This window comes from uncultured Sphingomonas sp., assembly GCF_913777625.1.
Classification (GTDB): domain Bacteria; phylum Pseudomonadota; class Alphaproteobacteria; order Sphingomonadales; family Sphingomonadaceae; genus Sphingomonas.
This window is the reverse complement of record NZ_CAJYTI010000036.1, coordinates 1-49,984: the sequence shown is the minus strand read 5'-3', so window position 1 is coordinate 49,984 and position 49,984 is coordinate 1. Positions and strand designations below refer to the sequence as shown.

Annotated in this window: 47 protein-coding genes, 1 tRNA gene, 2 pseudogenes and 1 riboswitch; of the genes and pseudogenes, 21 read left to right on the top strand and 29 right to left on the bottom strand. The window is 68.3% G+C overall.

The window, feature by feature from the left end; genetic code table 11:
* Positions 1–8 precede the first annotated feature (8 nt).
* A complete protein-coding gene (locus QZ814_RS16955) occupies positions 9–644 on the bottom strand; it encodes a DedA family protein (protein ID WP_058715203.1) in 636 nt (211 codons plus the stop codon).
* A 123-nt stretch (positions 645–767) separates the two neighbouring features.
* Here QZ814_RS16955 and QZ814_RS16950 point away from each other — a divergent pair, with 123 nt between their 5' ends.
* The 4 genes from QZ814_RS16950 (at position 768) to QZ814_RS16935 (ending at position 2,781) form a co-directional block, all read left to right on the top strand.
* A complete protein-coding gene (locus QZ814_RS16950) occupies positions 768–1,334 on the top strand; it encodes a hypothetical protein (RefSeq protein ID WP_294334476.1) in 567 nt (188 codons plus the stop codon).
* A 61-nt stretch (positions 1,335–1,395) separates the two neighbouring features.
* Positions 1,396–2,193: an aldo/keto reductase gene (locus QZ814_RS16945; RefSeq protein WP_294334473.1), complete on the top strand. Its 798-nt coding sequence runs from the start codon at positions 1,396–1,398 to the stop codon at positions 2,191–2,193.
* Between the two features lie 109 nt (positions 2,194–2,302).
* Positions 2,303–2,605 (top strand): metalloregulator ArsR/SmtB family transcription factor, encoded by a 303-nt coding sequence (locus QZ814_RS16940; protein WP_058733147.1) that lies wholly within the window; start codon positions 2,303–2,305, stop codon positions 2,603–2,605.
* A gap of 5 nt (positions 2,606–2,610) precedes the next feature.
* Positions 2,611–2,781 carry a metallothionein gene (locus QZ814_RS16935; RefSeq protein WP_294334471.1) on the top strand — a complete coding sequence of 57 codons (171 nt, stop codon included), beginning with the start codon at positions 2,611–2,613 and terminating at the stop codon, positions 2,779–2,781.
* 116 nt (positions 2,782–2,897) lie between these two features.
* Here QZ814_RS16935 and QZ814_RS16930 read toward each other — a convergent pair.
* The 7 genes and pseudogenes from QZ814_RS16930 to QZ814_RS16900 all read right to left on the bottom strand — a co-directional run.
* A pseudogene (locus QZ814_RS16930) lies at positions 2,898–3,800 on the bottom strand (UdgX family uracil-DNA binding protein); the annotation flags it as partial.
* Positions 3,793–4,692, bottom strand: a pseudogene (locus tag QZ814_RS16925) (ATP-dependent metallopeptidase FtsH/Yme1/Tma family protein); the annotation flags it as partial. The pseudogenes QZ814_RS16930 and QZ814_RS16925, both read right to left, overlap by 8 nt.
* 68 nt (positions 4,693–4,760) lie before the next feature.
* Positions 4,761–5,777 carry a tRNA lysidine(34) synthetase TilS gene (gene tilS / locus QZ814_RS16920; protein WP_294334468.1) on the bottom strand — a complete coding sequence of 339 codons (1,017 nt, stop codon included), beginning with the start codon at positions 5,775–5,777 and terminating at the stop codon, positions 4,761–4,763.
* Complete coding sequence (locus QZ814_RS16915) at positions 5,755–6,669, bottom strand: YbgF trimerization domain-containing protein (RefSeq protein ID WP_294334467.1); 915 nt, start codon at positions 6,667–6,669, stop codon at positions 5,755–5,757. The genes tilS and QZ814_RS16915 overlap by 23 nt, the downstream gene beginning before the upstream one ends.
* Before the next feature lie 83 nt (positions 6,670–6,752).
* Positions 6,753–7,691: a helix-turn-helix domain-containing protein gene (locus QZ814_RS16910; RefSeq protein WP_294334465.1), complete on the bottom strand. Its 939-nt coding sequence runs from the start codon at positions 7,689–7,691 to the stop codon at positions 6,753–6,755.
* A gap of 112 nt (positions 7,692–7,803) precedes the next feature.
* On the bottom strand, positions 7,804–10,080 hold the full coding sequence (gene ptsP / locus QZ814_RS16905; RefSeq protein ID WP_294334464.1) for a phosphoenolpyruvate--protein phosphotransferase: 2,277 nt from the start codon (positions 10,078–10,080) through the stop codon (positions 7,804–7,806).
* Positions 10,081–10,315: 235 nt separating this feature from the next.
* Positions 10,316–11,347: a nitronate monooxygenase gene (locus tag QZ814_RS16900; protein WP_294334462.1), complete on the bottom strand. Its 1,032-nt coding sequence runs from the start codon at positions 11,345–11,347 to the stop codon at positions 10,316–10,318.
* Positions 11,348–11,641: 294 nt separating this feature from the next.
* Here QZ814_RS16900 and QZ814_RS16895 point away from each other — a divergent pair, with 294 nt between their 5' ends.
* On the top strand, positions 11,642–12,706 hold the full coding sequence (locus QZ814_RS16895; protein ID WP_294334460.1) for a hypothetical protein: 1,065 nt from the start codon (positions 11,642–11,644) through the stop codon (positions 12,704–12,706).
* Positions 12,707–12,847: 141 nt separating this feature from the next.
* Positions 12,848–13,399: a hypothetical protein gene (locus QZ814_RS16890; protein ID WP_294334459.1), complete on the top strand. Its 552-nt coding sequence runs from the start codon at positions 12,848–12,850 to the stop codon at positions 13,397–13,399.
* 33 nt (positions 13,400–13,432) lie between these two features.
* Here QZ814_RS16890 and QZ814_RS16885 read toward each other — a convergent pair whose 3' ends face one another.
* On the bottom strand, positions 13,433–14,704 hold the full coding sequence (locus tag QZ814_RS16885; RefSeq protein WP_294334458.1) for an aspartate kinase: 1,272 nt from the start codon (positions 14,702–14,704) through the stop codon (positions 13,433–13,435).
* Positions 14,705–14,762: 58 nt separating this feature from the next.
* Between QZ814_RS16885 and ubiG the strand changes: the two genes are divergently transcribed.
* Both ubiG and QZ814_RS16875 read left to right on the top strand, forming a co-directional pair.
* On the top strand, positions 14,763–15,494 hold the full coding sequence (ubiG, locus tag QZ814_RS16880; protein ID WP_294334456.1) for a bifunctional 2-polyprenyl-6-hydroxyphenol methylase/3-demethylubiquinol 3-O-methyltransferase UbiG: 732 nt from the start codon (positions 14,763–14,765) through the stop codon (positions 15,492–15,494).
* A 12-nt stretch (positions 15,495–15,506) separates the two neighbouring features.
* On the top strand, positions 15,507–15,929 hold the full coding sequence (locus tag QZ814_RS16875) for a DUF1810 domain-containing protein (RefSeq protein WP_294334454.1): 423 nt from the start codon (positions 15,507–15,509) through the stop codon (positions 15,927–15,929).
* Here QZ814_RS16875 and QZ814_RS16870 read toward each other — a convergent pair.
* A complete protein-coding gene (locus QZ814_RS16870) occupies positions 15,919–16,476 on the bottom strand; it encodes a hypothetical protein (protein ID WP_294334452.1) in 558 nt (185 codons plus the stop codon). The genes QZ814_RS16875 and QZ814_RS16870 overlap by 11 nt on opposite strands.
* A 104-nt stretch (positions 16,477–16,580) precedes the next feature.
* On the opposite strand from QZ814_RS16870, the gene ung reads away from it, so the two are divergent.
* Positions 16,581–17,279 (top strand): uracil-DNA glycosylase, encoded by a 699-nt coding sequence (gene ung / locus QZ814_RS16865; RefSeq protein WP_294334450.1) that lies wholly within the window; start codon positions 16,581–16,583, stop codon positions 17,277–17,279.
* 24 nt (positions 17,280–17,303) lie between these two features.
* On the opposite strand, the gene QZ814_RS16860 is transcribed toward ung, so the two are convergent.
* From QZ814_RS16860 to QZ814_RS16840, 5 genes are all read right to left on the bottom strand, one after another.
* Positions 17,304–17,960, bottom strand: a complete 657-nt coding sequence (locus QZ814_RS16860) for a PEPxxWA-CTERM sorting domain-containing protein (protein ID WP_294334449.1) — start codon at positions 17,958–17,960, stop codon at positions 17,304–17,306.
* A gap of 180 nt (positions 17,961–18,140) precedes the next feature.
* Complete coding sequence (thiC, locus tag QZ814_RS16855) at positions 18,141–20,018, bottom strand: phosphomethylpyrimidine synthase ThiC (protein WP_294334446.1); 1,878 nt, start codon at positions 20,016–20,018, stop codon at positions 18,141–18,143.
* 45 nt (positions 20,019–20,063) lie between these two features.
* Positions 20,064–20,174, bottom strand: a riboswitch (TPP riboswitch).
* A gap of 40 nt (positions 20,175–20,214) precedes the next feature.
* Entirely contained in the window at positions 20,215–21,072 is an 858-nt protein-coding gene (locus QZ814_RS16850) for a MipA/OmpV family protein (protein WP_294334444.1), read from the bottom strand.
* Between the two features lie 66 nt (positions 21,073–21,138).
* Positions 21,139–21,564, bottom strand: a complete 426-nt coding sequence (locus QZ814_RS16845) for a DUF2141 domain-containing protein (RefSeq protein WP_294334443.1) — start codon at positions 21,562–21,564, stop codon at positions 21,139–21,141.
* Positions 21,488–22,285, bottom strand: coding sequence for a sterol desaturase family protein (locus QZ814_RS16840; protein ID WP_294334441.1), 798 nt, complete (start codon positions 22,283–22,285; stop codon positions 21,488–21,490). The genes QZ814_RS16845 and QZ814_RS16840 overlap by 77 nt, the downstream gene beginning before the upstream one ends.
* A gap of 81 nt (positions 22,286–22,366) precedes the next feature.
* Here QZ814_RS16840 and QZ814_RS16835 point away from each other — a divergent pair, with 81 nt between their 5' ends.
* Positions 22,367–22,795, top strand: coding sequence for a hypothetical protein (locus tag QZ814_RS16835; protein ID WP_294334439.1), 429 nt, complete (start codon positions 22,367–22,369; stop codon positions 22,793–22,795).
* A gap of 182 nt (positions 22,796–22,977) precedes the next feature.
* Positions 22,978–25,443: a TonB-dependent receptor gene (locus tag QZ814_RS16830; RefSeq protein WP_294334438.1), complete on the top strand. Its 2,466-nt coding sequence runs from the start codon at positions 22,978–22,980 to the stop codon at positions 25,441–25,443.
* Positions 25,444–25,487: 44 nt separating this feature from the next.
* On the opposite strand, the gene QZ814_RS16825 is transcribed toward QZ814_RS16830, so the two are convergent.
* Complete coding sequence (locus QZ814_RS16825; protein ID WP_294334437.1) at positions 25,488–26,291, bottom strand: PEPxxWA-CTERM sorting domain-containing protein; 804 nt, start codon at positions 26,289–26,291, stop codon at positions 25,488–25,490.
* A 199-nt stretch (positions 26,292–26,490) separates the two neighbouring features.
* On the opposite strand from QZ814_RS16825, the gene crtY reads away from it, so the two are divergent.
* The 4 genes from crtY (at position 26,491) to QZ814_RS16805 (ending at position 30,820) form a co-directional block, all read left to right on the top strand.
* Positions 26,491–27,648, top strand: coding sequence for a lycopene beta-cyclase CrtY (gene crtY, locus QZ814_RS16820; RefSeq protein WP_294334436.1), 1,158 nt, complete (start codon positions 26,491–26,493; stop codon positions 27,646–27,648).
* A complete protein-coding gene (locus tag QZ814_RS16815) occupies positions 27,648–29,126 on the top strand; it encodes a phytoene desaturase (RefSeq protein ID WP_294334434.1) in 1,479 nt (492 codons plus the stop codon). Before crtY ends, QZ814_RS16815 begins: the two co-directional genes overlap by 1 nt.
* Positions 29,127–29,315: 189 nt before the next feature.
* Positions 29,316–29,897 (top strand): TIGR00730 family Rossman fold protein, encoded by a 582-nt coding sequence (locus QZ814_RS16810; protein WP_294334433.1) that lies wholly within the window; start codon positions 29,316–29,318, stop codon positions 29,895–29,897.
* Positions 29,897–30,820, top strand: coding sequence for a phytoene/squalene synthase family protein (locus QZ814_RS16805; RefSeq protein ID WP_294334432.1), 924 nt, complete (start codon positions 29,897–29,899; stop codon positions 30,818–30,820). Before QZ814_RS16810 ends, QZ814_RS16805 begins: the two co-directional genes overlap by 1 nt.
* A gap of 3 nt (positions 30,821–30,823) precedes the next feature.
* Here QZ814_RS16805 and QZ814_RS16800 read toward each other — a convergent pair whose 3' ends face one another.
* The 4 genes from QZ814_RS16800 to ftsE are packed head-to-tail and all read right to left on the bottom strand — an operon-like array spanning position 30,824 to position 33,625.
* Positions 30,824–31,507, bottom strand: a complete 684-nt coding sequence (locus QZ814_RS16800; protein ID WP_294334430.1) for a lysophospholipid acyltransferase family protein — start codon at positions 31,505–31,507, stop codon at positions 30,824–30,826.
* A complete protein-coding gene (locus tag QZ814_RS16795; RefSeq protein ID WP_294334428.1) occupies positions 31,507–32,046 on the bottom strand; it encodes a YdcF family protein in 540 nt (179 codons plus the stop codon). The genes QZ814_RS16800 and QZ814_RS16795 overlap by 1 nt, the downstream gene beginning before the upstream one ends.
* A complete protein-coding gene (locus QZ814_RS16790; RefSeq protein ID WP_294334426.1) occupies positions 32,043–32,927 on the bottom strand; it encodes a permease in 885 nt (294 codons plus the stop codon). Before QZ814_RS16790 ends, QZ814_RS16795 begins: the two co-directional genes overlap by 4 nt.
* Positions 32,924–33,625 carry a cell division ATP-binding protein FtsE gene (gene ftsE / locus QZ814_RS16785; RefSeq protein ID WP_294334424.1) on the bottom strand — a complete coding sequence of 234 codons (702 nt, stop codon included), beginning with the start codon at positions 33,623–33,625 and terminating at the stop codon, positions 32,924–32,926. The genes QZ814_RS16790 and ftsE overlap by 4 nt, the downstream gene beginning before the upstream one ends.
* Before the next feature lie 156 nt (positions 33,626–33,781).
* Here ftsE and QZ814_RS16780 point away from each other — a divergent pair, with 156 nt between their 5' ends.
* Entirely contained in the window at positions 33,782–34,480 is a 699-nt protein-coding gene (locus QZ814_RS16780; RefSeq protein ID WP_294334423.1) for a zinc-ribbon domain-containing protein, read from the top strand.
* On the opposite strand, the gene QZ814_RS16775 is transcribed toward QZ814_RS16780, so the two are convergent.
* Entirely contained in the window at positions 34,452–35,810 is a 1,359-nt protein-coding gene (locus QZ814_RS16775; RefSeq protein ID WP_294334421.1) for an MATE family efflux transporter, read from the bottom strand. The genes QZ814_RS16780 and QZ814_RS16775 overlap by 29 nt on opposite strands.
* Positions 35,811–35,939: 129 nt before the next feature.
* On the opposite strand from QZ814_RS16775, the gene QZ814_RS16770 reads away from it, so the two are divergent.
* The 4 genes from QZ814_RS16770 (at position 35,940) to QZ814_RS16755 (ending at position 40,853) form a co-directional block, all read left to right on the top strand.
* Positions 35,940–36,026: transfer RNA gene (locus QZ814_RS16770), tRNA-Leu, on the top strand.
* A 167-nt stretch (positions 36,027–36,193) separates the two neighbouring features.
* Positions 36,194–38,878, top strand: a complete 2,685-nt coding sequence (locus QZ814_RS16765) for a TonB-dependent receptor (protein WP_294334419.1) — start codon at positions 36,194–36,196, stop codon at positions 38,876–38,878.
* Positions 38,879–38,958: 80 nt separating this feature from the next.
* A complete protein-coding gene (locus tag QZ814_RS16760; protein WP_294334416.1) occupies positions 38,959–40,302 on the top strand; it encodes a M20/M25/M40 family metallo-hydrolase in 1,344 nt (447 codons plus the stop codon).
* Between the two features lie 14 nt (positions 40,303–40,316).
* Entirely contained in the window at positions 40,317–40,853 is a 537-nt protein-coding gene (locus tag QZ814_RS16755; protein WP_294334415.1) for an NAD(P)H-dependent oxidoreductase, read from the top strand.
* Between the two features lie 129 nt (positions 40,854–40,982).
* Here QZ814_RS16755 and QZ814_RS16750 read toward each other — a convergent pair whose 3' ends face one another.
* The 5 genes from QZ814_RS16750 to argH are packed head-to-tail and all read right to left on the bottom strand — an operon-like array spanning position 40,983 to position 45,594.
* Positions 40,983–41,933: a zinc transporter ZntB gene (locus tag QZ814_RS16750; RefSeq protein WP_294334414.1), complete on the bottom strand. Its 951-nt coding sequence runs from the start codon at positions 41,931–41,933 to the stop codon at positions 40,983–40,985.
* Positions 41,930–42,685 carry an NAD(P)-dependent oxidoreductase gene (locus QZ814_RS16745; protein ID WP_294334413.1) on the bottom strand — a complete coding sequence of 252 codons (756 nt, stop codon included), beginning with the start codon at positions 42,683–42,685 and terminating at the stop codon, positions 41,930–41,932. Before QZ814_RS16745 ends, QZ814_RS16750 begins: the two co-directional genes overlap by 4 nt.
* Entirely contained in the window at positions 42,682–43,941 is a 1,260-nt protein-coding gene (gene lysA / locus QZ814_RS16740; protein WP_294334411.1) for a diaminopimelate decarboxylase, read from the bottom strand. The genes QZ814_RS16745 and lysA overlap by 4 nt, the downstream gene beginning before the upstream one ends.
* Positions 43,942–43,975: 34 nt before the next feature.
* Positions 43,976–44,221, bottom strand: a complete 246-nt coding sequence (locus QZ814_RS16735; protein ID WP_294334409.1) for a hypothetical protein — start codon at positions 44,219–44,221, stop codon at positions 43,976–43,978.
* Positions 44,218–45,594, bottom strand: a complete 1,377-nt coding sequence (argH, locus tag QZ814_RS16730; protein ID WP_294334407.1) for an argininosuccinate lyase — start codon at positions 45,592–45,594, stop codon at positions 44,218–44,220. The genes QZ814_RS16735 and argH overlap by 4 nt, the downstream gene beginning before the upstream one ends.
* Between argH and QZ814_RS16725 the strand changes: the two genes are divergently transcribed.
* Complete coding sequence (locus tag QZ814_RS16725) at positions 45,593–46,177, top strand: TlpA disulfide reductase family protein (protein WP_294334405.1); 585 nt, start codon at positions 45,593–45,595, stop codon at positions 46,175–46,177. The genes argH and QZ814_RS16725 overlap by 2 nt on opposite strands.
* A gap of 31 nt (positions 46,178–46,208) precedes the next feature.
* On the opposite strand, the gene QZ814_RS16720 is transcribed toward QZ814_RS16725, so the two are convergent.
* From QZ814_RS16720 to QZ814_RS16710, 3 genes are all read right to left on the bottom strand, one after another.
* Positions 46,209–47,144 carry an alpha/beta hydrolase gene (locus QZ814_RS16720; RefSeq protein ID WP_294334403.1) on the bottom strand — a complete coding sequence of 312 codons (936 nt, stop codon included), beginning with the start codon at positions 47,142–47,144 and terminating at the stop codon, positions 46,209–46,211.
* A gap of 18 nt (positions 47,145–47,162) precedes the next feature.
* Positions 47,163–48,089: a hypothetical protein gene (locus QZ814_RS16715; RefSeq protein WP_294334401.1), complete on the bottom strand. Its 927-nt coding sequence runs from the start codon at positions 48,087–48,089 to the stop codon at positions 47,163–47,165.
* Positions 48,090–48,185: 96 nt separating this feature from the next.
* Entirely contained in the window at positions 48,186–49,967 is a 1,782-nt protein-coding gene (locus QZ814_RS16710; protein ID WP_294334478.1) for an ABC transporter ATP-binding protein/permease, read from the bottom strand.
* Between the last annotated feature and the right edge of the window lie 17 nt (positions 49,968–49,984).

Below are 49,984 nucleotides of genomic sequence, written 5' to 3'. Positions count from 1 at the left end.
TGGCTGGTTCAGTCCTGCGCGCGCTTCAGCCCGCGCACCCGGTGCCAGACGTAAAGGCCGATCAGCACGACCAGCACGATGCCGATCGCCAGGTCGGCGCGGTGGAAGAACGCCTTCACGCGGGGGTCGGAATCCCATTTTTCGCCCAGCTCGCGCCCGACGATGGCCAGCACCAGGCAGAAGGGCCAGCTGCCGATAAAGGTATAGAGGTGGAAGGGGACGAGCTTCATCCGCGCCACCCCGGCCGGAAAGGCGATGAAGGTGCGGATGACCGGCAGCAGCCGCCCGATCAGCACCGCGATCGAACCATAACGCGCGAAGAAGCGGTCGGCGGCGTCGAGCTCGCCCGGCCCGATCAGCAGATACTTGCCCCAGCGCTCGGCGACCGGCCGCCCGCCGCGCTTGCCGATCTCATAGGCGACGACCGAACCCAGATTGCAGCCCAGTGCCCCCGCCGTCGCGGCGAGGTACAGGTTGAACTGCCCCGTCGACACCAGATAGCCCGCGAACGGCATGATGATCTCGGAGGGCAGCGGGATGCACGCGCTCTCGATCGCCATCAACAGGGTGATGCCCAGATAGCCGCCCGTCGAGATGACCCAGATGGCAAAGCTCGCCAGTGCGGAAAGAATATGTTCGACCATGGGGCCAGCGACTTGCGCGATCGGGGGGCGGGGGTCAATCGGAACCGGACGGCCGCCGCTGTCTGCTTCGGGACAGCGGGCGGGGACTTGCCGGGGCATTTTCTCCTGCGATAGATGGGGCGCATGATGGTTCAGGCCCTTTTCGCGCTGTGGCTGGCGGCCGCACCGCTTCCCGCCGCCTCGGATGCCGAGGTCGATCCCGCGACGATCAATGTCGTCGATGCGATCGACTGTCGGCTGAATACCGACAGCTATGGGGCGCTGACCATGGCGCTGGACGAAGAGGCGAAGCGGCGCGGCTGGCGGCCGGTCGAGGGCAAGAATCCCTTCCTGCAGGAATATGAACTGCCGCAACCGATCCGCGTCGGCGAGGGCTGGACCACGCGCCGCATCGCCTTCAGCGCCAATGCGCTGCTCGCGATCCTGGACATTGCCGATCCGAAGACGGTGGCCGATCGCGTCGGCGTCACCAACACCCTGCCCGACCTGTCGGGACAGGGTGTCGCGGCCAAGTTCCTGGGCCAGCACGTCGTCAGCGACGAGACCGTCCTGGCCAAGGGCGAGGAAAAATTCGGCACACACAGCGTTATCGCGCGCTCCGTGTCGACCGTCACCAGCCATCCGGGCAAGACGCTCTATGGCTGTTCCTATGCCACCGACGTGATCGGCCGGGACGGCAAGCCGATCTGATCGCGGGACGGGGGCAGAGGGCACCGGGAACCGGGCGGTGGGCCTGCCGGTTGGATGGCCCATGACGATGCTGACCCTGAATGACGGCCGCAGCCTGCCCCAGCTGGGGCTGGGCACCTATCAAATCCCGGATTCGCAGGTGGCCGCCGTGGTCCGGCGCGGGCTCGACACCGGATACCGGCTGGTCGACACCGCCGCCATCTATGGCAATGAGCGCGGCGTGGGCGAGGGATTTCAGGGGGCGGATGCCTTTCTGACCACCAAGCTGTGGAACGACCGCCACCGCGATGCCGAGGCGGCGCTGGACGAGAGCCTGGCGCTGCTGGGTGTCGAGGCAGTTGACCTGTATCTCATCCACTGGCCGGTCCCGGCCGAGGATGCCTATGTCGAGGCATGGCAGAGCCTGATCGCGTTGCGGGACGCGGGCAAGGCGAAGTCGATCGGCGTGTCCAACTTCCTGCCCGAGCATCTCGACCGGATCATCGAGGCCACCGGCGTAGTGCCTGCGGTCAACCAGATCGAACTCCATCCCCGTTTCCAGCAGCGTGAGGCGCGGGCGTATCATGAGGCCAAGGGCATCGTGACCCAGAGCTGGAGCCCGCTGGGGCAGGGTGGCGAATTGCTGAAGACACCCGAGATCGTAGCGATCGCCGAGAAGCACGGTCGTTCGGCAGCGCAGGTGGTGCTGGCCTGGCATCTGGCGCATGGCCTGTCGGTTATCCCCAAGGCGGCGGACGCGGACCATATGGCGGACAATTTCGCTGCGGCGGAACTGACGCTGGATGACGAGGATATGTCGGCGATCGACGCCTTGGACGATGCGAATGGGCGGATCGGGCCCGACCCGCGCGAGATGTAAAGTTCCCACGCGATGCCTAGGCCTTTCCTTGCGGCGCTAGCGTCGGAATCTCGGTTGACAGCAAGCGACATATGAACATATTAGGATGTGTTCATATGTTGATATTTGCATGACTCCGGATGAGGGCGCGTTGTTGGCCGATGTGTTTCGTCTTTTGGGCGAACCCAATCGGCTGAGATTGGTGGTCGCGTGTCTGGACGGACCGCGTACCGTAGGCGAACTGACGCAGAAAGTTGGCGTGAGCCAGAGCCTGGTTTCGCAGCATCTTCGTCTGCTGCGCGCGGGGCGTCTGCTCAAACAGAGTCGGCAAGGGCGAAACGTCCTTTACGAACTGCCCGACTGCCACATCCGCACCATGCTTACCAACATGATGGACCATGTGCTCGAACCCGATTCCGTAGATGAGGAGTAAGTCAAATGGCCGTTACCGTTGATCAAGTGAAGTGCGCCTGCGCCGATTGTGTCTGCATCGTCAGCGTCAGCAACGCGATCGAAGCCGAAGGCCGCAGCTTCTGCAGCGACGCCTGCGCCCAGCATCATGAAGGTGGCAATGGTTGCGATCATGCCGGTTGCACCTGCCACGGCTGATGGTGCCGGGAGGCCGGGCACCGAGTGTCCGGCCTTTTTGCCGCCCATGCTCAGCAGGGGGCTGAAGCCCAGAAGACGTGGGTGCCGTGATCGTAACAGCCGAGAGGCGACAACGGTCAGCCCAACAGGGCTTGCGCCGCGAGTTTCAGGTCCTCGACGAACCGCGCATATTCCACCTCCTTCGCCGCCGGGTCGGGTAGGCGGAGCAAATAGCTCGGATGGACGGTGATGAAGGCGGTGCCACCATCGGGTAGGGTGAGGGGCTTGCCCCGTTCGCGGCCGATGGTCATGACCTTGCCGAACAGCGAACGCGCCGCCGTAGCGCCCAGCGCGACCGTCACCTGCGGCTGGATCAGCAGGCGTTCCTGCTCGACCCACCAGCGGCACGCCTGGATTTCCCCGGCATTGGGTGAGCTGTGGATACGGCGCTTGCCGCGCGGCTCGAATTTGAAATGCTTGACCGCGTTGGTGACGTAAGCGGTCGCGCGGTCGATCCCCGCTTCGGCTACCGCCCGGTCGAACACTTGTCCGGCCGGACCGACAAAGGGGTGGCCCGCCAGATCCTCCTGGTCGCCGGGCTGTTCGCCGACGAACATCAAGGCGGCATCGACCGGACCCTCGCCGAATACCGTCTGGGTCGCGGGCGCATGGAGCGGGCAGCGGGTACAGGTCATCGCCTCGTCGCGAAGCGCCGCCCAGGCTGTTTGCGCATTGCCGCCGCGCCCGGTTCGCACATCCGTCTTGGCCGCCGCGATCATACCCGTCTCCCGCGCCTGCGCGCCTGCGATCAATTCCGAGACCAACGCGGTTTCCGGCATGTTTTTCCAGTATTTGCGCGGCATCTCCTTCAGCATCGCGCCGATCTTCACGCGGGCGGGGTTGAAGATGCTGGCATAATAGGTCTTCCACACCGCCTCGGTCGGATCGCCCTCCGGCGCATCCGCCTTGGTCGCACCCGGGCCCTCGGTGAGTGTCTTGCCGTCCCAGTGGAGCGAGACCTCCGGCGTCAGGATCGACCAGCAGCTGGTTCAGCGTCTGCTCGCGCTCGTCATTCTGGTTGCCCAGACCCGCGCCGCGCGACCGGCCGACCGCGTCGATTTCGTCGATGAAGACGATGCACGGCGCCGACTTCTTGGCCTGCTCGAACATGTCGCGGACGCGGCTGGCGCCGACGCCGACGAACATCTCGACGAAGTCCGAACCCGAAATGGTGAAGAAGGGCACGCCCGCCTCACCCGCGATCGCGCGGGCGAGCAGCGTCTTGCCGGTACCCGGCGAGCCGACCAGCAGCGCGCCCTTGGGGATCTTGCCGCCGAGGCGCGCGAACTTCGACGGGTCCTTGAGGAACTCGACGATCTCCTGCAGCTCCTCGCGCGCCTCGTCGATACCCGCGACGTCGTCGAAGGTGACCTTGCCTTCCTTCTGCGTCAGCAGGCGGGCGCGGCTCTTGCCGAAGCCCATCGCGCCGGAGCCCGAATTCTTCTGCATCTGGCGCAGCACGAAGAAGGCAATGCCGAGGAACAGCAGGAACGGCAGCGACTGGACGAGGATATACTGCCAGATCGAGGGCGTATCCTCCGGTCGGGCATTGATTACCACGCCCTTCGCTCGCAGCGTCTCGACCAGTTTCGGGTCGCCCGGGTTGTTGGTGCGGAACTTGCCCTCGCTCGTGGTGAAGCCGATTGCGCCGGTTCCCGGCGTGATATTGGCTTCCTTCACGTCGCCGGTCTGCACCTTGTCGAGGAAGGTCGAATAGGGCACCGCATTGCCCGTAGGCTGCGCGGTCCGTGTGTCGAACAAGGTGACGAACAGCGCCAGCGCTGCAAGAATACCCACCCAGATGAGCAGGCTCTTCATCCAGGGGTTGTTCCCCCCGTTTTCCGGACCCTGCTGCTTGCCGTTTTCGCTCATCGTGTACCCGGTACCTTTCCAGCCCTAAAATAGGCATGGCGGCGTTAATGACAATGGAACAACGTCGATCAGCGTGATCGATGCGGAGGTGCCGGCGCAAAGTGCCAGCGGGTCCCCGGCCGCACCACGACTCCGGCCAATGTCGCTACCCGCCCGGCATCGACTGCGGCGATCAACCGGTCAAGCCCGGAACCGCGCGGGGCCGCGGCGTCCGCCACCATCGCGAGCGCGCGCGCGACGAGCCGGCGGCGTAGTTCGCGCGGCAGATCGGCGGGATCCAGCATCACCTCGCCGCCAGCGATTCGGGCGCGCGCCGCCCATTCGCGCTCGGCCACCCAGACGAGCGCCGCCTCCGCGTCGCGAAGATTGGCGGCGGCGAGCGCCAGCCGTGCGCGCGGTAGTTCCGGCGTTTCCGTGAGCAATGCGCGCATCCGGCTGCGATCGAAGCGCGGGTGGCGATTCGAAGGATCCTCTACCGGTTCGATTCCGGCACCCGCGACTCGCCCGGCAAGCTCGGCACGCGACCAGGCGAGCAACGGGCGGACCAGGAGCGGCGCAGGCTCGCCCTTTCGCAGCGGGCGACACGGCAGCATTGCCGCGAGCCCGCCCAGCCCTGCCCCGCGTCGGGCGCGCAGCAGGAAGGTTTCGGCAAGATCGTCCTGCTGGTGCGCCACGGCCACCCAGGGGGCACCTGCCGCCTCGGCCCAGTCGGCCAGGCTGCGATAGCGCATCGCCCGCGCACGATCCTGCAGGTTGCCGGCGGCGAGCATCTCCGGGCGAGGCGGCAAAATCGCGTGCGGAACAGCGATCCGCGCGCAGATCGTTCCGACGAACGCCGCCTCCTCGGCCGACTCCGCCCGCAGCCCGTGATCGACGGTCGCGGCGATCACTGCGCCTGGGAACGCAGCGCGGGCGAGGAGCAGCAGCGCCAGGCTGTCGGCGCCGCCGGAAACGGCGATGCCCAACGGTTCGGCGGCGGTCGGCGCCCGGCCTGCGAGCGCGAGCCAATCGGCGGTGAAGCGGGCGATGTCCTCGCCCGACAGCGCGTCGATCAGCGACGCGTCACTTGCAGCGCTGATCCGCACGGCCCTTGGCGACGCCCGCCTTCATCTCGGCCGAGAGCGACGCGCCATAGACCTTGTCCAGCTCGTCATAGACCTTGCAGACCTCATTGGCCGGCTTCTTCAGCTTCACCAGCGCCTGGGCGAGATAATAGAGGCTGTCCGGCGCGCGCTCGCCGTTCGGGTCCTTGGTGTAGTTCTCGTAGAGCGCGACCGCGGCAAGGCTCGGCTTGTTGTCGTCCAGATAGGCACGGCCGAGCAGGTTGCGCGCGAAGCTGGCGCGCTTGCCGGTGGGGAACTTGGCCTTGTACTGCTCGAGCACCTTGGCCGATTCCGGGTAGAACTTCGCCTGCCACAGGCGGTAGCCGTACAGGTACAGATCCTCGCCCGCGTCGCCCGTGCTCGGCTTCTGGACGGCGGCGACCTTCGCGGCGCGGTCCCCGGCCGGCTTGGGCGTGGCAGGCGCGGAATCACCCGAAGCGGCGACATCGCCATCGCTCGGCGCGGCGTCGGTGGACGCCGGGGCCGGCGGCGTCTCCAGCGTCTTCAGGCGTGCATCCGTCGCGGCCTTGTAGGCGCCGAACGCCTCTTCCAGCTGGCGCAGGCGATACTGGTTCTGCTCGATCTGCCCGGTCATGGTCTGGATCTGGCTCTCCAGCGCGGCGACGCGCTGGGTGAGATCGGCGAGCGGCGTCGTCGCGGGCACGCCCGGCGGGGTATTGTCCACCTGCTGGGTGATCTGCGGCTCGACGGTCATGCCGGCGCCGCCGGGGAAGACCTTGCGCTGCACAGCGCGCATCTCGCGCTCCAGCTTGTCGACCCGCTGGTCGACGCTGGCACCCTGGGTCTGCGCCTGGGCGGTGCCGGTGAAGCCGAACGCGGCAAAGGCCAGTGCCGCAGCGAGAGCAATACGCATCGTCGAAGATTCCCTCAGCGCCTCCCGGGGAAGCGGAGGCGTGGCGCCGCTATAGCCAAGCGGCGCCCGCTCGCGCCAGCCCCTCAGGGATTCGGCGTGTCGCCGCCTGGGGTCGTGCCGCCGGTGGAGGCGGCCGGCGGCACGGCGGCATCGGTCCCGTCCGTGCGCGGACGGCGACGCAGCGGACGCTCGCGCACCACCGGCGCGGCGCTGGCGCTCGGGGTGGGCGACGGCGTCGCCATGGGCTGGCCGCGGGCACGCAGTGCCGCCGAGGTCAGCTCGGCCTCGACCACCTTCACTTCGGTGCCGAGCGGCGCGACTTCGCTGCCGTTCAGCAGCACCTGCAGCTGGTCCGGCCGGCCGGTGCGGATGCGGGGATGATCGGCGTCGTCGGGCACTTCGTAGCGATCGCCGGCGGCCAGTTCCTTCTCCGCCAGCTTCTTGCCGGTAGCATCGGTGATCCGGATCCACGCGGGCCCGCGCGCGACAAGGGTGACGTGCTCCACCGCCGGGACGGTCGGGCTCGGCGCCGGAGCGGGCGCCGCCGCCGTCGGCGTGGGCGTCGGCTCGATCTGCTGCGCAATGCCATCGCCCTGACTCGCGCCGCCGCGGAACCAGTTGGTGCCGTACCAGATGCCGATGCCCGCGACGAGCAGCACCGCGACGATCACGCCCAGCCACACGACCCCGCCGGGGGCGGCGCGTGACGGCTCCTGCACCGGATATTCGGGGGTGATCGCCGGACGCTCGATCTGGCCGAGCTCGGCGCGGACGTCGCGGGCGATCGCCACCTCGTCGGCATCGACGGCGCGGGCATAGGCCTTGGCGAAGCCGCTGGCATAGGTGATCGACGGCAGACCGCTATAGGTGCCTTCCTCGATCGCCTCGAGATGGCGCTGCGGAATGCGGGTGCGGGCGGCGATCTCGGTGAGATCCAGCCCCAGTGCCTCGCGCGCGGCACGGAGCCGTTCGCCGGGGCGGGCAGCCGTCTGGCCGGAATCGTCGGGCGTATCGCCTTGCATTCTTTCCTCCGGCGAGCGCGTTGGACCCCTGGGTCGCTCGCCTTGTCGTGCAGGGGATGCCCCCGGGGTGCCGCTGCTGTCAACGCCGCGGCGAAATCATTCCGTCGTCGGATCAGGCCAGCTCGACCCCCTGGGACTCCGCCCAGGCGGTGAGTTCGTCGCGCAGCGTGCCCTGCGGGTGCGCCAGCATGGCCGTCATCGCTTCCATCACCGCGCCGCGATCGAGCGAGCGGAGCATCGCCTTGATCGGCCCCACCGCGGCCGGCGTGATCGACAGGCGATCGATGCCGAGCCCGATCAGCGCCAGCGCCTCCAGCGGCCGCCCGCCCATCTCGCCGCACACCGCCACCGGCACGTTGGCCGCACGCGCCGCGTCGCTCACCCGCTTGAGGAAGCGCAGAATCGCCGGGCTCAGCCAGTCATAGCGCAGGGCAAGCTTGGGATGCGCGCGATCGGCGGCGAACAGGAACTGGGTCAGGTCGTTGGTGCCGATCGACAGGAACTGCAGCTTGGGCAACAGCACGTCGAGCACTTCGGCAAGCGCCGGCACTTCGAGCATCGCGCCGTAGCGGATCTCGGTCGGCATCTTGCGCCCGCGCGCAGCGAGCCAGCTATGCTGCGCCTCGAACAGCGCCCGCGCCTCGTCGAACTCCCAGGGTTCGGAAACCATCGGGAACATCACGTTGAGCGTCCGCCCTGCCGCCGCCTCGATCAGCGCGCGCGCCTGCGCCTTCATCAGGCCGTCGCGATCGAGCGCGAGGCGCAGCGCGCGCCAGCCCATGGCGGGGTTCTCTTCCTCGCCATCCTCGTCATGGTTCAGGTACGGCAGCGCCTTGTCGCCGCCGATGTCGACCGTGCGGAACACCACCGGCCGATCGCCCGCCGCCTCCAGCACGTCGCGGTACAGGCGCCGCTGGGCTTCGCGTTGCGGCAGGGTGGCGGAGACGAGGAACTGGAATTCGGTGCGGAACAGGCCGATGCCGTCCGCGCCGGTCAGGTCGAGCGCCGAGACGTCGTCGCGCAGCCCGGCATTGACCATCACCGTCACCCGGTGCCCGTCCTGGGTGACCGGCGCGACGTTCTTGAGCTGGGCGAACGCGGCGCGGCGCTTCTGGCTGAGCGCGAGCTTGGCCTCGAACGCCTCCTCCATCGCCAGCGAGGGGCGGACGAACACGCTTTCCTCGCCCACGTCGAGCAGCAGCAGGTCGCCCTCGGCCACTTCGCGGCGCACGTCGCGGACGCGGCCGAGCACCGGCACCCCCATGGCGCGCGCGACGATGGTGACATGGGCGGTGAGCGAGCCCTCCTCGAGCACCACGCCCTTGAGCCGTCGGCGGTCATATTCGAGCAGCTCGGCCGGCCCCAGGTTGCGCGCGATCAGGATCGAATCCTGGCGCAGGCCCAGTTGCGCGGCGGTGCCGAGCTGGCCCGAGACGATGCGCAGCAGCCGGTTGGAGAGGTCCTCCAGATCGTGCATCCGGTCGCGGAGCAGCGGATCGTCGATCTCGCGCATCCGCTGGCGGGTGCGCTGCTGGACGCGCTCGATCGCCGCCTCGGCGGTCAGGCCGGAATCGATCGCCTCGTTGATGCGACGGCTCCAGCCCTCGTCATAGGCGAACATCTTGTAGGTGGCGAGGATCTCCTCATGCTCGCCGCCGACGCCGAATTCGGCCTGGCTGGTCATGCGGTCGATCTGCTCGCGCATCTTGTCGAACGCGGCATAGACGCGGTGGCGCTCGGCCTCGGTGTCCTCGGCGACGGTATGCTCGATGACGATGCGTGGCTGGTGGAACACCGCCACGCCGCGGGCCATGCCCTCGACCAGCCGGAAGCCGCGGATCGTGCCGGCGGTGGTCGGCTGGAGCCGCGTCGAGGTGCCGCCCGCGGCATCGATCAGCTCGGCATTGGCGATCAGTTCGGAGAGCACCATCGCGACCGTCTGCAGCGCCTCGATCTCGATATCGGCATAGCGCCGCGGGTCGACATGCTGGACGGCGAGCACCCCCACCGCCCGCTCGCGCCGGATGATCGGCACGCCGGCGAAGCTGTGGAAGCGGTCTTCGCCCGTCTCGGGGTTGTGGACGAAGTTCGGGTGACTGGTCGCCTCGTCGAGGTTGAGCGTCTCGACATGGGCAGCGATGGTGCCGACCAGCCCCTCTCCCATCCCCAGCTTGGTGACGTGCACCGCCTCCTGCTTCAGCCCGCGCGTCGCGAACAGCTCCAGCGCGCCTTCGCGGAGGAGATAGATCGAGCAGACCTCGCTGTGCAGCGCCTCGCCGATGATGTTGGCGACGGCGTTGAGCTTCGACTGGACCGGCAGCCGTTTCGCCATCAGGTCATGAAGGCGGGTGAGGATTTCCCGGGCGGAGGCGGCAGCGGTCAGGGCCATAGGACAGCGCTAACAGATTGTGCGCACCCGCGCCAAGCCGCGTGCGCGGCAAAAGCGCGAAAGCGGAACCGCGGACGCTGCGGAAAGCAGAGAATATGCGCCAAACCAACCACCGTCATTCCCGCGAAGGCGGGAATCCATGTGCCAGAACGCTGGGGGCAGGAACCGCGGATTCAGCGCCAATGGATCCCCGCCTTCGCGGGGAGGACGATGGGTTTGTGGAGCGCGCGCAGTCTTACGCCGCCCGCTTCTCCAGCGCGTGCGCAGCTTCGGCCATCAGCGTTGAGATAATCGTCGCCACCGGCTCTTCCTTAGTGACCATGCCGACCGACTGGCCGGCCATCACGCTGCCATGCTCGACATCGCCGTCGATCACCGCGCGGCGCAGCGCGCCCGCCCAGTAATGCTCGATCTGCAGCTGCGCCTCGGCCATTTCGATGCCGCCCTGGTCCAGCGCCTGCGCCACTTCGCGCTGCTTGGCGGTGAACAGCTCGCCGCCGGCATTCTTGAGCGCGCGCACCGGTATCACCGGCAGGCGCGGATCGATCTGCACGCTGGCGATCGCGTCGCGGGCGGAGGCGCGGATGAATGCCTTCTTGAAATTGGCGTGCGCGATGCTCTCGGTCGCCGCGGCAAAGCGGGTGCCGAGCTGGACGCCCGCCGCGCCCATGTCGAGATAGCCGGCAATCGCCTCGCCCCGGCCGATGCCGCCGGCGACGAACACGGGGACCTGGCTCGCCACCTCGGGCAGGATCTCCTGCGCCAGCACGCTGGTCGAGACCGGGCCGATATGGCCGCCGGCTTCCATGCCCTCCACGACGAGCGCGTCGACACCCGAGCGGATCAGCTTCTTGGCAAGGCTCAGCGCCGGCGCGAAGCAGATCAGCTTGGCGCCGTGGCCCTTGATCGCATCGAGCGACCCCGCCGGCGGCAGCCCGCCCGCGAGCACGACATGGCCGACGCCGTGCTTCCCGCACACGTCGATCAGCTCGAACAGCTGCGGGTGCATGGTGATCAGGTTCACGCCGAAGGGCTTCGCGGTCAGCGCCTTGGTCGCGGCGATTTCCGCGTCGAGCAGTTCGGGGCTCATCGCGCCGCACGCGATCACGCCGAAGCCGCCGGCGTTCGAGATGGCAGCGACGAGGTTGCGCTCGGACACCCAGGACATCGCGCCGCCGAGGATGGCGGTCTCGCTGCCCAGGAAGTCGCAGCCGCGCGCCATGCGGCGGGCCAGGCGCTCGGCGCCGATCGAAGAAAGTGCGTTCATGCCCGCCGCCTAATCCTTTCCGCTATCGCGCGGCAAGTCCGCAAGCGCCCCCGGCGGCGCGCCTGCCGGTTCCACCGAAATGGCGACACGTGACCCGCACCTCGTTCAGGATGGATCAAACCTGCATACCGCGGCCGCAGCTTCGGGCGTATGCCACAATCGCGCAAGAGATACTGCGAATCGGTCGCCCATAAAAACAAATCAATCCAAGTTATGTGCGACCATTTTCTTCGAACACCTTTGTCGTTCCTGAAGATTACGGCCACACATGCCGCCATAGACATGGAGAGGGACATGACGACCAACTACACGATCTATCTCGTGAATCAGTCTTCGACGACACAAACCTTCTGGTGCTTCCTGACCCGCCCGCAGGAACTCGCCTCGGACCCGAATGTTTTTGCCAATTCGAGCGCTTCGCTGGCGATCCGCTCGAACGACCCATCGACCAATTCCTTCACGATCCCGGTACAATATGTCGTGGCCGCCGGCGCCAGTAATCAAGCCGTCGGGCTCAACGTCCAGATCAACTCGTCCATTTCGCAAAATGCGGATCTGGGGCAAATCTGGGAAGCCAAGTACGAAAACGCCCCGCCAAAAATGGGGCCGTCGCTGACTCTCGACTCCAGTTCGGTGGGGCCAAAGAGCCTGAAGATCGTCACGAACCCGTTCAATCAAGAGCAGAACGAGGCGCTGAACTGGTTCAGCAACCAATCGTTCGGCATCGAGACGGAATCGGGCTTCATGGGAATGACCTGGTCGCCGTCGCCCAACCAATCCCGCACGCTGACGCCGAAGCTCAGCTTCTACGTGAGCGCCGGCAGCTTCGGTGATTCCGAGCTGGCGGACTGGACTCAAGTCAGCAACAATGCCGCGCAGGTGAGCGTGCCGACCTCCTTCTCGGCCAATGCCTGCACCGTCACGTACCTCAACAACGGGACCTGGAGCGTCACCCCCGGCAAACCGCCCCAGATGCTGTTCAAGGAAAACCTCTCCCTGCTCGGCACCGAAGACATCGCCCAGCTGCTGGCGCTTTCGTATATCGACACCAACAAGATCCAGCAGGATACGGTCAAGTCCGTCTACTGGAAGAACACCACCGAAGCGCTCGATGCTGAAACCGAGGAAGAGGGAGAGGCCGCGCTGCTGACCAACACCTTCCTTACCGGCACGGTCACGGTAACGGCGGCGCTCACGGCGGCGTTCACCTATTTCGTCCTGTCCGGCGTGCAGTTCACGGTGATCGGCAATCCGCAGGGGACCACGGTGAACTTCACCTATAACGGCACGATGTCGGCGCAGGCGGTTCAGAACTTGCTGGTCGCCGGCGCGCAGATCGTGTTCGGCGGCGCGAACTGAGCCGGCCGGCCCGTGGCGGATAGCGGCTCCTGGATACCGTCCTCGACGGCTTCGCTGCCCGCCTTGCGGTTCCCGCCGGTGCCTGTGCCCGGCGGGAATCGACTACATGAACCCGCAGCCACGGCGACGCCGCACACCAGCGTGCTGATTCAGCTCGACGGGCTCTCCTCGGTTGATCTGGTGGCAAGCTTTGCCGGCGCCGGCCCGGCCGCGCCGCATCCGGGCGAGCTGGTCGCCGGCGTGCAGCAGGTCTTGACCCAGGCCTATATCGATTACAACCAGCAACTGCCGCTCTGGTGGATGGCGCAGGTGCTGCGGATCGGCGACATCTCCGCCAGCGGCTCGGTCGCCACCTATACCGCCGATACCGACAGTTTCACGCTGAGGATGGGCGAGATCGTCCTGAATCACGGTTCAGCGGGATGGAGCATCCCCAGCTTCGACAGCACCGTCTATTCGGTATTCGTCGGCTTCGGGCTCGGCAGCCCGTATGCCTTTCCCGCCTTTTTGGCGCAGGTGTCGCCGCTGACGACCGTCCAGATCGGCGCCGGTGGCTATGTCCTTGGCCAGCCGAGCAATTCGGGGACGATTGGCAGCCCGGTCGCCGCCAGCGACAGCTGGACGATGCCGCTTGGCGAAGCGTGGCTGCTGTGCTTCAACGCCTCGGGCGTCGGCACGCTCAGCAGCCGCTGAGGCGCCGGTACGGAGCCCGGCGCCGCCACGGCTTCAGGCCGCCACCTCGTCCGCGTCGAGGCCATAGGCGGTGTGCAGCACGCGCACCGCGAGTTCGGTGTAATCCTCTTCGATCAGCACCGAGACCTTGATCTCGGAGGTGGTGATCGCCTGGATGTTGATGCCGCGCGCGCCCAGCGTCTGGAACATCGTCGCGGCGACACCGGCATGGCTGCGCATGCCGACGCCGACCACCGACACCTTGGCCACGCGGGTGTCGTGGCTGATGTCGGTGAAGCCGATCGACTCCTTCGACTGCGCCAGGATCTCCAGCGAGCGGGCGAGGTCTGCCGCCGGCACGGTGAACGTCACGTCGGTCGCGCTCGCGCTGCCGGCGCTCTGGTGCGCGATGTTCTGGATGATCATGTCGACATTGATGCTGGCATCGGCAAGCGGCGTGAAGATCGACGCCACCGCGCCGGGCTTGTCCGGCACCGCGGTCAGCGTGATCTTGGCCTCGTTCTTGTCGTGCGCGATGCCGGTGATGAGCTGGCGTTCCACGTCCTGAATCTCCTCTTCGCCCACGATCATCGTCCCGGGCAATGTATCTGCCATCGGCGCGTCGTCGCCCGTGAAGGACGAGAGCACCTGCACGCGAACCCCTTCCTTCATCGCCAGGCCGACCGAACGGGTCTGGAGCACCTTGGCGCCGACGCTGGCGAGTTCGAGCATTTCCTCATAGGTCACGCGCTTCAGCTTGCGCGCGCGGGGCACGATGCGCGGATCGGTGGTGTAGACCCCGTCGACATCGGTGTAGATGTCGCAGCGATCGGCCTTCACCGCCGCCGCCACCGCCACCGCCGAGGTGTCCGAGCCACCGCGACCGAGCGTGGTGATCCGGCCCTCGTGCACGCCCTGGAAGCCCGGCACCACCGCGACTTCGCCGCCTGCCATGCTGGCGAGCAGCGCGTCGGTGCCGATATCCTCGATGCGGGCCTTGGCGAAGGCGTCCGAAGTCTGCACCGGCAGCTGCCAGCCGAGCCAGGAGCGCGCCGGCACGCCGATCGCCTGGAGCGCGATCGCCAGCAGACCGCTGGTGATCTGCTCGCCGGCGGAGACGACGACGTCATATTCCTTGGGGTCGTAGAGCGAGGAGGCCTCGCGGCAGAAACCGACCAGCCGATCGGTCTCGCCCGCCATCGCCGAGACGACCACGGCGACCTGGTTGCCCGCCTCCCACTCGCGTTTGACGCGGGCGGCAACGCTGCGGATACGCTCGATCCCGGCCATCGATGTGCCGCCGAACTTCATTACGATACGCGCCATGGCTGGTTGCTTGTTTCCTGCCCTTGGGAGAGATGGGCGTGCCTGATAGGAGCCAGCGATGCCGAACGCAACAATAGCTACGATTGACCCCCGTGAAGCGGAACATTTCGGTCGTCTGGCGGCCGATTGGTGGAATCCTAAGGGCTCCTCGGCCATGCTGCACAGACTGAATCCTGCGCGGCTCGGCTATATCCGCCGCGCGATCGACAGCCATTGGGGCAGCGATTCGGCCGATTTCATGCCGCTGACCGGCAAGACCGCGATCGACGTGGGCTGCGGCGCCGGGCTGCTCTGCGAGCCGCTCGCCCGGCTCGGCGCGCGGGTGACCGGCGTGGATGCCGCCGCCGAGAATATCGGCGCGGCGCGCGCGCATGCGGCACTCTCCGGGCTGCCGATCGACTATGTCCATGGCGGCATCGAGGATCTGGCCGGCCGCACCTTCGATCTCGTCACCTCGATGGAGGTGATCGAGCATGTCAGCGATCCCGCCGGTTTCGTCCGCGGCCTCGTGGGGGCGCTGGCCGAGGGCGGGCTGATGGTGCTTTCCACCCCCAACCGCACCCCGCTCTCGCGCCTGGCGATGATCACGCTGGCCGAAGGCACGGGCGCGATCCCCAGGGGCACCCATGACTGGAGCCGTTTCCTCAAGCCCGAGGAACTCGAGGCGCTGCTCACGGATTCGGGCATGAAGGTGATCGATCGCCAGGGCCTCAGCTTCTCCCCCACACGCGGCTTCGTGGTCAGCGAGAACCAGGCGCTCAACTATCTGGTGACCGCGATCCGCGCCTGACAGGAGACGCCCATGGACCCGCTCGACCGCTTCGTCGCCGCCCAGGCACGGGACTATGCGGTCGCGCTGGCCGAGCTGCAGCGCGGGCGCAAGACCAGCCACTGGATCTGGTACGTCTTTCCCCAGATCGCGGGGCTCGGCCGCAGCGACATGGCGCAGCGCTACGCCATCACCGATCTGGCGGAAGCGCGTGCCTATCTGGCGCATCCGGTGCTGGGCCCGCGGCTGCGCGAGGCGGCGGCCGCACTGCTGGCCCATGCCGGCAACCGCGCCGCCATCGCCATTCTAGGCGACATTGATGCGGTGAAGGTCCGCTCGTCGATGACGCTGTTCGAGGCGGCCGACACCGAGACGGACAGCGTCTTCGCCGCCTGTCTCGATGCCTTCTACGCCGGCAGCCGCGATCCCGAGACGCTGCGCCGGATCATTTGTTGAGATCGAGCAGCAGGATCGGCCCGATATCGAGCACCTGCTTGGCGGTGGCGAGGTGCAGCGAGACCGAGATGTCGCCCGCCGCATAGTCGCGGTCGGCCACGCCGACGACGTGCACCATCTTCCATTCGCTGCCGACCTCGGCCTCGCCCTTGAACACGGTCGTGTAGGGCTCCTTGGCGAGACCGACCTGGATCGTCGCGATCCTGGCGGTGGTGGCACCCTCGGGCAGCTTTTCCGCGCGGGCCCACACGGCGACGACCAGCTTGTCGCCCTTCTTCACCGGCTGGTTGATCGACGAGATCAGCCCGACGCCCCACGGCTGGTCCGAGGCCGACGCGATCGGCACGCGCAGCGCGCGGCCACCCTGGACGTTCTTGTCCTTCACCACTGCGGGCTTGGCGCTGAGGCCATAGACGTTGAACGTCTCCGGCGTCGGCGCATTGATGATCTGCTTGGAAATATCGGGCTGCTGCTGTTGCGCCTGCGCGAACGCGGGCGGCGCGACGGCAGACAGACACAGCACGACCATGCACAGCCAGGATTTCATGGCACCCCTCCTCCGTTATGTTGTTCTGCGCAGGCTATCGCAGGCGTCAACGCTGTCAACACCCGCCGATTGACAGCCCTGCCCCGGGGCCGGACAGAGGGTCCATGTCGACGATCAAGCTGCATCCGAGCTGGCTGGCGCCGCTCGAACAGGAATTCGCCCAGCCCTACATGGCCGCGCTGCGCGACTATCTGCGCGCCGAAAAGGCGGCGGGGAAGCGGATCTTCCCGGCGGGCAAGGACTGGTTCCGCGCGCTCGACCTGACGCCGCTGGAGCAGGTGCGCGTGGTGATCCTCGGGCAGGATCCCTATCACGGCGAGGGCCAGGCGCACGGCCTGTGCTTCTCGGTGCAGCCGGGCGTGCGCACCCCGCCGAGTCTGGTCAACATCTACAAGGAGATGGAGACCGATCTCGGCATCCCCCGCGCGCAGCACGGCTTCCTCGAGCATTGGGCGCAGCAGGGCGTGCTGCTGCTCAACGCGGTGCTGACGGTGGAGATGGGCCGCGCCGCCGCGCATCAGGGCCGTGGCTGGGAGCGCTTCACCGACGCGGTGATCCGCCTGGTGAACGCCAAGGCAGAGCCGGTGGTGTTCCTGCTCTGGGGCAGCCACGCCCAGAAGAAGGCGGCATTCGTCGAGTCGATCGACAAGGGCGGTCGGCATCTGGTGCTGAAGTCCCCGCATCCCTCGCCGCTCTCGGCGCATTCCGGGTTCTTCGGCAGCCGCCCGTTCAGCAAGGCGAATGCGTTTCTCGAAAGCGTCGGCCAGAAGCCGATCGACTGGGCGCTGCCGCCGCTCTCCTGAGCCGGCAGCAGGCGCCCCATCCGTTCAGGCCGCGGCGATCGTCGCCCGCCCCCCGCGCCGGCGGCGCAGTGCAGCGCCGGCCAGGGCGAAACCGCCGATCAGCATTGCCCAGCTCGCCGGCTCGGGCACCGCGCCGCCGGTGCCGCCGGTGGTCTTGAAGCTCAGGCTCCAGCCGCCCGAAACCGAGCCCGTGTCGCCCGCGGCCTGATCGAAGGCCAGCAGGCGCCAGTCGCCGTTCGGATTGATGCCGTTGAAACCGGCGAAGAAGATCGCGTTGGTCAGGCCGTTGAAGCCGTAGCTGCCCCAGTTCGAGGGCAGGTAGCTGCCGGCGGTGATCGCCTTGTCGTCGAGAACCGTCGACGGCAGGAAGGCCGAGGCAGTGTCGGTAAAGGTCAGCGTCTGGTGATCGACGGCATAGGCGCCCCCCGCCTCGCTCCAGAAGATCAGGCCGATGCCGGCGCGTTCGGAAACCAGGCCGAAGACCAGATCGTTGGCGAAGGTGTGGGTGACATCGCTCAGCGTCACCGAAACGCTCGAGACGAGCCCCTGCAGGCCGGAGACCGAGATGACGCTGTCCGCGGCGCCCTGGTCGGGAATGTCGATTGCCGACGGGTTGATGAAGGTCTGCGCCGCGGCCGGTACGGCCAGGCACGCGAGAATCAGTGCAACAATCCAACGCATGATGTCATCCCCTGTTGTGCCTCTGCGAGGCAGTGCGACGCTGGCCCTTTCCCCTGTCTGGGGGGCGACACGGCTTGAGGGGGGACCCTGGGGAGATATGGTTAATATAAGGTTGCCGAACCCTGCAGGAACCCGCCCGAGGGCGAGGATTCCTGCAGCATTCGGCAGATCGGCAGGTGATCAGTCGTGTTCGCGGCCGCCGGCGCCCATATAGAGTTCGCTGCCGGTCTCGCGGAACACCTTGCTCATCTCGGCCATGCCCGCCTCGGCCTCGGCGGGTGCCGCTGCGGGCGTCGCGGCCAGGAAGCTGTCCGCCGCCTGGTTCTGCTTGGCGGCGAAGTCGCGCACTTCCTGGGTGATCTTCATCGAGCAGAATTTGGGCCCGCACATCGAGCAGAAATGCGCGGTCTTGGCGCCTTCGGCGGGCAGCGTCTGGTCGTGATACTGCTCGGCAGTGTCCGGATCGAGCGACAGGTTGAACTGGTCGCGCCAGCGGAACTCGAAGCGCGCGCGGCTCAGCGCATCGTCGCGCACCTTGGCCGCCGGATGGCCCTTGGCGAGGTCCGCCGCATGCGCCGCCAGCTTGTAGGTGACCACGCCCACCTTCACGTCGTCGCGGTCCGGCAGGCCCAGATGCTCCTTCGGCGTGACGTAGCAGAGCATCGCCGTGCCGTACCAGCCGATTATCGCCGCGCCGATGCCGCTGGTGATGTGGTCATAGCCCGGCGCGATGTCGGTGGTCAGCGGCCCGAGCGTGTAGAAGGGCGCCTCGCCGCACGCCTCGAGCTGCTTTTCCATGTTCTGCTTGATCTTGTGCATCGGCACATGGCCGGGGCCTTCGATCATCACCTGCACGTCCTGCTCCCAGGCGCGCTTGGTCAGCTCGCCCAGCGTGTAGAGCTCGGCGAACTGCGCCTCGTCGTTTGCGTCGGCGATCGAGCCGGGGCGCAGGCCGTCGCCCAGCGAATAGGCGATGTCATAGGCCTTCATGATCTCGGTGATCTCGTCGAACCGCTCGTAGAGGAACGATTCGCGGTGATGCGCGAGGCACCATTTGGCCATGATCGAGCCGCCGCGGCTGACGATGCCGGTGACGCGCTTGGCGGTCATCGGGATGTACGGCAGCCGGACGCCGGCATGGATGGTGAAATAGTCGACGCCCTGCTCGGCCTGCTCGATCAGCGTGTCGCGGAAGATCTCCCAGGTGAGCTCCTCGGCGATGCCGCCGACCTTCTCCAGCGCCTGGTAGATCGGCACCGTGCCGATCGGCACCGGCGAGTTGCGCAGGATCCATTCGCGGGTGTCGTGGATGTTGCGGCCGGTGGAGAGGTCCATCACCGTGTCCGCGCCCCAGCGGATCGACCAGACCATCTTGTCGACCTCGGACGCGACGTCGCTGGCGACCGCCGAATTGCCGATATTGGCGTTGATCTTCACCAGGAAGTTGCGACCGATCGCCATCGGCTCGCTTTCCGGGTGGTTGACGTTGTTCGGGATGATCGCCCGGCCGCGCGCGACCTCGTCGCGGACGAATTCGGGGGTCACGTAATCGGGGATCGAGGCACCCCAATCCTGCCCGTCGCGGACATATTCGGCGAGCCGCTCGCGTCCGAGATTCTCGCGCTCGGCGACATATTCCATCTCGGGCGTGATGATGCCGCGCTTGGCATAGTGCATCTGGGACACGTTCATGCCCGGCTTGGCGCGCAGCGGCCGCTGCACCACGTTCGGGAACTGCGGCACGCCCGCCGAGCGGTCGGGGCCCTTCAGCCCATTGTCCTCGGGCTGCACCTGGCGCGCGTCATAGGCTTCGACATCGCGGCGGCCGAGGATCCAGTCGCGGCGCAGCGCCGGCAGGCCGGCCATGATGTCGATGCGGGCATCGGGATCGGTGTAAGGGCCGGAGGTGTCGTAGACGCGCACCGGCGGCTCGCCGCTGCCCGGCTCGAGATGGATCTCGCGCATCGCGACGCGGTGCTTGCCGACGTGGATCTTGCGGCTGCCACGAATGGGGCCGGTGGTAACGCCGATTTCGGTCTTGGCGGGGATGTCGGCCATGCTCGTCTACTCCTTGGCGGACGTACGGAGAGCAGACGGACCTCGGGAAACCGGACCCTCCCTCCCTACGCCGGTATCAACCGGATCAGGTTCAGCGGGTCGAGGGCTGCAGCCCTCCTCTCAACCGCTGCGCCAGCGGTCCCCCGGGGAATGATGCGTGGTGTAAAGACTTGTTCGCGCGCGGGCAATGCCCCCGTCAGAAGGTATAGGCGATACCGAGCAGGCCGTAGAGCTGGTTGCGCGAGCCTGCGATCCGCACGATCGGCGAGTCCGCGGCATCGTTCAGCAAGCGGCTGTAGCCGACGCCCCCGATCGCCGAGAGACCATGGGTCAGGTCGCCGGTGAGCGCCACATTGGCATAGCCGGTGACGCCCCAGTCCTTCCAGCCCTTGCCGGCGCTATAGACCGGCAGGCCGCTGCGCAGGCTGCCCGCCGGTGTTACGCCGAAATAGGTCTGCGCATAGCCGTCGCCCACATAATCGGCCGACGCGTTGATGCCGACATAGGCCTTGCGGCTGAGCGGCGTGCCGTAGTCGATCGAGGGGGTGACGACGTAGCTCTTGTGGATGTCGCCCACGTCGTGGACATAGGCGACGCTCACCGTCAGCTTGTCATAGTCGCTGGTCAGCACGCCCTGCTTGCCGATGCCGACAAAGCCGCCCAGCTCCGCTGCCGCCTTGATCTTGCCGAGCGCGCTCACCTGACGATCCTCGATCCGCGAGGTACGGTTGAGGTTGATGTTCACTACCGGTCCGGCCTGGAAGTCCCAGCCGGGGCCGCCCGGCGTCGGGATCAGGTCGGCCCAGGCGCGGTTGCCGCGCACCGTGAAGTTGATGCCCGAGACGCGGCCGCGTACCCCTGGCACCGCCGTGATCACGCTGTTGTCCGAGCCTTCGTAGCTCGGCACCACCGCCGCGCCGACGCCGACCATGATGCTGTCGCGGTCGAGATCGGGCGGACTGTCGGTGCCGCTCTGCTGCGCGAAGGCGGGGGCCGCCGCGAGCAGCGGCAGCAGAAAGGCAGCGCAGGCAGCGGCGGGTCGCATCGAAACCATGGAATACTCCGGGAACGGGATCGTGTGGATCAGAACCCGGGCAACGCCTGCACGCTGGCGCAGTTCCTAGAGCAGGTAGCGCAGCTTCACTTCCTGCCGGTCGCTGCCGCCCTCCAGCGGGAAGCGCGCGGCGGAGAAGCGCGGCGGGCCGAAGCCGATCACCGGGTTGCGCGAAAAGCCGAAGCCTTCGCGCGGGATGCCCATGAAGGTGTCGAGCTTGCCGTTGCCGTTCGCGTCGTGGATCACCGCCACCGCATAGTCGCCCGGCGCCAGCGCGGTCAGGCGCAGCTTGGCGTCGCTCGCCGGGATGGTGCGCTTGATCGCGCCGCGGCCGTCGCGGCAATCCGGAAACTCGCTCGCGGCCGGCGCAATGCAGATCTGGAGCAGCCCGCGGGTCGAGCGCAGGCTGGTGAAATCAAGCTCCAGCGTCGCCAGCGGCGCGGCGCTGGTCAGCAGCGGCAGCGCGACGAGCGCCGCGCCCGCCCGGCGCATGGTCGAACCGCCCCAGCCCCTGGTCCGTCCCGCACAGCCGATCCCAGAACCGGAAATAAAGTCCATAATTGCACCCGTACCGCTCGTGATGGCGCTGATGATGGCTCGCCGTGATCAGCCATGCCCCCAGTGGCCCCCGCCACATCCAGGCCGGGAAGATCTCCCAGCCCATGTGGTTGGTCACCCCCATAACCGTCATCACCGTCAGCACCAAGCCAAGTGCGCCGACATGGATCGGAATTACGAAGACCAGCAGCGGAAGAACGATCGCACCGGACAGCGCCTCGCCCCAGTGGAAGCTCATCGCCGCCCAGGCGGTGGGTGGGCGGCTGGCATGGTGCACCGCGTGATAGCGGCGGAACAGCGCCGGCACATGCATCGCCCGGTGCGTCCAGTAGAACCAGCTGTCATGCAGGAACAGGTAGAGCAGTACCGACACCGGCAGATACCAGAGCGGCATCGCGTGCACGTCGTCGTAGATCCGCGTCCAGCCTTGCGCCTTCCACCCCCAGGCGACGATGCCGGCGGGGATGCCATAGATCGCCGCGGAGGCGAGGCTCCAGCCGATCTCCTTGGCGATCTGCCGGTCGAGCCCGGCATAGAGCCCCGGATGGCGCAGCCGCGTGGCCAGCGCGAATCCGGCCGAGGCGGCAAGGTAGCGCACGCCGACGATCACCGTCATGGCGAGCGCCGAGGCGAAGATGGCGAGCGCGATGTTCATCGCCGAACCTGCTACGCCCTCGGAACCCGCGCGGCAATGCGAACCCTTCCGCGTTGCCGGCCAGAACGAGAGAAAACTGCCATGTCGCCTCCGCCGTCTCCGCCGCCCCTGCGCATCCGCCGCATCCAGATCCTTACCCTCCACGTGCCGGTGCAGGCGGAGACGCTGCGTCGCCTGGCCGCGGGCGATGCAGCGTGCCTCGACGACGAGCCGGCGCTGTCGGCCATGCTGGCCATTGTCCGCGAGGCAAACCCGCTGGGCGACTTCGGCGCCTATCACGGCGTCGTCGAGCTTGGCCTTGGTTGGGAACTGTTTACGCCGGGGGACTCCGCCCGGCCGACCCTGGGCGCACCGAATGTCGAAAGCCGATCGCCCACGGTGATCCTCCGCATCCATGTGCCGGGCGAGGATCCGAGCGCGGCCGATGCGACCATCCGCCGAATCCTGGCAGCGCATCCCTGGGAGACGCCGGTGATGGAACGCAGTACCGCCGAGCTCCTCTCACGATAACGCTACCATGGATCCAATCGAAGGGGCACTCCGTCGTCTCCCCGTCAAGATGGCCTGACAATAGCAAGCAGAATAGGATGCCATCGTAGTTTTACGAAGCCCGATCGTTTCCTTTTAGCAACGCGTCGTTCCTAGTGTCGCATCCTGGAAGACTAAAACAACGGTCGCTGGGAGTGGTTGTCGTGAAACTTCGCTATCTCTTGCTCGCCTTCGGCGCGAGCGCCATCGTCCATCCTGCGCTCGCTCAGACCAGCGGCGAGGATGCCAAGCCGGCCAAGGCCGCGCAGGTGCCGGAGAAGGAGGTCTTCTCCACCGGCGTCGCCAAGGGCCGCGACCGGCTGGACAGCGCCACCTCGACGAGCGCGTTCCGCGCCGCCGAGTTCGAAAAGCTTGGCCCCCGGCCGCTGGGCGATGTGCTGCGCACCATGCCGGGCCTGCGCGTCGAAAGCGGCATCGGCGAGGGCAATGCCAACTACACCGTCCGCGGCCTGCCGCTCGCGGCCGGCGGCTCCAAATACATGCAGTTCCAGGAAGACGGGCTGCCGGTGCTCGAGTTCGGCGACATCTTCAACGTCGGCGTCGACGTGTTCATGCGCGCCGATTTCAACGTCGCCGCGATCGAGTCGATTCGCGGCGGCTCGGGCTCGACCTTCTCGTCCAACGCGCCGGGCGGCCTGATCAACCTGATTTCGAAGACCGGCGAGACCCGCGGCGGTGCGGTCCAGTTCACCACCGGCCTCGATTATGGCGAGAAGCGGGTGGACATGGATTATGGCCAGCCGATCGGCGATGGCTGGCGCTTCCACGTCGGCGGCTATTATCGCTCGGGCGAGGGCCCGCGCGACATCGGCTTCACCGGCTACAAGGGCGGCCAGTTCCGCTTCAACGTCACCAAGCAGTTCGCCACCGGCTATGTCCGCGTCAGCGGCAAGTGGCTGGACGATCGCTCGCCGACCTTCGCGCCCTATCCGATCCGGATCACCGGCACGAACGACAACCCGGTCGTCGGCAGCGTGACCGGCTTCGACATCCGCAAGGACTCGCTGCTCTCGCCCTTTATCGGCCCGGTGACGACGCTGGACGCCAACAACCAGCTCGCCCGGTTCGACGTCGCCAACGGCATGCACGCCAAGAGCAAGTCGATCGGCCTCGAGGCGCAGTTCGACGTCGCCGGCTTCACGATCAGCGAGCGCGCGCGCTACTCGGTCAATTCTGGCGATTTCCTGCGCGTCTTCCCGTCGAACGTCGCACCGATCGCCACCATCGCCGCCTCGCAGGCCGGCGCGGGAGCGGTGGCGACCTATGCCAGCGGCCCGAACATCGGCCAGCTGGTGCCGGTGAACGCCAACGGCAACGGGCTGCTCTCGTTCAACTACATGGCGCAGACGCGGATCGGTTCGCTCGACAACTTCACCAACGACATCCGCGCGACGCGGGTCTGGAAGATGGGCAAGGGCGACCTCACCGTCACCGGCGGGCTCTACAAGGCCAACCAGAAGCTCAACGCGACCTGGCTGCACTCGGGCATCGACACCGATGTGGCAGGGAATGCCCAAACCGCGATGGTCAATATCACCAGCGCGGCCGGTGTCGCCCAGACCCAGAACGGCTATTACACCTTCAGCCGCAACGGCAGCAAGTTCCGCCGCATCTTCGACGTGTCGTACGACATTCTCGCGCCCTATGGCTCGGTGAACTACCATGTCGGCAAGCTCTCGATCGGCGGCAGCGTCCGCTATGATCGCGGGCGGGTGCGCGGCTCGCTGGTCGGCGCCGATCTGGGCGGCGGCCGGGTGGGCCTGATCAGCTACGACATCAACGGCAACGGCATCATCTCCGCGCCGGAAACCCGCGTCGCCTATCTGCCGCTCGATAAGCCGGCGCCGGTCAACTATAACTACGGCTATTGGAGCTATTCGAGCGGCATCAACTACCGCGTCGCCGAGCCCTTCTCGGTGTTCGCCCGCTACAGCCGCGGCGCGCGCGCCAATGCCGACAAGATCCTGTTCACGCCGGCGGTGAGCGCGATCACCGGCGGGGTGCCCAACGCGGGCGACAAATATGACGAGGTCCGCCAGCTTGAAGGCGGCTTCAAGTTCCGCCACGCCGGCGCGACGCTGAACGTCACCGCCTTCCGCGCCACGGCGGACGACCACAATGTCCTCAACGGATCGGCCAACCAGACCATCCGCAGCTACCGTGCGACCGGCGTGGAAATGGAAGGCGGCTATCGCCGGGGTATCTTCAGCATCACGGCGGGCGCGACCTACACCACCGCCAAGATCACCCAGGACAAGCTCGACCCGACGCTGACCGGCAAGGAGCCCCGCCACCAGCCGGCCTGGACGCTGGAGGCCACGCCGCAGATCGAGCTGCGCCGCGTCACGCTGGGCGCGAACGTGGTGACGATCACCAGCAGCTATGCGCAGGACAGCAACCTGCTCAAGATGCCGGGCTTCACCGTGGTCAACGCCTTCCTGGTGGTGAAGCCGATCGACCGGGTGCGGGTGATGGTGAACGCGAGCAACCTGTTCGACCAGGTCGGCTTCTTCGAGTTCAACCAGAGCGAAGTGCCGGCCAACGGCATCGGCTGGGGCCGCTCGATCAACGGCCGCACCGTGTCGCTCTCGGCCAAGCTGGACTTTTGAAGACGAAGGAGGCGCCGGTCGGCCCGGCGCCTCCTCCTGCGGGTTCAGGCGCGGGCAACCTGCGCCGGGCGGCGGCGCAGCGCTGCACCGGCGAGGCCGAAGCCGCCGATCAGCATCGCCCAGGCGGCCGGTTCCGGCACGCCGCTCGGCGGGGGCGACGCGAGCGCCGCCGTAAGCTTCAGATCGTCGATCGCCAGGCCGTGATCCGATCCGTCGACGTCGCGATCGGTCCAGCGGATCGCGAAGCCGCTGCCGTTGGCGATGGTGAGGCCGGTGATCGTCCCGATGATTTCCTTGCGGTTCGCCGCGGCATTGCCGTCGAGCGCGCTGCTCGCGCTGCCCGAGCCGGTGCCGTTCTTGATGCTGGCGAAGTCGAGCGCCTTGAACGCGGTCCAGCTGCCGTTCGACAGCGACGTGGCGTTCAGCGAATATTCGAAGCTCAGCACATCGGTCTTGGCGCTGCCCAGGCGCCACTGCTCACCGAAATAGTCGAGCGCGATCGACTCAATCGTGCCGCCCAGCGCGTTGGTGAAGAAGGCGCCGAACAGGATCGGGGTGGCATTACCCGAGGTGACGCTGCCCAGCGCGCGCTCGGTGCCGCTGCCGAAGGCATAGGCAGTGCCGGTGTTGGCGTTCGTGGTCGCATAGGCGTCGTCGGACCCCGGGGCGCTGGTGCCGCGCTCGTCCAGCTGCCAGCCGGTCGGCAGCAGCTTGCTGGTGCCGCTGGTGGCGAGGGTGTTGAAGTCCTGCGTGTAGGTCTTGGTGGTCAGCGCAACCTGGGCGTGCGCGCCAGACGCGGCGAGCAGCGTGGCAGCGACGAGCGTCGCGCCAAAGAGCTTGTTCGACATTGCTTTGGTTCCCCTAGTTCACAAACCGCCTGGGCGGTGGGACGGACCTAGAGGCCGAGTGTGCAAGGCGTGTGACGAGTATTAAAAGAAAATGAACCCTGCGCGGCGCGCCAGAGCGCCCCCGGCCAGCGACCGTTTCCCCGCAGCCCCCCCACGGCCGGGGTTCCCACACCCCCGGCCTTGGGCTAGGCGGACGCACATGCCTTCAACCATCAGTTGTGACGTCGCCATTGTCGGCGGCGGCCTTGCCGGCGGGCTTATCGCGCTGGCAATCCGGAAGAAGAAACCCGATTGCACCGTCCGGCTGATCGAAGGCTCGGCGCGGATCGGCGGCAATCACCTCTGGTCGTTCTTTGCCGACGATGTCGCGCCCGAGCATCGCTGGCTCGCCGCGCCGCTGATCGGCCATGGCTGGAACGGCTATGACGTTGCCTTTCCCGGCCATTATCGCAGCCTGCCGGCGCGCTACTATTCGGTCGATTCCGAGCATTTCGATCGCGTGGTGCGCGACACGCTGGGCGAGAAGAGCCTGCTGCTCGAACGCGAGGCGGCGGACATCACTCCCACTGCGGTCGCGCTGGCAGACGGCGACCTGGTCGAGGCCGAGGGCGTGATCGACTGCCGCGGGGTGGGCGACACCAGCGCGCTGCAGCTCGGCTGGCAGAAATTCCACGGCGCGGAACTGGCACTCACCGACCTCCACGACGTCACCCGGCCGATCATCATGGACGCGACGGTGCCGCAGATCGACGGCTATCGCTTCGTCTACTGCCTGCCGTTCAGCCCGACGCGGATGTTTGTCGAGGATACCTATTACAGCGACACGCCGTCGCTCGACATCCTCGCCACCGGCGACCGGATCGAAGCGTACGCAGACGCGGCCGGCTGGCAGGTCGATCGGGTGCTTCGCGAGGAAGTGGGCAGCCTGCCGGTCGCGATGGGCGGCGACCATGCCGCCTATTGGGCAGCCGGCGGGCGCGGCATCGCCAAGGCGGGGATGAAGGCCGGGCTCTTCCACCCGATGACTGGCTATTCCTTCCCCGATGCGATCCGCACCGCCGCGCTGATCGCCGACGCGCGCGACTATTCGGGCGAGGCGCTGCACCAAATGCTGTATGGCTATTCCCGCACGCTCTGGCGCAAGCGCGGCTTCTATCGCATGCTCGCCGCGATGCTGTTCAAGGCGGCCGAACCCGAGGAGCGCTATCGCGTGCTGGAACGATTCTACCGTCTGGATGCAGATCTGATCCAGCGCTTCTATGCCGGCCAGTCGACCTTCGGCGATCGCGTGCGGGTGCTTTCGGGCAAGCCGCCGGTACCCGTCGGTCGCGCGCTTTCCGCGATCTGGGGCCGCTGATGCGCCGCGCAGTCGTGATCGGCGCCGGGTTCGGCGGCCTCGCCCTCGCCATTCGCCTGCAATCCGCGGGCGTCGACACCACCGTGATCGAGGCGCGGGACAAGCCCGGCGGCCGCGCCTATTATTGGGAGCGCGACGGCTTCACCTTCGACGGCGGCCCGACCGTGATCACCGATCCGGACGCACTGAAGGAGCTGTGGCGCCTCTCGGGCCACGACATTTCGGAAGACGTGACGCTCAAGCCGGTCACGCCCTTCTACCGCCTGTCCTGGCCCGACGGAACGACCTTCGACTATACCAACGATGACGCGATCCTGGCCGGCGAGATCGCCAAGCTCGATGCCAACGACCTCGCCGGCTATCGCAAGTTCCTCGACTATTCGGCGAGCGTCTACGAGGAAGGCTATGTGAAGCTGGGCGCCAAGGCGTTCCTCGACTTCAAGTCGATGCTCAAGGCGGCGCCCGCGCTGATGCAGCACCAGGCCTGGCGCTCGGTCTATTCGGTCGTCTCCGGCTTCGTGAAGAACGAGAAGCTGCGCGAGGCGCTGTCGTTCCACACCCTGCTCGTCGGCGGCAATCCGATGGCGACCAGCAGCATCTATGCGCTGATCCACAAGCTGGAACGCGACGGCGGCGTGTGGTGGGCCGAGGGCGGCACCAACCGGCTGATTGCCGGCATGATCCGGCATTTCGAGCGGCTGGGCGGCACGGTGCGCATCGGCGACCCGGTCGACGAAATCCTGACGCTGGGCGACCGCGTCGTGGGCGTGCGCACCAAGAGCGGCTTCGAGGTCGAGGTCGATGCCGTGGCGAGCAACGCCGACATCGTCCACAGCTACCGCGACCTGCTGCGCAACTCGCGCAGCGCCCAGCGGACGGCGAACCGCCTGGTCAACAAGCGTTTCTCGCCCTCGCTGTTCGTGGTGCATTTCGGGCTGCGGGGCACCTTCCCCGATATCCCGCACCACATGATCCTGTTCGGGCCGCGCTATAAGGGGCTGCTCGACGACATCTATACCAACGGCGTGGTGAGCGAGGACTTCTCGCTCTACCTCCACCACCCCAGCGCCTCGGACCCGAGCATGGCGCCGGAGGGCCATTCGACCTTCTACGCGCTGGCGCCGGTGCCGCATCTCGGCAAGTTCCCGGCCGACTGGAGCGAGGTGGGGCCGATCCTGGAGGCGCGCATTCTCGCCGAGGTCCAGCGCCGGCTGATCCCGGACCTGGCCGAGCGGATCGTCACCAAGTTCCATTATGCGCCCACCGACTTCCGCGACGACCTCGCCGCGCATCACGGCTCGGGCTTCAGCCTGGAGCCGATCCTGACGCAGAGCGCGTGGTTCCGCGTGCACAACCGCGATGACGCGATCTCGAACCTGTATTTCGTGGGGGCCGGCACGCACCCCGGTGCGGGCATTCCGGGTGTGGTGGGCAGCGCCAAGGCGACGGCCGAGCTGATGCTGGGCGAGATGGCGTGAACCAACTTCAGCCCCTCCTCCTGGGAGGAGGGGTTAGGGGTGGAGGGATTCCAGAACGCTTGTTGGTCTCGGTGAGACACAGCCCCACCCCAACCCCTCCCCTGAAGGGGAGGGGCTTCTATTCCCTCCTTCGAAACCCCTCTCGCTCCCGGCCAAAACACGCTATCAGCCCCGCCACAGGAGCATGAAATGAAGCGTATCGCCGTCTATTGCGGTTCGGCCAGCCCGGCCGATCCGGTCTATATCGAAGCCGCCCGTTCCCTTGGCCGCACCCTTGCCGAGCGCGGCATCGGCGTCGTCTATGGCGGCGGTCGCCTGGGGCTGATGGGCGCGGTCGCCGATGCGGCGCTCGAGGCCGGCGGCGAGGTGATCGGCGTGATCCCGACGCTGCTGGTCAATGCCGAGGTCGCGCACCGGGGCCTGACCTCCCTCGAAGTCTGCGAGACGATGCACGAGCGCAAGGCGCGCTTCACCGAACTGGCCGACGGCTTCATCAACCTGCCCGGCGGCACCGGCACGATGGACGAGCTGTGGGAGGCGATGAGCTGGGCGCAGCTCGGCTATCATGCCGATCCGATCGGCCTGCTCAACATCGCCGGCTATTACGACAAGCTCGTCGAGTTCTGGGAGCATATGGGAACGGTCGGCTTCGTCCGCCCGCAGCACCAGGGGCTGCTGCTGGTCGATTCGACGATCGACGGGCTGCTGACCAAGATGGCCGAGGCCCAGCCGGTGGTGCCGATCGCGCAGCTGCGCCGCGAACAGCTGTAATGCGCTATCCCGGCCGCGATGCGATCGTCGCGACCGCGGGCGAATCGATCGCCCGCGGCTCGCGCAGCTTCGCGGCGGCGAGCAAGCTGTTCGATCCGGCAACCCGCGAGCGCGCCTGGCTGCTCTATGCCTGGTGCCGCCGCTGCGACGACATCGCCGACGGGCAGGACCATGGCCATGGCATGTCGGTGGTCGAGGACCCGCAGGCACGGCTCGCGGAAGTCCGCGAGCGGACCGCCGCGGCGCTGGCGGGCGAATGGGTGGGCGATGCCGCGTTCGATGCGCTGCGCATCGTGGTGCTCGAAACCGGCATGCCGCACCGCTTCGCCTGGGACCTGATCGACGGCTTCGCGCTCGATGCGGACGGCTGGCGGCCGCGGACCGAGGACGATCTGCTGCGCTATTGCTACCATGTCGCCGGCGTCGTCGGCTGCATGATGGCGGTGGTGATGGGGGTGGCGCCGGACGACGATGCGGTGCTCGACCGCGCCTGCGACCTCGGCCTTGCCTTCCAGCTCGCCAACATCGCCCGCGACATCGGCGAGGATGCCGGGGCCGGGCGCTGCTATCTGCCCGCCGACTGGCTGGCGGAAGTGGGGCTGACGGCCGAGAACCCGCTGGCCGACCGCAACGCTCTCGCCATCCTCGGCACCCGGCTCGCGGATCGCGCCGAGGGCTACGAGATCAGCGCGCGCGGCGGTGCGGCGGCCTTGTCGTTCCGCTCGGCCTGGGCGGTGCTGGCGGCGGCGGACATCTATGGCGGCATCGCGCGGAAAGTGCGCGCACGGGGGGCCAGCGCCTGGGACAGCCGCACCACCACCTCGGGCGGCGAGAAGCTCGCGGCGATCCTCAAGGCCTGGGGCGCCGCCCGCCGCCGCGCACCGACACCGCGCCCCGCGGGTCTGTGGACCCGGCCGCGCTGAGGCTCAGCCGTTCAGCGCGTTGATCGCTGCGTGGACCCGCGCCTCGACCTCGCGGCGGGGCAGGCCGGCGGGGATCGCCTCGCCGAAGTGGAAGACGATCTCACCCTTGTGCATCAGCCCCTTGCGCGGCCACACCGCGCCGCTCTGCACCGCCACCGGCACCACCGGCAGGTCGAGCGCGCGATACAGGCCGGCAAAGCCCGAGCGCAGCGGCGGCATCTCGCCCGGCGGCACCCGCGTGCCCTCGGGGAAGATCAGCACCGAACGTCCGGTCGCGCGCGCCTTCTGCGCCTCGCGCATCATCGAGCGCAATGCCGCCGCATTCGCCTCGCGGTCGACGACGATCGTGCCGTAGCGCTGCGCCGCCCAGCCCCAGAGCGGGATCTTGGTGAGCTCGCGCTTCATCACCGTCGCGGGCGAGCCGAGCATCCGGGTGAGTTCGAGCGCCTCGAAATAGCTTTCATGCTTGGCGGCGAACAGCAGCTGCCCGTCCGGCACCGCCCCTTCGATCCGCACCCGCGCGCCGACGATGTGCCGCACCAGCCATTGCAGCTGCCACGCCCAGCAATCGGCATGGGCGCGCAGCACCCGCGTGCCGAACAGCGCCACCACCGGCACCAGCAGCACCATCACGATCGACATGCCGTAGAAGAAAAACCGAAACCCCCAGGTACGCAGTGCGTCCATCAATCGACCCCCAGCAGGAGCGCCCCCCGGCGCACCAGATATTTGTGATATTCGCGCAGCAGCATTCGCCAGCCCGGGCGGCTGGGTACGCCGTCGCCGACGATGGTGACGTCGGCCAGCACATGGCGCAACTCCAGCCGGGCGCGCGTCATGTGCCAATCGGAAGTGACCAGCCGAATGCTGCGATAGCCATGCTCGTGCACCCAGCGGCCGGTCTCGTCGGCGTTGGAGCGGGTGTCGACCGCCTCATGGCCGAGATCGACGCAGCAGCGGAACAGCGCGCGATCGGCGGGGAACTGCGCCGCCAGCTCGCGCGGGCGCACCGTGGGATTGACCCCGCTGACCAGCATTCGCCTGGCATCCTCGCGGCGCAGCGCATCGAGCCCGCGCTGAATGCGCCCGGGGCCGCCGGTCAGCACCACGATCGCGTCGGTCGGATGCGCGCCGAGCGGCTTGCCGAGATTGTAGAGGAACAGCGCGAAGCCCGCGCCCCAGGCGACCGCCGCCAGCAGCAGCAGCTGGAACAGCCGGCGGATCACAGCTTCAGCCCCAGCGTGCGCAGCACGGTGAGCCGCGTCGCCACCGTCGCCAGCAGCGCAAAGCCGATCGGCAGCAGGAGCAGCAGCGTCCAGTCGATCGCCGCCAGCGTGGCGCCGCCCAGCACGTCCGATCCCAGCAGCGCCAGCTTGGTCTGGAACAGGGCGACCAGCGCAAGCGCCGCCAGCGTGCCGATCGCACCGCCGAGCAGCGTGTCCCGCGCGATGCGCCGCTGAAGCAGGCGCGCTACCTGAAGATCGGTCGAACCCAGCATATGCAGCACGTCGATCGTATCGCGGTGCGTGTCCAGCCCCGCACGCGCGACAAGCAGCGCCACGCCCGCGGTTGCGGCCGCGATCACCAGCACCAGCCCGATCGCCACCCAGAACAGGGCGGAGAGCAGCCCGCGCACCGGCGCAAGCCAGCGCGCGCTGCTGTCCACCCGCACCTGCGGCGCCACGGCGCGGGCGGCGGCGGTGACCGGGGCGGTCACGTCGCGCGCGCCGGTCACGTCGATCAGCACCGGCATCGGCAGGTCGGGATCGAGCCCGGCATCGCCCAGCCACGGTTTCAGCAGCGCGGCGAGTTCGGCGCGATCGGCCTCGCGCACCCGGGTCACCCCCGGCACCCTGGCGATCGCCGCGACCAGCGCCTTCGCCCGCGCGTCGCGTACCGTGACGTCGGTCTCGACCAGCTGCACCGTCAGCTGCCCGGCGAGCTGGCGATCGAGCCCGTTCGCGGAACGCGCCACGCCCAGCCCCAGCGCGCCGGCAAGCACGGTGAGGAACAGCATGATCGCCATGATCCCCGCCATCACCCAGCTGCGCTGGCCCTGCCCCAGCAGCCGCAGGTCGATCGCGGCACGGTGCCGGAAGCCGTTCATGCCGCCCCCGGCGGGTGGCGAAGCAGCCCGGTCGGGTCGATCAACCGTCCCTTCTCCATCCGCATCAGCTGCGCGCGCGGGATGCGGCCGATCAGGTGCAGATCGTGGGTGGCGACGACGATGGTGGTGCCCAGCCGGTTCAGTGCCTCGAACAAATGGAGCAGCCGGTCGGCCATCTCGGGATCGACGTTGCCGGTCGGCTCGTCGGCGACGAGGATTTCGGGCCGGGCGATCACCGCGCGGGCAATGGCGATACGCTGCTGTTCGCCGCCCGAGAGCGTCGGCGGCCGGGCGGTGACGCGCGCACTCAGCCCCACCCAGGCGAGCATCTCCATCACCGGCGCCTCGATCTCGCTCTCGCGCACGCCCGCCACGCGCAGCGGCAGCGCGACATTGTCATAGGCGGAAAGCTGGGGGAGCAGGCGGAAATCCTGGAACACCACGCCGATGCGGCGGCGAAAGCCGGGCAACCGCGCGCGCGGCAGGGCGCCGGCATCCTCGCCGAACAGCCGCACCGCGCCCCGCGTCGGCCGCTGGGCGAGATAGAGCAGCTTCAGCAGCGAGGTCTTGCCCGCGCCGCTCGCGCCGGTGAGGAAATAGAAGCCGCCCGCCGCCAGCGTGAAGCTCACGTCCGACAGCGTTTCCGGTCCGGTCCCATAGCGCAGGCCGACATTTTCGAAGTGCACGATATTGCCCATGCGCCGTGCGGCCCGGCCTCCTGTTGCTTGGGGTCGCTCCCGCCATCGCACAGGCCCTGCAACCGCTCAAGCCGCCCGCAAGCCGCTTGCTGGCCCGAATCGGCGCCGCTAGACTCGGTCGTCCGATGTTTCGGGCGGGTACCAGGGGGTTTCGGAATGATCTTGGAGTGCAGCCAGTGCGGGTCGCGCTACGAAGTACCGGATTCGGCGATCGGGCCGGACGGGCGCACGGTGCGCTGCGCGAACTGCAAGCATAGCTGGTTCCAGTCGCCGCCGCCGCTGGAGCTGACCGAGCCGGCGCCGGTCACACCATCGCCGGTCGTCGCGCCCGAGCCCGCACCGGAGCCCGCGCCTCTCCCGCGCAGCCTGGCGCGCGCGCCGGAGCCGGTAGCCGCCTATGATCCGTTCGACGAGCCCGCACCGGCCAAGCGCCACGGCCTGCGCTGGACGATCGCCGCGCTTGTCGCGCTGGTATCGGTGCTGCTCGGCGCCGCCGCGTTGCTCTACTGGAAGGCGCCGCAGGTGCTCACCCAGCTCGGCCTGCCGATCGGCGGCGCGAGCACGCCGCTCGTGTTCAGCGACAAGAACGTCGCGCTCCAGGCACGCCCCGATGGCAGCAAGCTGTTCATCGTCTCGGGCAAGGTGCTCAACCCCACCGCCAGCAGCCAGCACGTCCCCGACATCCGCATCCGCCTCGTCGATGCGCAGGGCGGCGAGGTCTATAGCTGGCGGATCACCCCATCGGTGCGCACGCTCGATCCGCAGGCGAGCGTCGAGTTCAACGGCGCCAAGGTCGACGTGCCGAGCGGCGCCAAGAACGTCCAGCTCAGCTTCGTGAGCGAACTCGCCGGGTGACGCGCAGGAGGCGGCCGCCGTTCAGCGCCGCCGCCGCCACCATGCCGAGGCCGGAGGCAAGCACCAGCGCCTTCGCGCCGAGCCCGGCCTGGACCAGCGCGAGGCCCAGCCCGCCGGTCACCAGGAAAAAGGCGAGGATGCCGTTGACACCGGCCGCGACCTGGTCACCGAGCGAACGCAGCGCATAGACGAACACCACCTGCACCCCGTCGAACAGGATGAACGGCGCCCAGAGCAGCAACATCGCCGCGGCCAGCGCATGGACGCCGGCCGGCGCCGGGAAGGGCGTCACGACGACGAGCGGCACGAAGACCAGGCACAGCGCCAGCAGCCCGGTCGCCAGCGCGGCGAGCCCGGCGGCGATGCCTGCGCGCCGGCCCGCCGCCTGCGGCACCCCCTCGCCCACCGCATTGCCGACGCGCACCCCCGCCGCCGATCCCAACCCCAGCGCGATCGCGAAGGTGACGTTGTGAATCGAGAAGACGATCTGGAAGGCATGGGCCGTCGCCTCGCCCAGCTGGGTGGACAAGGCGATGAGGATCGAGAAGCCGACCAGCTCCAGCCCCGACGCGATCGCCGGGATCAGCCCGAATCGCGCCAGCACCCAGGCCCCGCGCCACGTCTCCGCCCGCCCCCAGTCGGTGAGGTCGCGCACCCCGCGCGCCTCGGCGCGGGGCAGTGTCCAGGCAGCCGCGAGCATCCCGATGGCGCCGAGCGCCGAGGCAATGGCGGTCGCCGCAGCCGCGCCCACCGCGCCGAGCGCCGGCAATCCGAACGCCCCGGTCGCCAGCGCCCATGCCAGCACGCCGTTGATCGGCAGCACCGCGAGGTTGACCACCGTCACCCGCGCCGGCCGGCTCACGCCCTCCAGGAAGAAGCTGGTCGCGATCGTGACGAGCTGGAAGGGATAGGCGAGCGCCATCACTCGCACCACCGGCGCGGTATCGGCCACCAGCGCAGGCGCGACGCCCACGCCGGCCAGCAGCGGCGCGGCGAATCCGAACAGCACGCCCATGCTCGCCAGCCCGAGCAGCAGGCCGAGCAGCACGCCTTCGTGGAGCACCCGGCCGGTCTGGCGCAGGTCCCCGGCCCCGTCGGCGCGCGACACATGGACGAGGATGCCGGTCAGCGCGCCCAGCCCCATCACGATTCCCGGGAAGGTGATCGTGCGGCTCGCCCCCAGCGCCGCCACCTGGTGGCTGCCCGCCAGCCCCACCACCACGACGTCGGTCACATGCAGGATCGTCCAGTTGAGGCTGGTGAGCATTACCGGCCAGGCCAGCGCGAGCAGGCGGCGCGTTTCCGCGGCGAGAGGGGAAGCCTGGACCATGGGCCGGGGCATAGGCGCAAGCCGGCACGCAAGAAAGCTGCACAAAGCGGGTTGCCAGCCCCATTTGCCTTTGCTAGAGGCCGCCGCCTTACCAGCCGCTGGTTTGAAAATTCCGGCGGAAATTCACGTGCGGTCGTGGCGGAACTGGTAGACGCGCAACGTTGAGGTCGTTGTGGCCGAAAGGCCGTGGAAGTTCGAGTCTTCTCGACCGCACCATGAATACAGACAAATGGGGGCTCCGGCCCCCATTTTCGCATCTGCAACAAAGACGCGATATTCCTCCGACAATTCGGCACAGTTTTGCGACATGTACGTCGTACCCGGCGAACCATGAGGCGGGCCTGCGCGCCCGTTTGTCGATTCGAACAAGGGACGGAACAACGATGAAGCGACTGGGGGCCAGCCTGGCAGGATTGTTGGCGGGCGTATCGCCGCTGGCGGCACAGGCACAGACGACGGCGCAAGCGCAGACGGGCACCCCGTCCGCACCGGCGACGCCGCAGGCTCAGGGCCAGGCGCGTCCGCAGGGGGCCGCGCCCCAGCAGGCCGGCAGCCGCCGCGCCGCCCGGACCAGCGCCGCCGAAGATCCCTATACCGACGAGATCGTCGTCACTTCCAACCAGCAGCGCGGCGCCGTCCCCGGCGACATCCCGCCCGAGATCCAGCTCAACCAGGCCGATATCCGCGCCTATGCGGTCTCCTCGGTCGCCGACCTGCTGACCGAGCTCGCGCCGCAGACCGGCAGCGGCCGCGGCAGCGGGATGCCGGTGGTGCTGCTCAACGGCCGCCGAATCTCGAGCTTTGCCGAAATCCGCGACCTGCCGACCGAGGCGATCGAGCGCGTCGACATCCTGCCCGAGGAAGTCGCGCTGAAATACGGCTATTCGGCCGACCAGCGGGTGGTGAACTTCGTGCTGCGCGAACGCTTTCGCGCGCTGACCACCGATCTGGAAGGCAGCGTTCCGACCGAGGGCGGCAACAGCACCCAGGAGGTGCAGGCCGACATTCTGAAGATCAACCGCGATCGCCGCGTCAATCTCGACGTGAAATACCAGGGCACCACCGGGCTGCTGGAGAGCGAGCGCAACATCCTGCCGACCACCAGCGACGGCAGCGGGGTGAACCAGGCGCCGTACCGCACGCTGGTCTCGCCCAGCCAGGACCTGAACATCAACGGCTCCTATGCGCGCAACCTCAGCCAGAAGGTGAGCGCGACGGTCAACGGCACGCTCGAGGTGCAGCAGAGCGAGGCGCTGCGCGGCCTGCCGACATCGCTCGGCGCGCCGATCACGCTGTCGGCCGATCCGAGCCCGCTCACCGCCAGCAGTCGCACGATCACCAGCCATCTCGGCACCACGTTCAATGGCGACGGGCTGCCCTGGAGCAGCAAGTGGAGCTGGTCGCTCACCGGCAATTACGATCGCGTCGAGAGCAAGACCATCACCGATCGCGGCTTCGATGTGCTGGGTGCGGCGCGCCCGGCCGATCGCGGCAATTCGACATCGAACACCGGCAATGTCGATGCGCTGCTGCGCGGGCCGCTGTTCAAGCTGCCGGCGGGCGACGTCAATACCGCGCTGCGGATCGGCGGCTCGCTCAGCGGCTTCGACAGCACCGCGTTCCGCAACGGCGCGCCCAGCAGCGCCTCGCTGTCGCGCAACATCGCCAGCACCCAGCTCAACATCGACCTGCCGATCGCCAGCCGCCGCAACGCCGTGCTCCAGCCGCTGGGCGACCTGACGCTCAACGGCAACGTGGCGGTGCAGCAGCTCTCCGACTTCGGCACGCTGACCACCACCGGCTACGGCGTGAACTGGTCGCCGCTCAAGCCGGTGCGGTTCATCGCCTCGTGGACCAATGCCGAGGATGCGCCGACCACCGCCCAGCTCGGCAATCCGGTGATCGCCAGTCCCAACAGCCGCGTGTTCGACTATCGCACCGGCCAGACGGTGACGGTGACGACGATCACCGGCGGCAACCCGCTGCTCACCGCCGAGGAGCGGCACGTCACCAAGCTCGGCGTCGAGCTGCGGCCCTGGGAGAAGACCGACTTCTCGCTGCGCGCCGATTATGTGAACACGCGCATCCGCAACGACATCGCCACCTTCCCCGCTGCCACCGCGGCGATCGAGGCGGCGTTCCCCAGCCGCTTCGTCCGCGATCCCGACGGCGATCTGGTGAGCATCGACAATCGCGCGGTGAACTTCGCCGAGAACGATACCCAGCAGCTGCGCTGGGGCTTCAACCTGTCGCTGCCGGTCCGGTCTTCGCTCGAGAAGAAGATCGCCGCGCTGCGCGCCCAGCGCGAGAAGGAACGCGCCGACGCCATCGCCTCGGGCAAGCCGCTCCCGCCGGAAGGCCAGGCGCGGCTGTTCGGCCAGCAGCAGGGCCAGAACGGCCAGCCGCCGCGTTCGCCGTTCGGCGGCAGCCTGTTCGGTCCGCCGTCCCCGCCGCCGGGCGCCGCGGCACCGGGTGGCGCTGCACCCGGCGGGGCACCAGCGGGTCCGGGCGCTGGCGGCGGCGGCCGTCCGGGCGGCTTCGGCGGTGGCCGCGGCGGCTTTGGCGGGCCCAACGGCGCGCTCGCCGGCCGGCTGCAGTTCAGCCTCTACCACACCTGGTATTTCAAGGATCAGATCCGTATCCGCGACGGCGTGCCGGTGCTCGACCTGCTCCACGGCGATGCCGCCGGCAACAATGGCGGCCAGCCGGCGCACCAGATCGATGCGCAGGCGGGCTTCACCAAGGACGGCTTCGGCGCGCGGCTGGGCTTCAAGTGGCAGAGCAGCACCACCGTCTATACCGGGCTGAACAACACCAACCGGCTCGACTTCGGCGACCTCGGCACGTTCAACCTGCGGCTGTTCGCGGACCTCGGCCGCCAGTTCAAGCTGGTGCGCGACCATCACTGGCTGCGCGGCATGCGGGTGAGCCTGGGGGTCACCAACCTCCTCAACACCCGCCAGCGGGTGACCGACCAGACCGGCGCGGTGCCGATCAACTACCAGCCGGACCTGCTCGATCCCACCGGTCGCGCGGTGCGCCTCAGCATCCGCAAGCTGTTCTTCTGACGCCCGGCGGGCACGGCGCCGGTTGCGCGCCGCGCCCGCCTGGCGCATCACTCCCGCCGTACCAACCGGGGGGATGATCGATGAAGCGTGGATTGCTGCTGGCGGCATGGGCCGCCGCGAGCGTGCTGGCAGTGCCGGCGCGGGCGCAGGCGCAGGTGAGTGCCGACTGGGTGCGCGCGCACGAGACCTTCCTCGCCGGCGACGAGCTGCGCGGCCGCGGCAGCGCCACCCCCGACGAAGCGATCGCCGCGGCCTATGTCGCCGCGCAGTTCCGCGGTTTCGGCCTGCAGCCGGCGCCCGGCATGGACGGCTATCTGCAAAAGGCGGAGATCGTCCGGCTCACGCTCAAGGCGCCGATCACGCTCACCGTCGACGGGCGGGCGGTGCCCGGTGCGGTTCTGCTGGCCGGCGACGGCCAGGGCACCGAAGGCGTGGCACGGCTCACACCCGCCAAGGCGATGTCGAAGATGGCCCCGGCCCCGATCCTGCTCGTGACGGGCGACATGCCGGCGATGCAGCTCTATCGCATGGCGCGGGCGCTGAAGAGCCCGAGGCTGTTGCTGATCCGCGAGAGCGCAGACACCCAGGCGATGGTTCAGGCGCTGCACGGCGAACCGCGCCTGCCGGGCGGCCTGCGCAGCGTACCGCGCGAGCCGGGCCCCTCCCTCGTCGTCCTGCCGACGGCCGCCTTCGATGCGCTGGCGGCGGAGAAAGACCCCGAGGTGTCGCTGACCGTGCCGGTCGAGGAGAAGGTGGCGACCACCACCAACGCGATCGGCTTCCTGCCGGGCACCGACCCCAAGGCCGGGGTGCTGCTGCTCAGCGCGCACCTCGATCATCTCGGCGTCCAGCCCGACGGCACGGTGATGCACGGCGCCAATGACGACGCCTCGGGTACCACCGCGGTGCTCGAACTCGCCCGCACCCTTGCCGCCAAGGGCAAGACCAAGCGCGGCATCCTGTTCGTCGCGTACGGCGCGGAGGAAATCGGCGGCTATGGCTCGACCTATTTTGGCGCCCACCCGCCGGTGCCGCTCGACCAGATCGTCGCCAATGTCGAAGTCGAGATGATCGGCGCGCAGGATCCCAAGCTCCCCGCCGGCACGATGATGATGACCGGCTATGAGCGCTCGACCCTGGGCGAGACGCTCAAGGCCCATGGCGCGCTGGTGACGTCCGATCCGTATCCGGAGCAGAACTTCTTCCAGCGATCGGACAATTATTCGCTCGCGAGGAAGGGCGTCGTCGCGCACACCATCTCGGGCTGGGCGGTGGTGCCGACCTATCACAGCAAGGACGACACCGTCGCCAATATCGACATTGCCTTCATGACCAAGGCGATCCAGTCGCTGGTCGAGCCGCTCCACGCGCTGGCCGACAGCGGCGCCAAGCCGGAATGGAAGCCCGGCGGCAAACCCGAATGACCGAACGAGGTAGCATGACCACCCCCCATATCGTCGCGCTCGGCGGCACGCTCCGCCCGCAGTCCAGCACCGCCCGGCTGCTCAGCGCCGCGCTTGCTCGCGCCGAGGCGCGTGGTGCACGCACCACGCTGCTCACCGGCCCGGATATCGTCTTCCCGCATTTCGAGCCCGAGCATGGCGATACCGACGAGAAGGTGATCCGCTTCGTCGAGGCGCTGCGCACGGCCGATGCGGTGATCATCGGCTCGCCCGGCTATCACGGCACGCTGTCGGGGCTGGTGAAGACGGCGCTCGACTATGTCGAGCTGCTCAGCCGCGACGACCGGGTCTATTTCGACGGGCTGCCCGTCGGCCTGATCGCAACGGCGGCGGGGTGGCAGGCCTCGGTCGCGACGCTGCAGGCGCTGCGCACGATCACCCATGCGCTGCGCGGCTGGCCGACGCCGATGGGGATCGCGGTCAACACGGTGGAGACACCGGACGTCGAGACGCACTGCCAGGGATCGCTCGACGTGATGGTGGGGCAGATCTTCGAGTTTTTGGGGCGCTGAGGCGCGGGAACACCCCGCCAGCCGTCATTCCGGCGAAAGCCGGAATCCATTGGGGTCGCCGATAAGGCTCCTGCTGCAACGGCGTGGCGAATGGATCCCGGCTTCCGCCGGGATGACGGGCTAAAGTCCCTACTCGAACCAGTGCCGGCGCAGGAAATAGCCGGTGATCCCCAGCGCCATCGCCAGGCAAACCCCCACCACGCCCCAGAACGCCCAGGGTTCGTGCGCATAGGGAATGCCGTCGACGTTCATCCCCAGCAGGCCGGTGAGGAAGGTCAGCGGCAGGAACACCATCGCGACGATGGCGATTACCAGCGAGCGCTGGTCGAGCAGCTCGCCGCGCAGATCGGTGAGCGTCTCGTGGGTCAGCGCGGCGCGTTCGCGGATGCTTTCCACTTCTTCCGCCATGCGCGCGGCGCGGTCGGCGGCGGCGGAGAGGTGGAGCCGGTCGTCCTCGCGCAGCCAGTCGCCCGGCAGCCCGGCAAGCTTCTCGATCGCAGCGCGCTGGGGGTTGAGGAAGCGGCGATAGCCGATCGCCTGCACCCGTACCTTGTTGACCATCCGGCGCAGCTCGAAGGCGCGGTGGGCGGAGAGCTGCTCCTCGCAATCGTCGAGCGAATCGCCGAGTTCGGCGACGACGGGATCGAGTTCCTCGGTGATCTCCTGCGCGATCGCGGCGATCAGGTCGCCGGGATCCAGGATCTTGCCGCTCTCCACTTCCTCGCGCACCGGCTGGAGCGCGTTGAGATGCTTGCGCGTCACCGAGAACACGCAGCCGCCCATCGCGTAGAGCCGGATCGAGGCGAGCGGATCGGACGCCGTCGTCGCATCGGCGGAGAGCCCGCGCAGGTTGATCACCGCGCCGTCGCCCACCGCATCGCAGCGCGGCCGGGTTTCGGTCGCGGTCAGCGAATCGATGACATAGGGCGAGAGCTTGGCCTCGCCGCCGAGCCAGAGCTGGGCCCGCTCGTCATTGGTGGTGAGATGGATCCAGGTGAGCCCACCGCGCGCATCGAGCGCCGCGCGCATCGTCGGCTGCTCGACCTTCCCGTCCTTCACGACATAGGCGAAGCCGCTCAACCCGCCATCTCCAGCCAGAGCGACAGGCCTTCGCCGGGATCGGCAGGCGGACGGGCGAGGATGCGCGCGGCATCGGCACGCGCGCGGTTGAGGATGGCGTCGGGCACGTCGCCAAGATGGAAAAGCCGGTCGGCCTGCGCAAGCAGCCGGGCGTGGCGGAGCGTGAGATCCTCGGGATCGGGCGAGGTCAGCCGCAGCGTGATCAGCTGCGCTTCCGGCGCGGCGCCCTCGGCCAGCCAGCGATCGACATCGCCCTCCTCCGCCAGCAGGTCGAGCATCCCGCCCTCGCCCAGCGCATCGGCCAGCGCGCGGCGCCGGGCACCGGGATCGGGCCAGCGTGCCTTCATCGCGCCCCGGCTGCGACCCAACCCCCTGGCCAGCGCGCCGAGGCTCGCGGGCAGCAGGGCCTCGAGCCGCTGGCGCAGCGCCGCCGCGAGTCCGGCCGAGACCCCGCCGGTGCCGATGGCGATCAGCACCGGATCGCGGTCGACGATCGCCGGCAGCGTGAAGTCGCAAAGCTCGGGCCGGTCGACGCAATTGACCAGCACGCCCCGCGCCTGGAGCCGCGCGACCACGTCCTCGGGTTCGTCGAGCGCGACGATGGCGAGCGCGGCGGTGTCGCCCTCGCCCACCACCAGCGCGCCGGCGCGATCGAGCAGGCGGCGCTTGGCATCCGCCGGCTCGCCCTCGCCGACCAGGATCACCGGCCGCCCCGCGAGCTTCACGAACAGGGGCAGCGCGGCGAGGCTCACTTCAGCCAGTCCGGCACGTCCTCGGCGGCCATGATCTCCTCGGCGGAGATGCGGCCGGCGACGATGGCATAGCGGTCGCCCGAGACCAGCACCTCGGGCACCAGCGGGCGGCTGTTATAGGTGCTCGCCATGGTCGCGCCGTAGGCGCCCGCCGTCTCCAGCACCGCCAGGTCGCCGGACTTCACCGCGTCGATCTCGCGCGCCTTCACGAACACGTCGGTGCTCTCGCACACCGGCCCGGCGACATTGGCGACGAAGCGCTCGCCATTGGGCTTCACCGCCGCGAAGCCGTGATAGGCGTCGTACAGCGCCACGCGGGCGAGGTCGTTCATCGCGGCGTCGACCACCACCCACGGGTGGACCTGCCCCGGCTTGACCCAGAGCACTTCGGTGACGAGCACGCCTGCACTGCCGGCGATGGTGCGGCCGGGCTCGAACATCAGTTCGACATCCCAGTCGCTGGTCACCCGCGCGACCATCTCGGCATAGGCTTCCGGCGTCGGCGGCACCTCGCCCGGGCGATAGGCGACACCCAGCCCGCCGCCAAGATCGACATGGGTGATGGTATGGCCATTGGCGCGCAGCTCGGCGAGCAGCCGGCCGACCCGCTCGAACGCGGCTTCCAGCGGCGCGAGGCCGAGCAGCTGGCTGCCGATATGCACCGCGATGCCGTGCAGATCGAGGCCGGGCAGCTTGCCGAGCCGATCGAAGATCTCGGGCGCCTCGCCGATTGGCAGGCCGAACTTGTTCTCCGCCTTGCCGGTGGAGATCTTCTCGTGCGTGCCGGCATCGACATCGGGGTTCACCCGCAACGCCGCGCGCGCGGTGAGGCCGCGCTCGGCCGCCAGCGCCGCCAGCACTTCGCCTTCCTCGACCAGCTCGAGGTTGAACTGGCCGATCCCGGCCTCCAGTCCCTTGACCAGCTCGCGGCGGGTCTTGCCGACGCCGGAGAAGACGATGTCCTTGGCCGCGACGCCCGCCGCCAGCGCGCGCGCCATCTCGCCGCCCGAGACGACGTCCGCACCGAAGCCCTCGTTCGCCAGCAGCTTGAGCACCGCGAGGTTGGGGTTGGCCTTGATTGCGAAGGCGAGGTGGATGCGCCCCAGCGGCTTCAGCGCGTCGCGAAAGGCGCGGGCATTGGCCTGGAAGCGTTCGGTGGAATAGACGTAGACGGGCGTACCTACCTCGGCGGCGATGCGCGCGAGGGGCAGCGATTCGACGTGCAGTTCGCCGTCGATCATCGAGAAATCGGTCATGAGCCTCTGGGTGCGGCGCGAATGGCCGCCAAAATCAGTTGGGTGGCAGGTCGAACTCGTCGCTCCGCCGCGCTTCGGACGCCTGGATCAGGTCGTCGCTGCGCGAGGGGCGCGTCTGGGCGCGTGCTTTGAGAAGGTCGGGAGGCGTGGGCGTCGCCGCGGCGCCGTACGGCGCCACCGGCAGCGAGACCCCCGGCGCGGGCGCCAGCGCCTCGCGCACGCCGCAGCCGCCCAGCGCCAGCCCCAGGGCCGGAATGGCGAGCAGCAGTCGCTTCCTCATGATTCCTCCTCGCGACCCTTGCGGGCCGCCGCTATCGCCGCACGAACGCGCGACGGTGCCGTGCCGCCGAAGCTCACCCGGCTGTTCACCGATGCGTCGACGCTGAGAACGTCGTACACGCGGCTGTCGATCCGCGCATCGATTTCCTTGAGCGCTTCGATCGAAAGCTGATCGAGGCGGATGCCAGCCGCTTCGGCCTTGGCGACCGCGCGGCCGGTGATGTGGTGCGCCTCGCGGAACGGGATGCCGCCTTCACGCACCAGCCAGTCGGCCAGGTCGGTCGCGGTCGAGAAGCCCGCCTCGGCCGCCGCGCGCATCCGCTCCAGCCGGAAGGTCGCGCTCTCGACCATGCCGGTCATCGCCGCGATGCTGAGGCCGAGCAGGTCGTGCGCCTCGAACACCGGCGGCTTGTCGTCCTGCATGTCCTTCGAATAGGCGAGCGGCAGGCCCTTCATCGTCATCATCAGGCTGAACAACGCGCCGCTGATCCGCCCCGAATGGCCGCGGACCAGCTCGGCCGCGTCGGGGTTGCGCTTCTGCGGCATGATCGAGCTGCCGGTCGACCATTGGTCGGAGAGCGCCACGAAGCCGAAGGGCTGGCTCGCCCAGATCACGAATTCCTCGGCCAGCCGGCTGAGGTGCAGGCTGCACTGCGACGCCGCCGTGAGATAGTCGAGCGCGAAGTCGCGGTCCGATACCGAATCGAGCGAGTTGCGCGTCGGGCCGTCGAAGCCCAGCGCCTTGGCCGTCGCCTCGCGATCGAGGTTGAAGCCGGTGCCGGCCAGCGCCGCCGAGCCCAGCGGGCACAGGTTCATGCGGGCGCGCGCATCCTTGAGCCGCGAGCGATCGCGCGCGAACATCTCGAAATAGGCCATCAGATGGTGGCCGAGCGTCACCGGCTGCGCGACCTGGAGATGGGTGAAGCCCGGCATCACGCTGTCGGCATGCTGCTCGGCGCGGGCCAGCAGCGCGTCCTGCAGCGCGCCGAGCGCCGCATCGGCCTGATCGATCGCGTCGCGCACCCAGAGGCGGAAGTCGGTCGCGACCTGATCGTTGCGCGAGCGCGCGGTGTGGAGGCGACCCGCGACCGGGCCGATCTTCTCCGCCAGCCGGCTTTCGGACAGCATGTGGATGTCTTCGAGCGCCAGATCCTCGGGCACGCCGTTCGCGGCGAAATCCTCGGCGACCTGGTCCAGGCCCGCGCCGATCGTCGCGGCATCCTCCGCGCCTACAATCCCCTGCTGGCCCAGCATCGCGACATGCGCCTTGGAGCCGCGCAGATCCTGTTGCCACATTCGCTTGTCGAAGGGGATGGAGGCGTTTATCTCGCGCATCACCGCGGACGGGCCTTCGGCGAAGCGCCCTCCCCACATGGAATTGGAGCTGTCCTTGCGCTCGGTGATCGGTCTTCTCCTTCTGGGCGCCCTCGCAGTCGCGGGGTGCGATAAGCAATCACAGCCGTCTCAGCAAGCGAACGAAACAAGCCCGGCGTCAAACGCCGCTGCGCCCGCGCGCGGCGGTACCGTCGACCGCAGTCACAAGGGCGAGGCGGCACCGACGATCGCCTTCACCGACACCGCCGGCAAGAAGACGACGCTGGCCGCCTTCAAGGGCAAGCCGGTGCTGCTCAACCTTTGGGCGACCTGGTGCGTGCCGTGCATCAAGGAAATGCCGACGCTGGACACGCTGGCGGGCCGCGTCGGCGAGAAGCTCGTCGTGCTGCCGCTCAGCCAGGACCTGAAGGGCATGGAGGTCGTCGGCCCGTTCTTCCAGAAGAACGGCTACAAGCACCTCAAGCCGTATCTCGATACCGACACCGCGTTCAGCGTGCAGATGGGCACCAACCTGCCGACCACGATCCTCTACGATTCGGCCGGCAAGGAAGTGTGGCGCGTCTCCGGCGATTTCGACTGGGCCGGCGCCGAAGCCGCCAAGCTTATCGCCGAGGCGAAGTAACCAATCCTCCCCCAACTCGCCGGGGGAGGATTCAAAGGGCCGCCAGCACCCCGCGCAGCCAGGCTTCCGTCTCGTCCGCATGGGTCAGCGGCAGCATGTGCCCGCCATCGATCAGCGTGATGCTGCCGCCGACGATTTCCGCCGCGGTCCGCTCGCCGTGCAGCGCCGGATCGAGCAGTGCGTCCTCCCGGCCGTAGAGGATCGACACCGGCACCCGGATCGCGCCGTAGCGCGCGACCAGCGGCGGCATCGCCCGTTCCGCCATGCGGATTTCGAAGCTGCCCATCTGATAGGCGGACGACCGCGCCGACAGCACCCCGCCGCCTGCCGTGGCGAAATCGGCCGGCACCGGATCGGGCGCGAACACCGCCTCGGCACCGCGCTTGCCCATCGCCACCGCCATCGGCACCGCGATCGTCCAGGCGATCGGCGCGCGCAGCAGGGCGGGCGCCATCAGCCCGCGAAACACCGCCGGCGGCGCGTGGACGACCTGGGTGAGCGGCGCGATCAGCGCCAGCGCGCCGGGCACCTCAGGTCGCTCGGTGGCGAGCGCGAGCGACACCGCGCCGCCCATCGAATGGCCGACGACCAGCGGCTTCTCCAGTCCCAATGCCTCGATCAACTGCGCGATCATCCTGCCCTGGCCGGCAAGATCGGGGCGCGGCCCGGTGAGCCGCGAATGCCCCCAGCCCGGACGGTCGACCAGAATCACCCGATGGTCCTTCGCCATCCGGCCGGCGAGCGAATGGCTGAAGTTGCGCAGCTGCGCCATCAGCCCGTGGATCATCACGATCGCCGGCCCCGCCGCATCCTTCGGCCCCAGCTCGACGATGTGCAGCCGCGCGCCATCGACATCGACGAAGCGGCCGTCGGCCGGCACCATCTCCTCGGCCTTGCGGCCCACCCAGGCCGACCATCCAGCCAGCCCGAGAATGCCGATGCCTGCCAGCCCGAACGGTATCAGCATCTGCCCCTCCCCTGTTGATCAGCGGATATAACCGGTCTTGCGGAGAAAGGCTGCCAGCGACTGCGGGAAGGTCGCATAGTGGGTGTGCTTGCCCGCCGGGCAACCGTCGCGGCCCCACTGTGCGGGAGGCACGGTGCAGTCCTGCCAGAGATCGATGCCCTTCCGGTTGTAGTGGCGGAGCATCTGCCGCCATGCCGCCGCATAGCGCCCCAGCCGCGCCGCCGTCGCGACATAGGCAGCACAGCTGCCGTTGCGATAGCCTTCCTGTCGATCGAAGCAGCGCCTGCGGAACAGGGGCAGGTCCCTGCGGAAGACGGCAGCATAGGCGGGCGCACGCGAGACATCGATTGCCCGTCCATGGCGGACGGTAAGGACGACGGCAGGGCGCGGCGTGCAGGCGTTGCAGCCGAATGCGAAGGCGAACCTGCCGTCTCCCAGCACGAAATCGATGCGACCGTCGCCCGAAAGATCGCGCAACCGGCGCGGCAGCTCGCCCTGAAGTTCCCCCGGCAGCCACACCTGCCGGAAAGCGCGGCCGCGCGGGATCAGCAGCTGCTCGCGCACATTCCCCGCCGATCCGCCCGACTGGTTTTCGATCACCACGCCCGGCCGCGCGTCGCCCCGCTCGAACCGCACGACGGCTACGCGGTAGAAGGAAGACTGGTCATCGCCAAGCGCGCGATACACCGGCAGGCCGGGCGCCCGCACCGTCACCAGCGGCTGGTTGTTTTCCGGATCGTAACGACAGCCCTCGGTCTGCGGCGGCTTGGCGCAGGGCGCGGGCTCGATCGCGATGCGAACACCGCCCGAGATCCACGCGACCCGCCCGTCCCCGGGCTTCCAGGACCGAAAGGTCCCGGGCGGAACCGCGGCCTGCCCCGAGCGGGCGACAGCCGGCACGGCAAACGCCAAGGCGGCAACGAGTGCCGACACGAGCAACGACACACGCATGGATCCAGCGGCTCCGAGTCGAGGAACGCCGCAACTCTATCGGGCGCGCACGCCTCCGTCCATCGATGGAGCAGAACGCTTCGTCGCACTTCACTCCGCGACCGGTGCTTCGCCTTCCTCGCGCTCCTGCGCCTGCCGCGCCCACATTTCAGCGTAGATCCCGCCTTCGCGCAGCAGCTCGGCATGGGTGCCCTGCTCGACCACCCGGCCGGCCTCCAGCACGACGATCCGGTCGGCATGGACCACCGTCGACAGCCGGTGCGCGATGACGATCGTGGTGCGGCCCTGCTCGATCGATTCGAGTGTTGCCTGGATGTCCGCCTCGGTGCGGCTGTCGAGCGCGCTGGTCGCCTCGTCGAGGATCAGGATCGGCGGGTTCTTCACCAGCGTGCGGGCGATCGCGACGCGCTGCTTCTCGCCGCCGGAGAGCTTGAGCCCGCGCTCGCCCACCCGGGTGTCGAGCCCGTCGGGCAGTGCCTGGATGAAGTTCGCGATCGACGCGCCGCGCACCGCCTCGGCGATCTCCTCGGGCGTGGCGCCCTCGCGGCCATAGGCGATGTTGTAGCCGATCGTCTCGTTGAACAGCACCGTGTCCTGCGGCACGATGCCGATCGCGGCGCGCAGGCTATCCTGCGTCACCGACTCGATCGCCTGGCCATCGATGGTGATCGCGCCATCCTTCGCCTCATAGAAGCGGTAGAGCAGCCGCGCGAGCGTCGACTTGCCCGCCCCCGACGGGCCCACCACCGCGCAGGTCGTGCCCGCCGGAATGTCGAGGCTCAGCCCCTTCAGGATCGTCCGCTCCGGGTCATAGCCGAAAACGACATCGTCGAACCGGACGTGTCCGCCCGTCACCTTCAGCGGCGGGGCGCCCGGCGCATCGACCACCTCGGCGGGGGTGTCGATCAGGTCGAACATCGCCCCCATGTCGATCACCCCCTGACGGATGGTGCGATAGACCATGCCGAGCAGGTCGAGCGGCCGGAACAGCTGCGACAACAGGGTCGACACCAGCACCACGTCACCCGCCGACGCCGTCCCCCGGCTCCATTCGCGCACGACCCAGGCCATGGCGAAGCCCAGCATCAGGCTGGTGATCGCCGCCTGCCCGACGTTCAGCCACGCCAGCGAGTTCTCCGACCGGGTGGCGGCGCGCGCATAGGCCGCGACGCCATTTTCATACCGCCGTGCCTCGCGCTCCTCGGCGTTGAAATATTTGACCGTCTCGAAATTCAGCAGCGAGTCGACCGCATGCGCCACCGCGCCGGTGTCGAGATCGTTCATCTGGTTGCGTAGGGCGTTGCGCCAGTCGGTCACCTTGCGCGTGAACCAGATGTAGAGGACCACCATCGCCATCGTCGTAACGACCAAGACGGGTCCGAAACTTCGCCCGAAAATGGCGAGCACCAGGCCCAACTCCAGCACCGTCGGCGCGATGTTGAAGAGCAGGAAATAGAGCATCGTGTCGATGCTCTTGGTCCCCCGCTCGACCACCTTGGTGACCGCGCCAGTCCGCCGCTCCAGATGGAAGCGCAGCGACAGGCGGTGGAGATGGCGGAACACATCGGCCGACAGCCGCCGGGTCGCATCCTGCCCGACCATCTCGAAGACCGCATTACGCAGATTGTCGAACAGGGTGGTCGCAAACCGCGCGCCCGCATAGCCGACGACCAGCAGGATGACGAGCGTCACCGCGCTCCGGTCGCCCCCCGCCATCCGGTCGACGGCATATTTGAACGTATAGGCCGCGCCGAGCACCTGAACGAGCTTGGACAGGATGACCAGCGCCATCGCCCCGACGATCCGCACGCGCAGCATCGGCTCCCCGGCGGGCCAGAGATAGGGCAGGAAACGCCGGAGCGTCGGCAGCAGCGGCCGGTCGGACGTAC

What these genes read in the sequence shown, in the direction of transcription:
- ung (WP_294334450.1), top strand. Translation starts at nt 16,581, where the DNA reads ATGTCGACGATCAAGCTGCATCCGAGCTGGCTGGCGCCGCTCGAACAG.
- QZ814_RS16900 (WP_294334462.1), bottom strand. Translation starts at nt 11,347, where the DNA reads ATGAACGCACTTTCTTCGATCGGCGCCGAGCGCCTGGCCCGCCGCATG.
- QZ814_RS16870 (WP_294334452.1), bottom strand. Translation starts at nt 16,476, where the DNA reads ATGAAATCCTGGCTGTGCATGGTCGTGCTGTGTCTGTCTGCCGTCGCG.
- QZ814_RS16850 (WP_294334444.1), bottom strand. Translation starts at nt 21,072, where the DNA reads ATGGTTTCGATGCGACCCGCCGCTGCCTGCGCTGCCTTTCTGCTGCCG.
- QZ814_RS16910 (WP_294334465.1), bottom strand. Translation starts at nt 7,691, where the DNA reads ATGCAAGGCGATACGCCCGACGATTCCGGCCAGACGGCTGCCCGCCCC.
- ftsE (WP_294334424.1), bottom strand. Translation starts at nt 33,625, where the DNA reads ATGGGCAATATCGTGCACTTCGAAAATGTCGGCCTGCGCTATGGGACC.
- crtY (WP_294334436.1), top strand. Translation starts at nt 26,491, where the DNA reads ATGCCTTCAACCATCAGTTGTGACGTCGCCATTGTCGGCGGCGGCCTT.
- QZ814_RS16805 (WP_294334432.1), top strand. Translation starts at nt 29,897, where the DNA reads ATGCGCTATCCCGGCCGCGATGCGATCGTCGCGACCGCGGGCGAATCG.
- QZ814_RS16860 (WP_294334449.1), bottom strand. Translation starts at nt 17,960, where the DNA reads ATGCGTTGGATTGTTGCACTGATTCTCGCGTGCCTGGCCGTACCGGCC.
- QZ814_RS16720 (WP_294334403.1), bottom strand. Translation starts at nt 47,144, where the DNA reads ATGCTGATACCGTTCGGGCTGGCAGGCATCGGCATTCTCGGGCTGGCT.
- QZ814_RS16760 (WP_294334416.1), top strand. Translation starts at nt 38,959, where the DNA reads ATGAAGCGTGGATTGCTGCTGGCGGCATGGGCCGCCGCGAGCGTGCTG.
- QZ814_RS16800 (WP_294334430.1), bottom strand. Translation starts at nt 31,507, where the DNA reads ATGGACGCACTGCGTACCTGGGGGTTTCGGTTTTTCTTCTACGGCATG.
- argH (WP_294334407.1), bottom strand. Translation starts at nt 45,594, where the DNA reads ATGTGGGGAGGGCGCTTCGCCGAAGGCCCGTCCGCGGTGATGCGCGAG.
- QZ814_RS16935 (WP_294334471.1), top strand. Translation starts at nt 2,611, where the DNA reads ATGGCCGTTACCGTTGATCAAGTGAAGTGCGCCTGCGCCGATTGTGTC.
- ptsP (WP_294334464.1), bottom strand. Translation starts at nt 10,080, where the DNA reads ATGGCCCTGACCGCTGCCGCCTCCGCCCGGGAAATCCTCACCCGCCTT.
- QZ814_RS16775 (WP_294334421.1), bottom strand. Translation starts at nt 35,810, where the DNA reads ATGGTCCAGGCTTCCCCTCTCGCCGCGGAAACGCGCCGCCTGCTCGCG.
- QZ814_RS16780 (WP_294334423.1), top strand. Translation starts at nt 33,782, where the DNA reads ATGATCTTGGAGTGCAGCCAGTGCGGGTCGCGCTACGAAGTACCGGAT.
- QZ814_RS16765 (WP_294334419.1), top strand. Translation starts at nt 36,194, where the DNA reads ATGAAGCGACTGGGGGCCAGCCTGGCAGGATTGTTGGCGGGCGTATCG.
- QZ814_RS16725 (WP_294334405.1), top strand. Translation starts at nt 45,593, where the DNA reads ATGGAATTGGAGCTGTCCTTGCGCTCGGTGATCGGTCTTCTCCTTCTG.
- lysA (WP_294334411.1), bottom strand. Translation starts at nt 43,941, where the DNA reads ATGACCGATTTCTCGATGATCGACGGCGAACTGCACGTCGAATCGCTG.
- QZ814_RS16840 (WP_294334441.1), bottom strand. Translation starts at nt 22,285, where the DNA reads ATGAACATCGCGCTCGCCATCTTCGCCTCGGCGCTCGCCATGACGGTG.
- QZ814_RS16835 (WP_294334439.1), top strand. Translation starts at nt 22,367, where the DNA reads ATGTCGCCTCCGCCGTCTCCGCCGCCCCTGCGCATCCGCCGCATCCAG.
- QZ814_RS16735 (WP_294334409.1), bottom strand. Translation starts at nt 44,221, where the DNA reads ATGAGGAAGCGACTGCTGCTCGCCATTCCGGCCCTGGGGCTGGCGCTG.
- QZ814_RS16895 (WP_294334460.1), top strand. Translation starts at nt 11,642, where the DNA reads ATGACGACCAACTACACGATCTATCTCGTGAATCAGTCTTCGACGACA.
- QZ814_RS16915 (WP_294334467.1), bottom strand. Translation starts at nt 6,669, where the DNA reads ATGCGTATTGCTCTCGCTGCGGCACTGGCCTTTGCCGCGTTCGGCTTC.
- QZ814_RS16940 (WP_058733147.1), top strand. Translation starts at nt 2,303, where the DNA reads ATGACTCCGGATGAGGGCGCGTTGTTGGCCGATGTGTTTCGTCTTTTG.
- QZ814_RS16955 (WP_058715203.1), bottom strand. Translation starts at nt 644, where the DNA reads ATGGTCGAACATATTCTTTCCGCACTGGCGAGCTTTGCCATCTGGGTC.
- QZ814_RS16790 (WP_294334426.1), bottom strand. Translation starts at nt 32,927, where the DNA reads ATGAACGGCTTCCGGCACCGTGCCGCGATCGACCTGCGGCTGCTGGGG.
- QZ814_RS16885 (WP_294334458.1), bottom strand. Translation starts at nt 14,704, where the DNA reads ATGGCGCGTATCGTAATGAAGTTCGGCGGCACATCGATGGCCGGGATC.
- QZ814_RS16875 (WP_294334454.1), top strand. Translation starts at nt 15,507, where the DNA reads ATGGACCCGCTCGACCGCTTCGTCGCCGCCCAGGCACGGGACTATGCG.
- QZ814_RS16950 (WP_294334476.1), top strand. Translation starts at nt 768, where the DNA reads ATGATGGTTCAGGCCCTTTTCGCGCTGTGGCTGGCGGCCGCACCGCTT.
- QZ814_RS16825 (WP_294334437.1), bottom strand. Translation starts at nt 26,291, where the DNA reads ATGTCGAACAAGCTCTTTGGCGCGACGCTCGTCGCTGCCACGCTGCTC.
- thiC (WP_294334446.1), bottom strand. Translation starts at nt 20,018, where the DNA reads ATGGCCGACATCCCCGCCAAGACCGAAATCGGCGTTACCACCGGCCCC.
- QZ814_RS16755 (WP_294334415.1), top strand. Translation starts at nt 40,317, where the DNA reads ATGACCACCCCCCATATCGTCGCGCTCGGCGGCACGCTCCGCCCGCAG.
- ubiG (WP_294334456.1), top strand. Translation starts at nt 14,763, where the DNA reads ATGCCGAACGCAACAATAGCTACGATTGACCCCCGTGAAGCGGAACAT.
- QZ814_RS16810 (WP_294334433.1), top strand. Translation starts at nt 29,316, where the DNA reads ATGAAGCGTATCGCCGTCTATTGCGGTTCGGCCAGCCCGGCCGATCCG.
- QZ814_RS16815 (WP_294334434.1), top strand. Translation starts at nt 27,648, where the DNA reads ATGCGCCGCGCAGTCGTGATCGGCGCCGGGTTCGGCGGCCTCGCCCTC.
- QZ814_RS16945 (WP_294334473.1), top strand. Translation starts at nt 1,396, where the DNA reads ATGACGATGCTGACCCTGAATGACGGCCGCAGCCTGCCCCAGCTGGGG.
- QZ814_RS16845 (WP_294334443.1), bottom strand. Translation starts at nt 21,564, where the DNA reads ATGCGCCGGGCGGGCGCGGCGCTCGTCGCGCTGCCGCTGCTGACCAGC.